Below are 41,952 nucleotides of genomic sequence, written 5' to 3'. Positions count from 1 at the left end.
TTATGTCCTTTTTCTTACCCATGTTTATCTCCACCTCATCCCTATATTGTTTCACCCACTTGTACAAGGAATAGGGGGAGATTCCATGTTTGCGAGCAGTTAAAGCCACATTCCCCCTGTCCAGTGCCTCCTCGACGACCTGTATTCTTAACTCGTCGAACTTGCTATGCTGAACTCTCATACGGACTACCTCCAGCTAATATTTATTGTATATTGTTTAGTCTGAAAGTGTCCAAAGTGATTAGGGGGCTTTATAGGAAATGTTGTAGGAATTACAACATTTCAGGTTAGGCTCAGCGGCGACGGGCGGGGTGCAGCAAACGGGATCGATGCTGGATAGACCGGCTGCAAACCAACGCATGCAAGTCGCTCAGCCCCCAGTCACTCTGCCCCAGCCGCGTAACCCCCCAGTCACTCCGTCCCCAGTCACCTCGCCTCCAGTTGCGTCATCCCTAGCCCGTAACACACACTCGCATCGCCCCAGTCACTCCGCCCTCAGAAGCGCGGCTCCATTCGTATCGCCCCAGTCGCGTTACCCCTAGAAGAGCCTCGCCCAGAAGCGCCATCTCCAGTCTCGTCACACTCAGCCATAGCCCTCGTCCTCAGGACGTGTATTGTTTACGGAACGCGCGGGGTGAGCAGCCGTTCTTAAGCGCAAAACGGTTCGAGAAATACGGGGTGCTGTTGAAGCCAACGTAAGCGGCGATGTCGGCGATGGGCCATTCCGTCTTTAGCAGCAGCAGCTTGGCTTGTTCCAACCGATAATGTAGCAAATAATCGTTGGGGGTCATGCCGTAAACCTACTTCATGCAGCGGGTGATGTAGTTGTAGTGGTAATGTAACGCGCTGGACATTTGCCCGCTGTTCAGCTCCGAGCGGTAATTGCTTTTGATGTAAGCTTCGGCCTTTTCTGCAACGACAACCACCGGGGAGGCGTGTGACTCCAGCTGTCTTAGGTCCATCGCATGGAGAAGCTCCTCGAACCGCTGTTGCCTTATCCAAAACGCTCGGGACTGACGTTCTCCCAGACTGTCCAGCAATTGCCGGAACAAGCGGAACGTTTGGTCGGGAGAGGGAAGGTCCCATGCCTTCGGCAGCTGTAGGGAATATGGTGAGGCAAGGAAGCGGGCATAGTGCTCGTCCGCGTCGGGATAACGGTGGTCCGCTTCTTCCGCCGGGAGTTGCTGCCACGCACAGACCGTATAGAAATGCAGCCAATAAAATGAGGTGGGTTCCTCGCATGGTCTCACCGCGTAATGATGCCGATCGGGCAGCAGCAGCAGGGACTGACCTGCCCCCAGGCTCCAGGCCTGCCCGGCTTCGCCGATGAATAGCGTTCCTGACTCCACCACGATCCAATCGAAAATGCCGATATTCCGCCGATTGGGATGCTCGTCTCCCGGCTGATATACAGAATGTCCGCACTCGAGAAAATAGGGCAGGGGCGGAGCCGTAAGCTGCACCAGCTCCGTTGGTTTTGACATGATCATCGCCTCCATTTCGAGTGTGAAATATTATAACTTTGAGGTTGCTGCTATTCATATTTTGATCTAAATATATGAGATAAAATGAGATTTGTCAGTATGATTTTTCAAAAAAGAGGAGGACGCTTTGCGATGAATATGGCCGGGCAAATGCCGCGTTCCGAGCGGATCGCGCTAAATCAGGTAAAAATCCGCGACGAGTTTTGGAGTTACTATATCAAATTGGTTAAGGAGGTTGTCGTTCCTTATCAATGGGAGGCGCTAAACGACCGGGTGGAAGGTGCGGAACCCAGCGGTGCGGTACGCAACTTTCAAATCGCCGCGGGTCAGTCCCAAGGCGAATTCTATGGGCTGGTGTTTCAGGACAGTGATTTGGCCAAATGGCTAGAAGCGGCGGCTTATCTTTTGGAAGCGGATGCAAACCCGGAGCTGGCGGCCATTGCCGACGGGTTGATCGATACGATCGCGATGGCCCAGCAGGAAGACGGGTATTTGAACACGTATTTTATCCTGAAGGAGCCGGACAAGCGCTGGACGAACCTGACGGAATGCCATGAGCTCTATTGTGCGGGACATTTGATCGAAGCGGGAGTTGCCTATTATCGGGCCACGGGAAAAAGAAAGCTGCTCGACGTGGTCGCGAAATTCGCGGATTACATCGACAGTGTGTTTGGCCTAGAACCCGGCAAGCTGGCCGGCTACGACGGCCATCAGGAAATCGAGCTGGCGCTCGTGAAGCTGTACGAGGCGACCGGTGAGGAACGGTACTTGCGCTTAAGTCGATATTTTCTCGATCAGCGAGGGCAGCAGCCTTTCTTTTTCGAGGAGGAGTTGAAGCAGCGGGACGGGAAAACGCATTGGGCTGGGAGCGCCAAACACGTCGATCTCGCTTACCATCAGGCGCATCAGCCGGTACAAGAACAAGAGACGGCAATAGGGCATGCCGTTCGACTGCTCTACATGTTGACCGGGATGGCCGACGTAGCGGCGCTGACTGGAGATGAGACCCTGTTGGCGGCTTGCCGTAAGCTGTGGGACAATATCGTCGGCAAACAGATGTACATTACCGGCGGGGTAGGCTCGATGCCGCAAGGCGAAGCGTTCTCGTTTGATTACGACCTGCCGAACGACACGGTATATGCGGAGACCTGTGCGTCGATCGGACTGATCTTCTTCGCCCAGCGAATGCTGCGGATCTCGCCGGAATCAAGATACGCCGACGTGATGGAGCGGGCCTTGTACAATACGGTCGTCGGCGGAATGGCCCGGGACGGCAAGCATTTCTTCTACGTGAATCCGCTGGAGGTGGATCCGAAGGCTTGCGGTGGCGCCAATCATAAGGTAGACCATGTCAAACCGGTGCGCCAGGAGTGGTTCGGTTGCGCCTGCTGCCCGCCGAACATCGCCCGGCTGTTGGCTTCATTAGGCGAATACATGTATACGGTCCAAGGGGACACGGTGTACGCCCATCTTTATATCGGCGGGGAAGCCGAATTGCAGACCAGCGGCGGCAAGGTGAAGCTGACGCAAACGACGGACTACCCTTGGGACGGAACGGTGCGTTTCGAAGTGGAGCCGGAAGGGGAAGGCCGCTTTACGCTCGCGCTGCGGCTGCCGGATTGGTGCCCGAAAGCGAGCCTTAAAGTGAATGGGGAAATCGTGCCGCTGGAGGAAGGTTTGTTCCAGGACGGCTATCTCCGGCTACAGCGGCAGTGGAGTAAGGGGGACATCGTGGAACTTACGCTGGCGATGCCGGCGACGCGCATGTACAGTCACCCGCTCGTGCGGGCAAACGCCGGGAAAGTCGCTCTGCAACGCGGCCCGCTTGTATATTGCTTGGAACAGGCCGACAATGGCGCGAACCTGCATGAACTGGCACTTCCGCGGGAGGCGGAGCTTCGGATCGAACGCGAGGCCGGACTGCTCGGCGGCGTCGTCACCGTACAGGCTGAGGCGGTTCGCCGCGCCGCGCCGGACTGGAACGGCGGGTTGTACAGCGCGTCTGCGCAACTGTCGGAACAGAAGGCAGCGCTCAAATTCATCCCGTATTACGCCTGGGCCAACCGCGGCGAAGGGGAAATGACGGTGTGGGTGCGTGAGCGTTAAATAGGAAATGCTGCGGTTCTTCGCATGTGGTTCAGACCATTTAATTATTGAACATTCCACAGACGGGTCCGCACGTAAACGGCCAATGCGACCAGATTCCATACCGAGCAGGCCACAAAAATGACACTTGCCCCCCACCAGGCAATCACCCAGCCGGAAGCGTAGACGGCGATCGGCATACCGATGCGGAAGCAGGTCCCGGTAATTCCGGTGATCCGGCCCATGAGATGGGCTGGCGTCTGCTCTTGACGGAACGCGTACACCGAAACGCTGTATAGGGTTGCGGCAAATCCACATACGAATAAGGCGGCTGCAAACGACACAAGTCCATGTATGATAAATAGTAGAAAATAAGCGACAGCGTTCAGCAGGATCGAAGCGCCGAACACTTTGCCAAGCCCCCAGGCCTGTCTAAGCTTGTTCAAAAGCAGGCTTCCAGCCAGGCCTCCAGCTCCCGAAGCGGAGAGTACGACGGCCAGCAGGGACGAGGACAACCGCAGGTTGTCCTTGGCGAAGTAAATTGCCGTGGTGTTGATCACGGTATAGGTGCAGTTCAGAAAAACAACGAATACCGTCATCATCATGAGTGGCTTATTGGCGCTAAAAGCATGCCACCCCTCCAGAAACTCCGCGGCGAACTTAGTTTGCCGCGGAGTTTCTTTTTCCCCAGTCAATTTCAGTCTTGTGAACAATCCCATGCAGATCAGGTAACATGCCGACGTGATGAGCAGTCCGTCAGAGACGTCGGATAACATCAAGATCAAGCCGGACAAGGCCGGTCCCATAATGCCGACGAAAGTCTCTGCAAAGCTCAGCTTGGCATTGGCGGCCGTGAGCTCTTGGTTCGGGACGCTCAGCTTAATGAGGCTGACTTCAGCGTTGAAATACCCGTAACTCAGCGTCATCAGGAAGAAGCCGATCGCATAATAGACCGGCAGCAAATGGATCCCGCTCCGAAACAAGAGGGCGAAGCTCAGGAGCAGGAAGGCCTGGAGTCCGATCATCCAGAGGACCCATCGTTTTTTGTTGACGCGGTCCACGAAGACCCCGATGAATATGGCAAAGAAGAAATTTGGCAGCAGTTCTGCGGTCTTCATGCTGGACATGGCCACAGAGGAATGGGTGATATCGTAAATCATCAGCGGAAGAATGATTTCGTACAGTTTCCCCCCGAAGGTGAGCAGCACGACACTGGTTAAAATGATCGCGAAGGAGCGGCGGTGGTGTTGATTCAGAGCAGAGCTTGTGCTCGCAGACTTAGTGGTGGTCAAAGTGAGATCGTTTTCCATGTTCGGTGGCCTCCAGGTTCTTGACAAAGGGAATGGATCAACATGTTTACACCCAAGGTTATTGTAACGCGCTAACAGGTGCGGAAAAACGGTAGAAATTTGGCGAAACCATTTCATCTTTTCTCGAGTCTTTGGACGGCTATTTCCTACTCGAAAGCGTTGTGACAAGAGCCTAATTGCCCGCATATGATACCGGAGATGATTAACTTTTGGCAAAGGAGAGGGCGGCTCTTGAAAAGACAAAAACCAGCGAAACCTAGTAGACCGAGGAAATCGCTCTATTTCGTAGATAACCCGGAAATCAACGAATTAACGCTGTTGGAGGAACGAAAGGTTTCGTCGCAATCTGGGGATGAAGGGGTTCGACTTCATGAAACTGCAGCGCTCACACTGCCAGAACAAGGCGAAGAGACCACGGTGCCGGCTGCCATTGAGGCAGAGCCGGAGCACGAGAGTATGGACGGGACGCGGGCATTGCAGGATTTGTTGAGCGAAAAAACCGCACCCAATCAGGAGCAAGGCATTATTTATACCGACGATATCATTGATGAAGCCGTGACCCGGGAGAAAATCGCCCCGTTCGCGATCGACGCTTCGCGGATCATGCGGGGGACGATTGACACGGCTTGGATCGCCGACTACGCCGTGGAGAACATCAAGCTGGCAGACCGGGCGGTGACCTCGTCCAAAATCGCTCCGTCGTCGGTGAACGGCAGCCACTTGGTGGACAGCTCGATCGAAGGACGGACGATCCGGGACCACTCCATTAGCGGGGAGAAGCTGGTGGACGGCAGCATTACACCGGAGAAGCTGGCCGATCGGGTCATCACTGGGGAGAAGCTGGCGGAGGGAGCGGTGGAAAGCCGTCATTTGTCGGAGTGGATCGTGACGGCCGAGTTGCTGCAGGACCAAGCGGTGACGGGGGATAAAATCCGCAGCGGAGCCGTGAATGCACAGCATTTGGCCAACGGGGCGGTCGACACCTCGAAGCTCGGGGACGCCTCCGTGACAACGTCTAAGCTACGCGATAGCTCCGTGACGGGGGACAAATTGGCAGAAGGCACGGTAGAAAGCCGTCATTTAGCGGATCAGGTCATTATCTCGCGCCACTTGGCTCCGGGCTTGATCGGCCGGGAGCTGTTGGCCTGGTCCAGCGTTGGTGCAGAACAACTGCAAATGGGGAGTGTCACGTCGGCTCATTTGAGCGGAGCCGTGGTCGAATCTCGCCATCTTGCGTCAGGGGCGATAGGCAGCGAACATATCCAGCCGGGTAGTATCGGGCAGGAGCATATCGCTGACAGGGAGATTAAAGCACGGCATCTGGCAGACAAAGCGATTCCTTCCACAAAGCTGGCCGACCAGTCTGTGGGTACTTCGCATATCGTGGAACAGGCGGTGACCTCGTCTAAAATTGCCGATCAAAGCGTGCTGCCGGGGAAAATCGCCGACGAGGCCGTTCTGACCCGACATCTGGCTAAAGGCGCTGTTCAATCGACGCAGCTTGCCCGGGGCTCGGTTACGAGCCAGCACCTGACCGAAGGGGCGGTGCAAAGTGGACACCTGGTGCAGGAGGCGGTACAGGAATGGCATTTGGCCGATGCCGCGGTGACACGGGAGAAGCTGGCGTTCGCCGAGGTGACTGCCGATCATCTGGCGGAAGAGGCCGTTTCGGCGGATCATCTGCAGGCGGGGAGCGTCACAGCCGACAAACTGGCTAAAGGCAGTGTGACGTCTCGGGCGATCGCGCCTGGCGCGGTGACGGAAGCGGCTATTGGATCTCAGCAAATTACAGCCGAACATTTGGGATTAGGTATCGTGCAGACCCGGCATTTGGCGACGGGTTCCATTAACCGCAGCCAAATCGGAGCGGGGGCGGTGCGGGAGGAGCACCTGGGTGTTGGCGTCGTCTTCTCGCCGCATCTTCAGGACCATGCAGTCACCAGCTTGAAGCTGTCGCCGGAAAGTGTTACGACAGATAAGCTCGGAGATCTGGCGGTGACAGCCGCTAAGCTGGCGGTAAGCAGTGTGACCGGGTCGAAGCTGGCGGCGCAGGCCGTGGACGCCGGGCACTTGGCTCCGGGTGCCGTTGGGCCCGAAGCATTGGCTACCGGCGCCGTCACAGCGAACCATCTGGCCGATGGGGCGGTGCAAAGCACGCATTTGGCCGAAGGCAGTGTGACGGGACGACATCTCGGCCAGGCCGAGATCGAATCTCGACATATCGCGGATGAGGCGATTGATGTCGATCATTTATCCGCTGCTCTGCGGCAAAACGGGGTATTGCCTGAGGAGGGCATCACCGGGGAGGATCTGCAATCCGCCTCCATCACAAGCCGACATCTTCAGGCGGGTGCGGTCGGTGCTGAGGCACTGGGCGAGCAGGTGGTTGGCAGCACGCATCTGCAAGCCGGCGCGGTGCAAAGCGGACATTTGGCGAATGGGACGATCCAGAGCCAGCATTTGGTGAAAGATGCGGTACAGAGCGTGCATTTGGCTAAAGGCGGCGTGACGGAACACCACCTTGGTGAAGCCGTCATCCATTCTCGACATATCGTGCCTGAGGCGATCGATGCCGGGCATCTGTCTGCTGAACTGCGGCAAAGCGGACTGCTGCCCACCGCCGGCATCACCGGGGAGGACCTGCAGCTGGCATCGATCACGCGCCAGCACTTACAGGCCGGCGCGGTTGATGCTGAAGCGCTGGGTGAGCAGGTGATCGACAGCACCCATCTTCGAGCCGATGCGGTGCAGAGCGGCCATCTGGCAAATGGGGCGATTCAAAGCCGACATTTGGCCGAAGATGCGGTGCAGAGCGAGCATTTAGCCAAAGGCAGCGTGACTGATCGCCACCTTGGAGTCGCGGTAATCGGCTCTTACCATATCGCCGCTGAAACGATCAGCGCGGCTCATATGACGCCCGCGCTGCGGCAAAGCGGGCTGCTGCCTGCCGCTGGTGTCGACGGAGAGGCTCTGCAAGCGGCATCGATCACGAGCCGGCATTTACAGGCCGGTGCGGTTGGCCCTGAAGCGTTGGGTGAGCAAACGGTGGGCAGCGTTCATTTACAGGCTGGTTCCGTGCAAAGCGACCATCTGGCGGATGCCTCCGTACGCAGCCAGCACTTGGCCGAAGGTGCGGTGCACGGCGGGCATCTTGCCGAAGGCAGTATTGAATCGCCACACCTTGGAGAGGCGGTAGTGGATGCCCGTCATCTTGCTCCTGAAGCCGTAAATGTCCGGCACCTGTCGCCAGAGCTGCAACAAAGCGGTCTTCTGCCCGTAGCCGGCATCAGCGGAGAAGCCCTACAGCCGGCATCCATTACCAACCGGCATTTGCAAGTTGGAGCAGTTAACGCCATAGCGCTGGGTGAGCAGGCAGTCAGCAGCGGCCATTTGCAGAGCGGCTCCGTGTATAATCGCCACCTGGCGGATGCTTCCGTGCAGAGCCGGAACTTGACCGAAGGCGCGGTAGAAGGCGAGCATTTGGCTGAAGGCAGCATTGGGTCCCGGCACCTCGGGGAGGCCGTGGTCAATGCGAACCATCTTGCGCCCGAAACTGTGAATGCGGGTCACTTGTCCGCCGATCTGCAGCAAAACGGTCTGTTGCCCGCTGATGGCATCAGCGGCGAGGATCTGCAGGCAGCGTCCATTACAGGCCGGCATCTGCAAGCCGGCTCGGTGAATGCCATCGCGTTGGGCGAGGAAGTCGTTGGTAGTGGTCATCTGAAGGCCGGTTCCGTGCAAAACCGCCATCTGGCGGATGCGTCCGTGCATGGCCGGAACCTAGGCGAGGGGGCGGTGCAAAGCGGGCATTTGGCCGAAGGGAGCGTTGAGTCCCAGCACCTTGGGGAGGCCATCGTCGACACACAGCATCTTGCCCCCGAATCCGTAAATGTTTGGCATTTATCCGCCGAATTGCAGCATCACGGTCTGTTGCCCGCGGAAGGCATCAGCGGAGAGGACCTGCAGTCGGTATCGATCACAAGCCGGCATTTGCAAGCCGGAGCGGTTACTGAAATGGCTCTGGGTGATCAAACGGTGGGAAGTAACCATCTGCAGAAAGGTTCCGTGCAAAGCAGTCATTTGGCGGATGCGTCCGTGCAGGGTTGGCACCTGGCCAGCGACGTGGTGGAAGGCGGACATTTGGCCGAGGGCAGTATCGAGTCCCGACACATAGGGAAGGCCGTGGTTGAAGCCCAACATCTGGCCCCCGAATCCGTGAATGTCTTGCACCTGTCTGCCGAACTGCAGCAGCGCGGTCTGTTGCCCGCAGAAGGCATCAGCGGGGAGGATTTACAGCCGACGTCCATTACAAGCCGGCATTTGCAAGCCGGAGCGGTGAACGCCGTGGCCTTGGGTGAACAAGCGGTTGGCAGCGGTCATTTGCAAGCGGGTTCCGTGCAAAGTGCACACTTGGCAAATGGAACCGTCCAAGGCCGCCACTTGGCTAATGGCGCGGTGAAAAGCGGTCAGCTAGCCGAGGGCAGCGTGTCAGCCCGCCATCTCGGCGAAGCCGTTGTAGGCCCTCGCGAGCTGCAGGCGGATTCCGTGCAAAGCGAGCATCTGGCGAACGGGGCCGTTCAAAGCTGGCACTTGGGCGAAGAAGTTGTGCAAGGGGCAAATTTGGCAGCCGAAAGCGTGGAATCCCGACATCTTAGCGATGCGTCGGTGAATGCCCACCATATCTCCCTCGAAGCCGTCAATATCTGGCATTTGTCTGCTGAGATTCAGCAGCAGGGGCTGTTGCCCGAGGATGGCCTCGGAGCCGAAGACATCCAGCCGTCAGCTATCGGTCGGCTGCATCTGCAGCCGGGTGCGGTGGACGGCGGAGCGCTGGCCGAGGATGCAGTTGGGACGGAGCATCTGCAGGAGGGCGCAGTCGGGAACGTTCACCTGGCGCCGAATGCGGTCGGTAGCAGCCAACTGGCCAACGAAGCTGTCGGAACCCGCCACCTGCAACCGGGGTCCGTCGGGATGGAGCAGTTAAGCTTTGCTCCGATACAAACGATGTCGGGCCAGCCGGCGGAGCTGCAATTCGGTATGGTTGCGTTTCTGCTGAAACATCATGAGGTGGAGACGACGGTAACGATTAGCTTCGATTCGCCGTTCACGTCGTCGAACTATGTGGTTGTTGCCATGACCAACCATGCTGCGTATTCCGCTTCACTGAAAGAGCAGTCGGCCGAATCGGCCGTGATCACGATCTCCAAGCTGAAGGAGAGCAACGTCAATTACGGATTTGTGACATGGATCGCAATCGGTAATACGCTGTAGGACGTTTGTGAATACAACAGCCGCCGGATCACTCCGGCGGTTGTTTTTCTTTGGCAACGCCTTGGAGAACGTGACATATCTTTCAGGCTGTGTGATTTTGCGTACAGCTTTTTTGCGACAAATTACCTAGTATTTAATGGAAACCACCCGTATCTATTTTTTTCCACTGTTATGTGAATTGATTCACGTTCGTGGGGGGCGTGGTTTCCGGTTAGACATCGTGCAAGAGGGAGGGGCGCGATTGCTTGGAAAGGGTTTCATCGTTTCTGAGCAAAGTCGAATAACAAAGAGAAACACCATTTGAAGAGCAGGTTATGTAATTTACATAGCTTGGTGAATTTCACAAGGGAGAGGATCGCATTTGAAAAAGCTGATTAGCCTTACAGTAAGCGCGACGTTGGTATTATCATCCTTGTCGCTTACCGTCGGTATGTCGGGGAACAAACTGACCGGCATTGACGTAGTGTCCGCTGCATCGGAATCAGAAACGCCAGCTAAGGAATCGACACCTAGCAAGACAACTACGCCAAGCAAGTCGACAACACCAAGCAAGACAACAACGAAGACACCTAGCAAGACAACGACAACGCCGGCAAAGACACCTACGAAAACGACAACGCCTGCGAAGACGACAACCAAACCGGCAACTCCGGTTAAAACGACTACACCTGACGTCAAAAAGGTTGAGAATCCATACGCTGACGGTGTGTACGTCACTTACGGTAACGCTTATTCCAAAGGAACCGAAGGGGCAAAGGTAACGATCAAGGATGGCAAAGTTGCCGCGATCGAACTGCTTAGAACAAGCCCTAAACTGATTGACAGAGATGTGCGCAACAACTACAGCGGCCTCTGGAATGCTTATGAAACGATGAAAACCAATCTGCTCGGCAAAACGCAGGAACAAGCCGCTAAGGTGGACATCGTGTCCGGGGCAACTCGTTCCAGCAATGGTTGGAAGATGTCCGTCGACCGTGCTTTCCAAAGAGCCTTGAAAGCGAAGGCAAAGGGTGTAACCTATTTTGCTGGTGAGCATATGGGTGTAGATCCGGAAGGCAAATACATGGTCTTCGTTACTTTTGATGCTACGAAGCGTACGGCTGTCAAGGTTTACCCGCTGGATGCCAGCGGCAATGCAATCGAAGAAGCGAACCTGACCGAAGCGCAAGCAGCGTCGGTAAAAGCCATTACTGCCGAACTTCTGGCAAAAGGTACAGGCGCTGTTAGTCCTAAAGGACAAGAAGCCGAATACAAAGCCGCAGTGAACGCTTATTGGGATGCGGAACAAAACGCGAAAGTAAGCAACGATTCGAAATACATCGACGGCTTCTACTCTGCTTACGGCGCAGCCCGTGATAAAGGCGTAGAGAGAGCCGATGTCTACATTCGCAACGGCAAGCTGGTTGATGTGAAGCTGTTTAGACTGGGCTCCAACCTGATCGACCGGGGCGAAACGGCTTATGCCGAAGTGGTAAAAGCGAACGCGCCGATGACGGCTAAACTGCTCGCTAAAGGCTCGTACATCGCGAACTACAGCGACGACGTTGACGCGATTGCCGGCGCAACCGAAAGCAGCCACAGCTGGAACCTGGCCGTGGAAAGAGCTTTCGAAAAAGCGTTGAAGGTACCGGGCAAAGCGAAGTATTTTGAAGGCACCTTCGCTGGTGTCGACAACCTGTCCAAAGTACTGGTTCTGGCTGACATCAAGGCAGACAAAGTTTCGAACGTAAATGTACTCTTATTTGGCGCCGATGGTAAACTGATCGCCGCCGACAAGCTGACGGAAGAGCAACAAGCTCTTGTCGCTCAATTGAATGAAGGTTTGACTCAAAAAGGTGCAAACATGACGCCGATCGTAGGTCAAGAAGACTTGTCCCTAGCTGCCAGAGCCGCGTTCGCCGACTTGCTGAACAACGCTTCGAAAACACAAGGCAACTACAAGGACGGCACTTACACTGCGTTTGGCGACGCTTATGACAAAGGGACGAACCGTGCGGATGTCACGTTGCGTAACGGTGTCGTTGTTGGATTGAAACTGTATCGTGTTGGTGTGAACATGGTTGACCGCGGTGCTTCCGCTTATGCGGAGGTAGTTAGAGCGATCCCGATTCTGACCCGCGATCTGCTGTTTGCAGGAACGAGAGAGCAAGCAGCTAAAGTGGACGTCGTGACCGGGGCAACCAGCAGCAGTACCGCTTTGAAGACAGCTGTGGAAAATGCCTATAAGAAGGCAGAAATCAACGAGTCGTACAAAACGGCTTACATTAACGGCATTTTCGCCGGTATCAATAAGGACAAATCCGTTTACGTCATGGTGACGGTCCAAAACAACATTCCGTTCAAAATGGAAGTATTCTATCTAGATGCGAACGGCAAAATCAAGACCGCAGAACAATTATCCGCTGACGAGAAAACCGTCAAAACGGAAATTGAAACGCCAACCACAGAAGGTTCGTTGCATAAATACGGGTATCGCCCGGCAGCCTTTGGTGAAACAGACGGCGTGAAGGCGGTATCGGCCCAAGTGGTCGACGCTGTGAAGAATGCGCTTGAGAACGCCGGCAGATAACCGTTTTCGTCGGAATCTGCGAGTCTAAAGACTTAGTGCATAAAGCCCCCTTGGATTAGATCTAAGGGGGCTTTTGCTGTACCTGAGGGACAACCATAAAAATTCTGGGTTACAACTTATGTCATGGCATGGCTTGAGCTCTAGAAGGACGTTGTCTTCGTGATATCACGGGGACGGCGTCCTTTTTTGGATATCGGGATAAGTTGGCGAAGGGAAAAGGCGCTGAGCTTTTGGCAGTCCCATAGTATAATAGATTTATCATGGATTTGGAGGAATTACGGGTGACGCAAATTAATCAATTAAGAAATCAGGATGAATTCGTTGGCTTTTATTTGCTTAAGGAGCTGGAGGTAAAGCAGACCAACGCCAACCCGCCAAAGGATTATTTGGATATTGTGTTGTGTGACGCGACGGGCGAAATGCCGGCTAAATTCTGGGATGCTTCGTCAACCGATAAGGAAACGTTCTTCCCGATGGGGCTAGTCAAGGTGCGGGGAATCGTGCAAACCTACCGGGAGAAGCTGCAGGTCAAGGTGATGCAGATCCGGCCGGCCAATCCGGAAGATGGGGTGAGGTTGACGGATTTCATCCGTACCGCACCGATTTCATCCGAGGCGCTGATTCATACGATTCAAGGCGTCATCAACGCAATTGCCGATGAGGAGATCCAGGCGATCGTCCGGTATTGCGTCGGGAAGGTGGAGGAGAAGCTGTCCCATTACCCTGCAGCCAAAACGCATCATCATGCTTATTTTGGCGGATTAGCTTACCACATGGTGCGCATGCTGGAAATCGGCGATTTTCTGTGCGGGCAGCGATCATTCCTGAACCCGAACCTGCTGAAGGCAGGCATCATTTTGCACGATATCGCCAAGCCTGAAGAAATGGTGGCCGAGTTGGGCATTGTGTCCGAGTACAGCACGCCGGGCAAGCTGCTGGGGCATATCTCCATGTCCTCGCAATGGATCACCGAAGCGGCGATTCGCCTCGATATTGCATTGGATTCGCCGAAGGTGCTCGGGCTGCAGCATTTGGTGTTGTCTCACCATAATTTGGGAGAATGGGGCAGCCCGGTGCAGCCGCAGACGCCGGAGGCTGTCGCCCTGCACCATATCGACGCGCTGGACGCCAAACTACAAATGGTGGAGGACGCGCTGGCTACAACGCCGGAATCCGAAGCATGGACACCGCTGATTCGGGGGCTTGAGAACAAGGGGATCTACCGCTTGAAGTGGTGAGTGCGAGTGACAGTTATTCCACGTCAAAATCAAAATAGGTGGACGGGTAAGGCTCGTTCTTCAGGGTATAGTGCCACCATTCCTTTGCATACGGCTTAAAGCCCTGCTTGACCATCGCCGTCTTGAGAATGTAGCGGCCCGTCCGCTGCGCCTTGGTCAGCCCCTGTGCTCCATGCGCGGAAATCGGGCCAAGGAAATCGACCCGGCTTCCCATGTCGACTTCCCCGCCGGTCTTCTTGTAGACCAACGTAAGATCCACCGTGCTGCCCCGGGAATGGCCGGATTTGGAGGATAAGTAACCTTGCTTGAATAGATTCTTCTTATCCACCTCGGGGTAGAAACGTTCTTTCATCTCTGCATCGAGGGGATCCTTGGACCAGCGGGCGAAATGATTAACCGCTTTCTGCGGACTGTAGGCGTCAATGATTTTCAGGCGATAGCCTTGGGCTTCTAAATTGTCGTTGACCTTCTTCAACGCGCGGGCCGCGCGTAAGGTCAAGATCGCGAACGGTCCGCTGTACCCGTCGATTCGCTCCCCGACGAAGTTGTCACCGGTATAATAGCGAAGATCATATAGGGCATTCGGGATCACCTCGTCAAGGTATACGAAGCCCTTCCCCTTGGGTAGATGATATTTCTTGCTGACATCGGCAGCCTGGGTGGGGGAGGCAGGGGACGCGGTTAATTTGGAGGCAGCGGTGGAATAACCGGTGCCGGCTGCATTCACGCAGACTATGAATATCAGGGCGGCCAAGGTGAATAAGCCAATTTTACGTCCTGCCCGGGATAGGTTGTTACCGGACTTCGCAGGCGGGTAGTGCGCGTGATTATTTTTAAGGAAAGGGTACATGATCATGCTCCTTACACGGATAGAATAATTCAGATGAGGCAGCGATTGAATTCTATGATTATAGCATATCCCAGACCTTCAAAGGAGGAGATTACGATGCGGATTGGAGCAATTGAAGCAGGCGGGACGAAGTTTGTGTGCGGCGTCGGAAATGAGCATGGCGTCATCGAAGATAGCGTCAGTTTCCCGACAGAGCTTCCAGAACCAACTCTGGAGCGGGTGATTGGCTATTTTCGCGATAAAAAGGTAGAGGCGATCGGCGTAGGCTCGTTTGGCCCGCTTGACCTCAACCGGAACAGCGCCACTTATGGTTATGTGACGACGACGCCAAAGCCGGGCTGGAATGGATATGATGTTCTTGGTAAGTTAAAATCGCAATTTGATGTTCCCTATGGATGGGATACGGACGTGAATGCCGCCGCCTTGGGCGAGGCGAAGTGGGGCGCGGCACAAGGCCTGGATAGCTGCGTGTATTATACGGTGGGGACCGGCATTGGCGTTGGGGTGCTGGCGGAAGGCAAGCTTGTCCATGGGCTGGTCCACCCGGAAGGCGGACATGTTCTGCCGCGGCGGCATCCGGAGGACGATTTCCCCGGCCTTTGTCCATATCATGGCGACTGTCTGGAGGGCATGGCTGCGGGTCCAAGCCTCGAAGCGCGCTGGAGGGTGAAAGGTCATGAGCTAGCGCCGAATCATCCGGCCTGGAAAATCGAAGCCTACTATTTAGCGCAGGCGGTGACCGGCGCGATTCTGATGCTCTCGCCGCAGAAGGTGATCATGGGCGGCGGCGTCATGCAGCAGCCGCAGTTGTTCCCGTTGATTCGCGAGGAGGTTCGGCGGAACCTGGCCGGGTATGTGAACGCTTCGGCGATTTTAAGTGGTATGGACGGATACATTGTCCCGCCGGGCTTGGGAAACCGTGCAGGGCTTTGCGGCGCATTAGCCTTGGGGTTGGAAGCGATGACTATCCGTGGCTGATGTTTCGGGGGCATCGTGAACCGTTTCAAACATGGTTCGACAATCAAGATATATCATGATATATTATAATATATATCATGTCCTTTTGTGAGGGAACGTGGGAGGAACGTCATGAGTGAAAGTACCTCGTCTAAACCGATGTACGAGAAAATCTTTGATGATATGAAACGGCAAATCCTGGATCAAAGTTATAAGCCGGGCGACCGGATCCCATCGGAGAAAGAGCTGGCCGAGGAATATCAGGTTAGCCGGATTACGAGCAAGCGAGCGCTGGAGCTGCTGGCGGCCGAACATATCATCGTTCGAAAGCCGGGACGAGGTTCGTTTGTCACGGATCCGGAAGCCGATGGAGTAGGAGCGGCGGAACAAAGTCACGGCCGGATGGACGGCGCCTACGGCGGGAATGGAGCGGACAGGGAAGCGGCCGGGAAGTTAATCGGCGTCGTGTTGACGGATTTCGCCGGGAGCTACGGGACGCGGCTGATCTACGGGATGGAGGATGCCGCACGGGAGCAGGATTGTTTTCTCGTCCCGAAGCGGACATTTGGGATTCAGGAGAACGAGGAAGCGACTATTCGGAAGCTGCTGCAGCTTGGGGTGGACGGATTGATCGTATTCCCGGCGCAAGGGGAATATTTCAATGCGGAAATCCTCAAGATGGTGATCGAACGCTTCCCGCTGGTGCTGATCGACCGGGAACTGAAAGGCGTGGCGGCGGCCTCGATAAGCACCGACAATGTGAAAGCGGCGCAGGAGGCGACGGAGTACTTGTTTGATCTCGGGCACGCACACATTTCGTTGCTGTCCCCGCCGCCGGTAGATACGTCGGCCGTTGAGGAACGGATCGAAGGGTTTGTGCAGGCGCATGCCGGCCGAGGCATCGCTGCGGAACGGGAGTTGTGGATCAGCGACCTGACCTCCACCCTGCCAAACTCGTTTTACGATGAGAATATCGAACGAGATATTGATAAGATCATGCGCCATTTGCAGGCGCATCCTTCAATCACGGCGTTCTTCGCCATCGAATACAACATCGCGCTGTTGGCTAAAGCTGCTGTAACGCGGCTGGGGCTTCGCATTCCCGAAGACGTATCGATCATTTGCTTTGACAGCCCGCAGTTCCGCATTGGCGAGGGCTACGCTTTTACCCATATGCGCCAAAGCGAAGAGGACATGGGCAAGCTGGCCGTGGAGAATGTTTTGGCCTTGCTTGAGAACCGGCCGGTAGCGAACAAGGTTAAGCTGCCCGCCGCACTCGTTCCGGGAGAATCCACCGGACCCGCGAGGGAGCGGCGCGAGTAGCCATAGGCTCGCTCGCCAGCCTGCGGCGAAGGCATGCGCTGGTGCACAGTGAGTCGCCACTCCGTGGGAATGGCCAACTGCGGCCACTCGATGCTGGAGTTGCCGCTCGCGGCGCAGCAAGCCAACTTCTGCCCCGTGGCGGAGCAACCGTGGCTGTGCGCGATGGGAGTGCTGTCTCCGTAGTGCGATGGCAGTTGCTCGCCTGCGTACTAAGGTAACTGCCACCCTCATGCCGAACCCAACTGCAAAAGTGCAGTTGAGTTTCGGCATTTTTGCGTTTGTGGGCTCTTGGGATGTAAAAGTGCATCTGATTGAGGACAATTTGGCTGAAAAGGGCGATTCGAGCAAATTTGAACTGCACATTTACATTTGAAGTCTCTTTCGAGAGCATTTTACGGCAAATCAAATGCACTTTTACATTTGAGTACGCTAGCCAGCGCATTTTGCTGTATACCAACTGCACTTTTGCATTTGGCAGACGAATCAGGGTGAAATCCTATCGTGAATTCCGAACAAGGACCTCCGTACAGGAGGTCCTTGTTTTGTCACGCTTGAAGGGAGAAGGGGACGTTTGATATATATTTTACATACCAGGAACATCGATATTTTTCCCCATTGACATAATGATATGATGCTAATATACTATGTTTATTGAAAACGCTTTAATTGCTATGTCATCTAAACGAAAAGGGGAGGTTTATGAAATGAAAAAGTGGATGCTTGTAATGCTGGTGACGGTCCTATTCGGCGCGATGCTGGCTGGTTGCGGAGGAAGCGGCAGTGGTGACAGCAGTGGCAATGGTGGCAGTTCTGGAGACAGCGGAAGCGGCAATGCCAAGAAAGTGAAGCTGACGTTCTGGGGCGACTGGGGCGGCGAAGGGCAAAAGCAATTCGAGACGATGGTCGATGCTTTTAACAAATCGCAGGACAAAATCGAAGTTAAATACGTACTTCAACAGGATATGGTGACGAAGTTCCTGACCGCCGCAACGAGCGGTGGTTCGCCGGACATTTTGTTCTGGGACCGTTGGAGAACGTCGCTGTACGCTCCGAAAAACGTGCTTCGCCCGATCGATGATTATATGGAGCGCGATGGCGTGAACAAAGGCGACTTTTTTGATGAGTCCTTAAAGGAATTAACCAACAGCGACAAGCTATATGGCCTGCCGTTGACGGTGGATGCCCGCGCGTTGTTCTACAACAAGAAGATGTTTGCGGATGCGGGCCTAGAGGCGCCTACAACGTGGGATGAATTGGAGCAGGCCGCCAAGACGTTGACGAAGTGGAACGGCAGTAAGCTTGAAACCTCTGGCTTCTCCATGGCTGACCCGGGTCTGTTCAACATGTATCTGCAACAGGCCGGCGGACAGATGCTCGGCGATGACGGCAAAACCAACTTCAACAATGAACAGGGCAAGCAAGTACTGGAGTTTTGGCAGCGTTTGCTGAACGAGGACAAAGTATATAAGGTTGGCTTCGAAAAAGGTCTTGGCGAAGGCACCGATGCATTTGTAACGGGCAAAGTTGCCATGTTGTACACCGGTCCTTGGATGATGAGCACCTACAATAAATACGGCAAGGATCTGGATTACGGCATCGTTCCGCCTCCGGCAGGTCCAAACGGCGACAAGGGCAGCGTCATGGGCGGTTTCGGACTCGTGATTCCGCAAGGCTCCAAGCATCCGGATGAAGCTTGGGAGTTCATCAAGTGGTGGACGGCCAATAAGGACAACGCTTTGCTGTGGGCGAAAACGAGCTTGAACTTGCCGGGCTTCAAGCCGGCGCTCGAGGATCCGTTCTTTACTGAGGACCCGTTGTGGAAGCCGTTTACGGAAACGCTGGAGTTCGCCAAGACACGTCCAACGCATCCGGGCTATTCGGTCATGGAGGAGAACGCGTTGATTCCGAATCTGGAGCTGCTGTTGCAGAACAAGCAATCCATCGACGATACGTTGAAGAAAGCTCAGGAGCAAGGCGACAAACTGCTTGCGGAAAATGCGGTCGTGAAATAAAACCGGCCTCTGAAAGGGGAGCGAAGAATGGCATCCGTCAATAAGCTCGAACGGCATCAGGCCCGAATGGCCTATCTGTTCATTACACCAACCATGCTGTTGTTTGCCGTATTCATGGTCATCCCCGTCGTGATGGCCCTTTATCTCAGCTTTACCAATTATGACGTGCTGAGCAGCAACGATTGGGTTGGGCTGGATAACTACCGCCGCCTGATCGGCGACACGCTGCTCTGGCAGACCTTTTTGAACGTGTTCTATTACGCAGTTGTTTTCGTTCCGCTGAATTTATTGATTTCCTTACTGCTAGCAATGCTTCTCAACAAAAAGAAAGGCGGAGTCAAGCTGTTTCGCACGTTTTACTACCTGCCGACCTTGACCTCCGCCGTCGCTGCGGCCACCGTGTGGATCTGGATGCTGCATCCCGAATACGGGCTGATCAACGGGTTGCTCTCGTATATCGGCATCACCGGTCCGGCTTGGGTATCGCAAACGGAAACGGCCATGGTGTCGATCATCGTCATGACGTTGTGGCAGTCGGTTGGCTCCAATATGATCATTTATTTGGCCGGACTCCAAGGCGTGCCCGATTACTTGTACGAATCGGCCCGGCTTGACGGGGCGTCGCGGTTCGCGTGCTTCCGTTATATCACTTGGCCGCAGCTTCGCCCAACGACGTTCCTTGTCAGCGTTTTGGCGATCATCGGCGCTCTGCAGCTGTTTGATCAGGCGTTCGTGCTGACGCAGGGCGGTCCAGCCAATGTCACCAAAACCCCGGTGTACCTGATCTACCAACAGGGCTTTAATCAGTTGCAAATGGGGTATGCCTCGGCGCAGGCGTTTGTGCTGGCGATGGCGATTCTCGTATTTTCGCTGATCAGCATGAAAATCACCAAAGCGGAGGAGCCGATTGTATGACAAATCAAGAGACGACGAGAACCGGCGTCGGCACCCGTCACGTCCAATTGGGCGCACCGATGCAGAAAAGATTGGCGAACGTGTTGTTTTATACGGTCAGCGCCATCATCGCTGTGATTATGTTTTTGCCCTTTTACTGGAGCGTGCTTACTTCATTTAAGCCGGATGAAGAGATGTTCTCGCTGCCGATCAAGTGGTTCACGACGAACCTTACGTTCGAGCATTACTATAATGCGTTTACGACTGTGCCGTTTGGTCTTTATTTCTGGAACTCGTTTCTGCTGGCCGCGGTCGGCGTGTTGTTCAACCTGTTCTTCGGCTCGCTAAGCGGTTATGCGTTCGCCAAGCTGAACTTCCGGATGAACCAGCCATTCTTCCGCATCCTGCTCGTTTCCATGATGGTGCCGGGGATCGTTACGATGATCCCTAGCGTGTACGTGCTGCGCCATATTCCGCTAGTCGGTGGAAACGACCTGTTCGGCAGCGGCGGTAACGGGCTGATGAACTCGTTTTGGGGGATTATTTTGCCGGGGGCTTCCGGTACGTTTGCCGTGTTCTTCATGCGCCAGTTCTTTCTGACACTGCCGAAAGACATGATGGAAATGGCACGGATCGAAGGCTGCGGCGAGTTCAAAATCTTCTGGCGCATTTACCTGCCGTTGACCAAGCCGGCCCTGGCCACGCTGGGGATTTTCACCTTCCAAGCGGGCTGGAACGGCTTCCTTTGGCCGATGATCGTACTGAACGATCCGGCGAAGGCGACGATTCAAATGGGGCTGCAGGCTTTTTCGTACAACTATCAGACGGATTACGGCCCGATGATGGCGGGGGCGCTGGTAGCGATCCTGCCGATTCTGGTGCTGTTCCTGCTGCTGCAGCGGTATTTTATCCAAGGTATCGCATTTAGCGGAATCAAGGGATAGGACAGATGGGAGAGATCACATGAAGACCACCATGAAAGAAACCGAAGTGCGTCGGCAACGGGCTGACCTGGCCCAGACTGCGCTAGATGAAAGGTTCTGGAACGAAGAGATCCAAATGTATAATATCCAAACGCCATGCGAAAACGGGACGTGCAACGACATTTTTCATTACTGGTGGATGGCGCATGCGGTCGACACGCTGGTCGACGGACTGAAGCGCACGGGAGACCGGCGGTATGCCAAGCGGCTGGAAGAGCTGTACGACGGCCTTCTTCGGCGCAACGGCGGCGCCTGGCCCAATGAGCTGTACGACGATATGGAATGGATGGCACTCGCCTGGCTGCGCGCCTATCAAGTTACCGGAGAACCGCGCTACAAGGAGACTACCCTCCTGCTGTGGCAGGATATCCAAACCGGATGGAACGAGCAGATGGGCGGCGGGATTGCTTGGCAGAAATCGCAATTGGACTACAAAAATACCCCAGCCAACGCCCCCGCCGTCATCCTGGCGGCCAGGTTGTACCAAGCGTTTGAAAACCCGGACGATTGGGCTTGGGCGCAGCGAATTTACGATTGGCAGGCAGCGAACCTGGTTGATCCGGCTACCGGCCTGGTGTGGGACGGCATGAACCGGACGGGAGACGGCGCGATCGACAAGGATTGGAAGTTCACCTACTGCCAAGGCGTCTTTATCGGAGCTTCCGTGGAGATGTACCGGGTAAGCGGGGAGGCGGCTTTCCTGGAGGCGGCGCTCCGCACGTTCCGCGTCGTCCTCCAGGAGTTCACCTCCAGCGAAACCGGGCTGCTGCCGGAGGAAGGAGACGGCGACGCCGGGCTGTTCAAAGGCATCTTGATCCGCTATTTGGCGGAGCTGGCCCATGCGGCCCCGGACCATCCCGAAGTTACCGAGTATGTTGGCCTTCAGGCGGAACGCGCCTGGAGCCGGCAGACCGCATCGGGGCAACCGCGGTTTGGCACAGATTGGAGCCGAGCTCCTAAGGAGGGCGAAGTCGTGTCGCTCAGCTCGCAACTGAGCGGCGTCATGCTGATGGAGGCGGCCTCGGGGGTAACTCCGGATGCCGCGACCGAAGGGGAGACGCGATGATGGACCGCCGCGAACTGGGCTGGGCTCATCTGGCAGAACACGTGCACCGCGACCTGTTCGCCTGCTATAGGAACGAGGAGACCGGCATCCTGGACCAGTGGTATCCGCGTACGGCGGGCCTTGCAGGCGAAAACTTCTATTACTGGTGGCAAGCCCACGTCCTCGACGTGCTGGTGGACGCCTATGAACGGACCGCCGACCCCGCGCTGCCGGACCGGATGCGGCAGTTCTGCATCAGTCTGGAACGCTATAACGGCGGGGCGTTGACGCACAATTATTATGATGACATGGAATGGACGGCGCTGGCGCTGCTGCGGGCTTACCGGGCGACCGGCGAGACGTGGTACGAGGAGAAGGTCCAGGAGCTGTGGGCGGATATCCAAACGGCTTGGAATGCGCATTGCGGCGGCGGGATGGCGTGGAAGAAGGATCAGCTCGATTACAAAAACACCCCGGCCAACGCGCCCGCAGCGATCCTGGCTGCCCGGCTCTACGGTTTGTTCGGCCGACCTGACGACCTCGCTTGGGCCAAACGGATTTACGAGTGGAATAAAACACATCTGGTCGACCCCGCTACCGGCTTTGTGTGGGACGGCATGAACCGCACTGGGGACGGAACGATCGACAAAGACTGGCGTTTTACTTATTGCCAGGGCGTCTTTATCGGTGCGGGTGTTGAATTGTACGTTTGCACCGGTGAATCGGTGTACCTGGAGGATGCCAGACGGACCGCTGCCGCCTGCTTCAAGGAGCTGGGTGAGCCCGGCACCGGTCTGCTTCCCGAGGAGGGGATCGACGATACCGGCTTATTTAAGGGGATCCTGATTCGCTACCTCGTCCGTCTCCTGGAGATCGACCCGGCTTGCCCGCGTGTCCGGGAGGTCCTTCTCATGAATGCGGAGAAGCTTTGTTCCGAGGGGCTGCTTGAGAACCCCCTCTTATGCGGCCCTTCCTGGAAGGAGCCACCTACCCTGCCGGTCCAGCTCAGCGTCCAGCTGAGCGGCTTGATGCTGCTGGAAGCGGCGGCAAAGCTGAAGTTATCGGAGTGAAGAAACCACGCGGAAAAAGTCCCATCAAACCACTGCTAGATTAAACGGAGGAGAGAGATCATGACTGAGCAACTAACCCAAACCGACATCATCGCGTTGGTGGAAACGAAGATGAAGCATCGCCCGAAGATCGTGGAGATGTTTAAACGGTGTTACGAAAATACGCTGGAAACGACCATCCATCGTCATGAGGACGGAACGGTGTTTATGCTGACCGGCGATATTCCGGCCATGTGGCTGCGCGACTCCGTCAACCAGCTCCGGCCGTATCTGATCCCGGCGGCGAAGGATGCCGGCTTGCGCGAGATTATCGAAGGGGTACTGATGACGCAATGCCAATCGATCTTGCGAGATCCGTACGCCAACGCGTTTAACGAATTCGAGAATTTTCGCGGCCATCAGTCGGATTTGACCGAGATGTCCGGTTGGATTTGGGAGCGCAAATACGAGGTAGATTCGTTATGTTATCCCCTTCAGTTAGCCTACCTTTACTGGAAAAATACCGGGGAGACCCGTCACTTCACGCCGGAATTCAAGCAAGCGGCCGAGCTGATCCTGCAAACCTGGCGGACCGAGCAGCGCCACGAGGAACTTTCGAAATATACGTTCGTACGGGAAAACAGCGGGGAAACGGATAGGCTCCCGGGACCGGTAACGTATACGGGCATGACCTGGTCGGGTTTCCGCCCAAGCGATGATGCCTGCAAATACGGCTATCTCGTTCCATCGAACCTGTTTGCGATCGTCGTGCTGGGTTATTTGCTGGAGATCAATGAACGGTTTTACGGGGACGACGATTTCGCCGATGAGGTACGCGCGCTGCGCGATGACATTCGGCAGGGGATTGAACAGTACGCGGTCATCGATGACGAGGAGTTTGGAAAGGTGTATGCGTACGAGGTGGATGGGCTCGGTGGGGTCAATCTGATGGATGACGCCAATGTGCCTAGTCTTTTATCGTTGCCTTATCTCGATTACTGCAGCAAGGACGATCCGATTTATCTGAACACCCGCCGGATGATCCTTAGCCGACGCAATCCTTATTACTATGAAGGAACTTATGCCAAAGGGATCGGCAGCCCGCACACGCCCCCGAACTATATCTGGCACATCGCCTTGTCCATCCAGGGAATCACTGCACTCGATGAATCGGAAAAGCTGGACATTCTGGGCATGTTCGAACGAACTGATGCCGGAACGAATTTGGTGCATGAAGGTTTCCACAAGGATAATCCTTCGGAATACTCGCGGGAATGGTTCTCTTGGTCCAACGCGATGTTTGTTGAATTCGTGCTCAGCTTATGCGGTCTGGAAATTGCCATGCGCTAGCTTTCAGTACGGAATGAATCCGCAAATGGAGGTTTTGCCGTGAAAGGGAATCAAGTGAAAAGAACCGCTTCGAAATTTCTTACGCTCACCTTGACGATGGCACTCTCGATATCGCTGCTTACCGGGGCGAAGGCTCCGGAGGCTCAAGCGGCCAGCTTCAATTCCGCAGATGCGGACGCCGCAATCCGAGCCTTTAACGCCAAGTTCTGGGATCCGAAGGCCAAATCCTATTGGGCCGATTCCAATCGCGGCTCCAACTACCAGGGCTTCTGGGTGGAAGCCGAGTTATGGGAAATGGTCATGGACGCTTATCTTCGCACCTCGGACCTGGAACTGAAGGCGCAGCTTCGCGCCCAGATCGACGATATTTTTGACGGCGCCGTTCTTAAATATGGCGAGGACTGGACGAATAATCCGTTTAACGATGACATCATGTGGTGGGCGATGGCCAGCGCAAGAGCTTATCAAATCACCGGGGAAGCCCGCTACCTGGACAAGGCGAAATATTACTTTGATTTTGTATACGATACCCAGTGGGATGACGAATTTGCGAACGGCGGTCTGTGGTGGTTGAACAGCGAGCATGTCACGAAGAACGCCTGCATTAACTTCCCGGCAGCCGAAGCAGCGGTGTTCCTGTACGAGATCACGGAGGACTCGCATTATCTGGAGGCGGCAACCCGAATTTACCGCTGGGGCAAAACGATGCTGACGGATGGAAACGGCAAGGTGTTCGATCGGATTGAACCGGATCGCGGCCCTGTGCCGGATGCCACGCATTATAATCAGGGGACATTTATCGGTGCCGCCACCATGCTGCACCGGGTCACCGGCGATAAGGTGTATCTGGAGGATGCGATCAAGGCAGCTCAGTTTACCATGGCGCATCAAACGGAAGCCAATGGGCTGCTGGGTTATGAAGGCCCGAACGGGGACCTGAAAGGCGGCAAAACGATCCTGCTACGCAATTTGGCGTACTTGCAGCAAGCGGTAGATGGCAGCAAACCCCGGGCTCATCGGGAGTTTGAACGGAAGTTTGACGATTGGCTGGCTTTGAATGCAACCATGGCCTGGAGCCATCGGAACGCAGAGGGCATCGTCGACGGCAACTGGATCGGGCAGCTATTGTCCGGAACCTATGAATCCTGGGCCGCCTCCAGCGCCGTCCAGGCCTTGACGGTCGTGCAACCGAAGTCCATCGTCCCGGCATACCCAGTGAAATCGGCTTATCAACGAATCGAAGCGGAAAAATACAACATCGGCCAAGGCTTTGTGCTAGAGGGTAGCGCGGAAGGCACGTTGCAACTGGGCGGAATAAAGCACGGGCATACTGCGGTTTATAGAAACGTCGATTTCGGGACGACGGGAGCCGTCGGCTTCATCGCCCGGGCAGCTAGCGGAACGTCCGGCGGAACGATCGAAATTCGGCTGGACGCCGAAGATGGTCCTAAGATCGGTACGGTCCGGGTCGAAAGCACGGGCGGCTGGAACCAGTTCATCGATGCGGTTGCCGTGCTCAAGGATGACCAAGGCGATTCAGTGACGGTAACCGGAAAGCATGATGTCTACTTCACTTTTCTCAAGGCGAATGACGACTATCTGTTTAACTTGAACTGGTTTCGGTTTACGGAGACCGATCCGACGAGAACCGATGCCTATGCCAAACGGAAGGCCGGCGAATTCGACGCCAGTTCCGGGGTAAGCCGAAACGGCGAGCATGGCTTCCTGGAGGGAATCACGAATGGCGCGTACGTTCATTATGAGGGCATCGATTTCGGCAGCGGTGCGGCCGGAATCACGGCGCATGTCGCGAGCGGGAACCGCGGCGGAACGATCGAGGTGAAGTTGGATAGCTTGAACGGGCCAACCGTCGGCACCCTTCCTATTCCCGCTGTTGGCGACTGGGCGACATGGATCGATGTGATGTCCACGGTCGATGACACGGCAGCGGCTGGCATCCACGACGTCTACCTGGTGTTCTATGGCACGGACGGCAGCGATTTTCCGTGTAACCTCGACTGGTTCAGCTTTACGACTGTTAAAGGCAAGGCCCAGGATGCTTACGGCAAGCTGGAGGCCGAAAGCTATACGAGCGGTTCGGGTTTCGGCACGGAGCAAGGCGGGGGACAAACGTACCTTGCAGGGATGTTTGGACCTAATCAGCCGTATGCTATGTACAATTACGTAGACTTTGGCGAAGACGGCGGAGCAGCGCAATTCCATGTCAGCGCCGCCAGCGATACCGCCGGCGGGACGATCGAGGTACGGCTGGACAGCCCAAGCGGCCCCGTGATCGCGGAGACGGCCGTCACCGGAACTGGCGGCTGGCAGGAGTTTAAAGTGTTCTCGGCGGAGGTTACCTCCCCGGTTCGCGGTAAACATATCGTATTCCTCCTCTTCAAAGGCTCGGATTGGCTGTTTAACCTGGATAAGTTCACGTTCGGCGATCCGGCCGTATTCACGGCGCCGCCCCTGATTCCTGAACCGCCCCGCGACCATACGCCTCCGGGGGAAGTTGAACATGTGCGCGCGGTAAAGGAAAACGGACGGATCCGGCTATATTGGGACGGTCCGTACGATGTGGACGGCGAGAAGGTGCAGATCCGTCTGCTAAAGAACAAGAAGCCATTCGGCGATATGATGGAGGTAGCTCGCGGCGTTCAGACCGTAGTGCTGCCGGACATGAAGAATCCGAAAGGGTACACGGTACAGTTCAAATCTGTCGACACTTCTGGTAATGTCTCCAAGGGGTATTCCGTTTCATTGGGAGACCTCATCGCGAAATAAATGAACAAACAGACCGGGGCGGAGTGGTCCAGCCTTCGGTCTGTTTTTTGCCCGGGGTTGTGTTACATTAAGAAGGAATCAATTGGACATTTATTCCGAGGAGGAATGGCGAATGGCAGCGATTCGGATTGGCATGATCAGTTATTGGCATGTGCATGCATGGGATTATACAAAGGAGGCCTTGGCGCATCCCGACACCGAGATCACGGCGGTATGGGACGAGAACCCGGAACGGGGTCAGGAGCAGGCCGAGAAGCTGGGCGTTCCGTATTACGCTTCATTGACGGAAATGCTGGACAGCGGCATCGAAGCGGTCATCGTGGATGCACCGACCCGATTGCATCGGGACGTGATGGTGCAGGCGGCCCGTGCAGGCAAGCATATCTTTACGGAAAAAGTGTTGGCTCCTAATCTGCAAGAGGTTCAGGAGATCCTGGACGCGGTGCAGCAAAACAATGTCAAGTTGGCGGTGTCCTTGCCCCGACTGAATGACGGGTACACATTGGCGATTTCGGAGGCGTTGCAGGAAGGGCTGCTCGGACGTGTCACTCAGGTTCGCGTACGACTATCTCACAATGGCGCGATAGCGGGATGGCTGCCGGAGCATTTCTATGACCCGGTGGATTGCGGCGGTGGGGCTTTGATTGACCTGGGCTGCCACCCGGTATATTTGACTCGCCTGTTTCTGGGAGAAGACCCCGTCGAGGTTACGGCGCAGTTCGGGTATGTAATGGACAAGCGGGTAGAAGATAACGCGGTGATGACATTAAGCACGGCATCAGGGACCGTGGGGATCGCCGAGGCGGGATTTGTGAATCCGTATTCCCCATTTACGATCGAGGTTCACGGAACCGAGGGCAGCTTGCTGTACGGAACGCCGGAGTCGAAGCTGCTGCTGCGGACCGGTGCGAAAGGCGAGGAATACGCTGGACAATGGCATGAGCTGGAGATTCCAGCCAACCGGGCAGGCGCGTTTGCGCAGTGGATTAGGCATATCCAAGATGGTACGTCGGCGGAGGGAAATATCCGTGCGGCCGTGGAATTAACCCGGCTTATGGAGGCTGCCTACCGATCAGTACAAGAAAAACGCTCGGTCGTATTGTAGAAGTTGACCTTGCTTGAATCAAATCATCGGCCAGGTGGGTTCCCACCTGGCCGATGATTTATCAAGAGAAAGTCACCTGTTCTCCAGGCTTACTTGGGATACCGGCTAGAATGTTGCAGTTTGTGCAAAATCCTGCACATAATGCAGCATTTTCGCGATTGGATTCACTTTCTACTGGGACGAACCCTTAGCATGAGCCGGAGTTGGCGTTAAATGTTCTGCGCGTATTCCGCCGAAGGAACTTTCGTTAGAATGACGTACAGGCTAGCGGGTTCGGTTCCGTCATTACGGTAGGAGAAAGACTCGGCTCCTTCCAGATGCAATACTTCGCCTTGTCCCAGCGGTGAGGTTTCTCCGTCCACCGTGATCGCTCCGCTACCTTGCAGGGCAAGAATAAACACGTCGGTATTCGGATGCGTGTGGGTTGGCAGCTCTTGCCCCGGCATAAAGTTCAGCACGAATACGACGCTTTCGCCTTTCTTGAAGGCAATGCGTTTGGTGAATTTCTCGGGTTGGTAGTCTTGAAGGTTGGTTAATGCCAGCTTTTCCATGAATAGTTCCTCCTTGACCGGTCAGCGGGCCGGTTCATTGAATGGGTTTTTGGATCATGATCGTTGATATCATTGTCTTCCTGTCTCTTATGTTAACATCAACCGGTCGGCTTATTCTTGATCTAGATCAAGCTTGCAGAAAAATTGTCCCTATTTCAAAACTCCAGGAAATGGCCACTACTGCAAAATGAAGTAAATTGGAGGAAGACGAATGGATGTTTTTAGTAAATGTGGTGAAAGGAGTAACGCTCGTGAAACGTTATCCGGGGATGGATCAAGAAGTGGTTATGATGGAGATCAAGCGGCTCAAACAGAAAGCCGACCGGTTGCTTGCCATGTCGATCCGGCTGAATCAGCCTAACTTGGCGGACGAGGCGGAGCGGTTATACCAACAAATAGACAGGTTGGCTTTGCTAACGGGTTGATTTACGATAACATTCCTTGAGTCCGTGCCTTCAATAAATACGGCCTGCATCTGACATACATGATTCCCAAAAAGCCAGAGTCTGACCGAAAACGGTGACTCTGGCTTTTTGTATGGCTCTGACTCTTATAACGTAACCCCGGTTTTGAAAATCGCCAACTCACGTACTTCGTTCTGTTCGTTCCGAGTTTTCTGCCCGCTCGCCACCGCGATAACATAAGCGATAAACTTCTCCAGCACATCCTCCATTGACGTATCCAGCAAGGTGCCCGCGTTGAAGTCCATCCAATGCTGCTTGCGGTTGAACAGCTCATTGTTCGTGGCGACTTTTACCGTGGGGACGAAGCTGCCGAACGGGGTACCGCGACCGGTCGTAAAGAGGACCAACTGACAGTCGGCGGCGGCTAGCGCAGAGGAGGCCACCAGGTCGTTGCCCGGCGCTTGCAGAAGGCTTAGCCCCTTCTTGCGCAGCTTCTCGCCGTATTTCAGCACGTCGACCACCGGGGCAGTCCCGGCTTTTTGCGTGCAGCCCAGCGATTTGTCCTCCAGTGTGCTGATGCCGCCAGCCTTGTTGCCCGGCGATGGATTTTCATAGACAGGTTCGCCGTAGGATAAGAAGTATTGCTTAAAATCATTAATGAGGCCGACGATTTGTTCAAATACCGCTTGGCTCTCGGCGCGGGCCATCAGCATCTGTTCGGCACCAAACATTTCAGGCACCTCGGTTAGGATGGTAGAGCCACCTTGGGAAATAAGGAAATCGGAGAAAGCACCGAGCAGCGGATTCGCCGTAATTCCGGAAAAACCGTCGGAGCCGCCGCACTTCAGCCCAACGTTCAGCTCGCTGAGCGGCACCGGCTCCCGGCGGTCGTTCCGGGCCGCCTCGACCAGTTCGTCGAGCAGCGCCAGCCCCGCCTCCAGCTCGTCTTCGACCTCCTGGGCTACGAGGAATTTGACGCGTTGCTCGTCGTAATCGCCCAGGTGCTGGCGGAACTCGGCAACGATGTTGTTCTCGCAGCCTAGGCCGAACACCAGCACGCCGCCCGCATTGGGATGCAGTACGGCATCCGCGAGAATGCTGCGCGTCATGAGGTGGTCTTCGCCCAGCTGCGAGCAGCCGTAGGGGTGCTTGAGCACGGTGATATTGTCGAAGGGACCGAGATCTGGATGCTCCGCTTTAAAAGCGCTGATCATCTGCTCGGCTATCCCGTTTACGCAGCCGACGGTCGGCACAATGTACAGATCATTCCGAATGCCTGTTTTCCCGTTAGCCCGGCGATAACCTTGAAACGTCAGCGGACGTTTCGGGTAAATCACGGGATGCAAATCGGGTTGATATTCGTACTGCTCCTCGCCGGCCAGATTCGTTTTCACATTATGCATATGCACCCATTCGCCTCGAGCGATGGCTGTCACGGCATGACCGATGGGGTAGCCATATTTGGTGACAACCGAACCGGCGGGGATATCGTGTAGCGCGATTTTGTGACCTTGAGGAATGTCTTGCTTGGCTTCAACGATCAGATCGTCCCACTGGATCCCCTCGCCAGCTTCGATGGGCCGTAAGGCTACCGCGACATTGTCGCGCGAATTCATTCTCATTAATCGCCGCATGGGCTGCCGCCTCCTATCCATTGTAACGTGGCTCGGGCACCAAACGCGTCCAGCTTTCGGACATATTGCTCCAGGGACGCGGCAAGCTCGGGTACGTCGGACAAATCCTCGCCCCATAACTGGACATCCCGTAAAAGGGTCGGAATCACTTCAGCGTGCTGTGCCCAGGCCTGATCGAAGAGCGCAAGCACGTCGGGGCTGTCCTTCCGCTCCAGCCGGTCGCCCCGGTAGCCGACTAACAACGCGGCAAAAGCAAGGGCGATCCGCTTCGGAAGCTCGCCGCGTTCCCGCCGGTAACGCAGGAGAACGGGCAGCAGCCGGGTCTGGAATTTGGCGATGCTGTTCAGCGAGATCGAAGCCAACTCGTGCCGGATGAAGGGGTTCATGAATCGTTCCCGTACGGCCTGGGCATAAGCCAGCAGCCCTGCCTTAGGCAAATCCAACATCGGAAGAATCTCCTCTTCCATCAACTCCCGTACAAATACGGATAAATCCTCGTCGTTCATCACTTCCTCGACGGTCTCCAGGCCGGCTAGTAAGCCCAAAGCGGCCATCGCCGTGTGAGGGCCGTTCAGCAGATGGACCTTTTGCTCCCGGTACGGGCGTAAATCTTCCGTGAAAATAACGTTCAGTTCCGCCTCGGCCAGCGGCAGCCGTTCAGGCAGCCAATCCGGGCCTTCGATGACCCACAGCAGGTATGGTTCAGCGGTTACCATCAGGCGGTCTCGATAGCCGAGCTCCCGCTCCCAATGATCCGCTTTTTCCTGCGGAAATCCAGGAACGATGCGGTCTACGAGGCTGCAGCAAAACGTATTATCCCGTTCGAGCCATTCCGTGAACCCGTTGCCCAAATTCCACTCCGCGGCGTAACGCAGTACGATTTGGCGCAGCTTCTCGCCATTGCGGTCGATCAGCTCACAAGGGATGATCGTAAATCCCGCCTTCCCCAACTGATAACGGCGATAGAGCAGGGCGGTCAGCTTGCCGGGGAAGCTGCGCTGTGGTGCATCCGTTAAGCGGTCTTCCGGGTTGTAGGCGATGCCGGCCTCGGTTGTGTTCGAGGTGATGAATTCCAGAGAGTCCTGCTCCGCCAGGGCGAGGAATTGTTCATATTCGGTGTACGGGCTGATCAACCGGCTGACGGAGCTAATGATCTCGTGCTCGCGGACGATTTGCTGCTCCGCGATTCCGTTCATGAGCACCGTATAAAGATGATCTTGCTTGGCATAATGTTCGGATACCGGACTTCCTTGCGGCTTGATCATCACCAAGCTGCCCTGAAAACGTCCTTGCCGATTCATCTGCTGGACCTGCCAGGCGGTGAAGGCGCGCATGAAATTGCCTTCGCCGAACTGAATCATTCGTTCCGGGTAGGCGGGCAATTCGGGGAATAAGGTTCGGGATAAGAGCGGATAAAGCGGAAGCTGCGTATCCATTGGCTCCTCGACTCCTCTATTAGGAATGTATGCACACGTGAACAAAATGAGACAAAAGAGATGTAACCGGGTTGCAGCTAAGGGCCGCGAATGCGCCGAATTCTCGAAAAACTACTGTCATTCGGCGTCAACCGGCTGAGCTTAAATCCCGGCTACCGACTGTCGGATCATCAGCGTCGTTGGGACGAAGAGCGTCTCGCCCGGTTGTTCGGCATCCGTTTGGTCCGGTCCCTGAGGCTTCATCAGCTCAATCAGCTTCCGGGTGCCGAGCTCGCTGATATCGGCGACCGGTTTGCGGATCGTCGTCATGGCCGGATTCGTATAGCTGGCGAATACGATATCGTCAAATCCGATCAAGGACACCTGATCCGGCACGCTCACCCCGCGAGCGAAGCAAGCGTTCATGGCCCCGATCGCCATATCATCGTTCGCACAAAATACCAGGGTTGGCGGTTCGGGCAGATCCAGCAGCGAATTCATCGTCCGGTATCCGCTGTCGATGCTGTAATCTCCGACCGTTTGATACTCGGCGGGAAGGGAGAGGCCATGGGCGAGCAAGCTTTCCAGGAAACCTTGCTTCCGTTCGGCCGCCGATCGAAAGCCCGCTTTGCCTTCCATAATCGCCAAACGGCGATGGCCGCGGCCGATCGCATAGTCGATCGCCTCCCGTACGCCTTCGCGGTCGTTCGCCACGACGTTGGCGATGCCGGGATCGTCCAGATGGCGGTTCAGGACGACAAGCGGAATTCCGGCCTTCTTGACATGGTAGATGAACGCATTGTCCGCATCGCTTTGGCTCATGACCAGAATACCGTCGAAGCGGTGCGGCGAAATGCCCTCTAAGTGGCGGATGCCGTCAATCCCGTGTACGGTTAAGCTGTAGTTCTCATCCAGCGAATGGTGTATGCCTTTGATCGCATCGACGAGAAAGCTGGCGGACGTTCCTTGATCGATGCTTGAGAAAAACAATCCGATCGTGTACGTCTTCTTCATCACCAAACTTTTGGCGCTGACATTCGGGATATAGTTCATTTCGGCGGCGATTTTTTCGATTTTGTCCCGCGTCTCCGGCTTAATCAGCGGGCTGCCGTTCAGCGCCCGGGACACCGTGGTGTGAGACACGCCGGCCACGCGAGCAATGTCTTTGATCGTAATCATAGAACCTCATCTTTCGTAGGAAGTCACTGGTTATTTTTACGTTTACATTTTAATTCATAATTCTCCAAATAGTCAAGGAAAACAAGCTATGCACACGTGAAAATATAAATTGCCTGCAGGGCGATGAAAGCGCTATAATCGGGAGTAAAATGATCGGAGGGATGAGCTGTAATGGGCGTAAAGGAACAGCGGTCGAAATTGTGGAAAGCGCTCGGGGAATTGCCCTCCTTCGAGCGACCGGTATCTGCCCGCTTGCTGAAGCAGGAGGTGCTCGACGGGGTTATGCTGGAGACGTTGCTGCTGGATTTGAACGGACTGGAGCTTGTACCGGCGTATTTTGCCAAGCCAGTGGAAGGGGAGGGACCTTTCCCGCTGATCGTGTTTAACCATTCCCATGGAGGAAATTATGGTAACGGCCGCAAGGAGATGATTCGCAGCAGCGCTTACCTTCAAGAGCCTTCATTTGCCAAGGTGTTGACCGGATTGGGCTGCGCCGTTTGCTGCATCGATATGTGGGCCTTCAATGAACGCAGCGGCAGAACCGAGGGGGAGCTTGTGAAGGAGATGTTATGGAACGGACGCTCGTTATGGGGCATGATGCTTTATGATAACCACCGCTTGATCGATTATTTGTGCACGCGTAGCGACGTGGATGCTTCGCGAATCGGAACGATGGGCATGTCCATGGGGGGGCTGATGTCTTGGTGGCTGGCGGCGCTTGATGAGCGGGTTGGCGTCGTGGTCGACCTCTGCGGGCAGGTCGATGCAGAAACCTTGGTCGCTAGGCGCGGCTTGGAGCATCACGGGTTTTATTATTATGTCCCTGGGTTGCTGAAACATTTTACGACTTTAGAGATTCAAAAGCTGATCGTCCCCCGTCCCCGCATGAGCCTCGTCGGTCGAAACGACCGGTTATGTCCGTTCGAAGGGGTGCAACTGCTGGATCAAGGCTTGCGCGAAGCTTATGCGGCCGCCGGGAAGCCGGACCATTGGCAGACCGTCATCACCGGCGGCGGTCATATGGAAACCGCGGAAATGCGGGCTGCTTGGCCGGAATTCATCTCAAGGCATCTGGTACGTTCCGCGCAGTAGGGGCAACTCCCGGCCGGTGAGGCCACCTACCGCCCCTCGCGAAGCTCCTCCGATGGCAGGCGGCGGAACTCACGTTTGTATAGCCGGGCAAAATAAACCGGCTCTAAGCCGACATAGGCGGCCGCTTGGCGGATCGTCATGTCGGGATGCTCGAGCAGCAGATGCCGGGCCGTTTTCAGCCGGATCTGATGGAGATACTGCAGCGGCGTTAATCCCATCGATTGCCGGAACAACCGGGTCAACTGTTTTTGCGAATAGCCGACATGGCCCGCCAACCCGGCAATGGTGATCGGCCGGTTCAAGTGGTCGTGCAGGAAGCGGACCGCGACCTCCACGACCGATGCCCGGTAGGAGGCAGCAGGTGCAACCGGCTGTACCGGTGGGACGGCAGCATCGGTCCGTAAGCTTGTTTGCCCCGACGTATCCTTAAGGATCGCCAGCAGTAGCGAATACAGCAATTCGGTCGTTTGCCAAGGGTCATGATCGTTACCGGATCGTTGCCAGATGGCTAACAGTCGGTCCGTAAATAGGGAGACATCCGACAGTTGCAGCAGCCGAGGCGTACTCCCAAAGCCCCATCGGCTTAACACTTCGCCGAAGTTTTCCAGCAGCGTGACATACCCGACGAACCAGGGCTGTTCCCCGTAAGGCATATACTCATGGGCGCAGCCGGCGGGGATGAAGAGCAGTTGCCCTGGATGAAGGATGTCCCATTTGTCCTTGTCGACGTTCAGCCGACGAAATTGTCCTGCCCCGGATAGGGTCAAGAATAGCTGGTGCGCCGAAAATCCCTTCATCCGCGTGAGTGGCGGCTGGATTTCCGTTCCGACCGTATATACGGACAGCGGCAAAAGTTCGTTGTGGGAGGGGGTTAAATTACTTTTGAGCGGGAGAAGATCCATGGGCGTTTCCTCCATTTTGTCCTTTTTGTCTAGTGGATTGTCCGATTTGTGGCTTCCGCCCGATTATATCCCACCTCTATAATGAGAGCAAATCGTTTTGGGAGTGTGACTCATGTTGGAACTGAACTATGAATGGGAAAATTTATCGTGTCTGCACATCGGCCGGCTGCCGGCCCGCGCCTCCTTTATTCCGCATGGAAACGCCGAGACGGCTCGGACGGGAAAACGAGGCCGCTCACCGCATTACCAAACGTTAAACGGAATGTGGAAATTCCGCTATCATCGTAGTCTTCGCGAGGTAGAGGGAAGCTTTTTTGAAACGGAAACGAATGTAAGCGCTTGGGACAATTTGATCGTGCCTTCCTGCTGGCAAACCAACGGTTACGATCAACTTCATTACACGAACGTGAATTACCCCATCCCCTATGATCCTCCGTTCGTACCGGATGACAACCCGGCAGGCACCTATGTCAGGGATTTCAATTTGCCGGAAGCGTGGACGAAGAAAGAGACGCATATCGTGTTCGAAGGGGTCAATGCCTGCTTCTACTTGTGGGTGAACGGCCGTTTCGTGGGTTACAGCCAAGGCAGTCGGATTCCAGCGGAGTTCGACCTTTCGCCGTTCGTCGCGGCGGGTCGCAACCGCATCGCTGTTCTGGTGTTGAAATGGTGCGACGGCACGTATTTAGAAGATCAGGACGTCTGGCGGTTCTCCGGAATTTATCGCGATGTCTATTTACTCTCCCGGGAAAATACGCATATCCGCGATGTGTTCAACCAACCGCAGTTGTCGGCTGATCTGTCTGAGGGCAAGCTTCGCTCGGAGATCGAAACGACGGGCAGCCTGACGGTGCAAGCGGAATTACGGGATCCGACAGGAAAGTTGGTGGGACGGCAGGAGGCGCAAATGGACGGCAAAGGGGCCATCGAGTTGGATGTGCCGCAGCCGCAGTTGTGGAACGCCGAGCAGCCTCGATTGTATGAGCTGCTGCTGACGGCGGGGCAAGAGGTCCTGCGTTTTCGCGTCGGTTTCAAAAAGGTAGAGATCATAGACGGCATCTTCCGCATCAACGGCCGTGCCGTGAAGCTGAAGGGAGTTAACCGCCACGATTCCCATCCGGAGCTGGGGCAGACGATCCCGGTGAATCACATGATTACGGATCTTAAGCTCATGAAGCGGCATAACGTGAATACGATCCGCACCTCACATTATCCGAACGATCCGAAATTTCTTGATTTATGCGATGAATACGGGTTTTACGTCGTCGATGAAGCGGACTTGGAGTGCCATGGCGTCACCAGCACCGGCAAACTTGAAGAGGGAGTCTTCCACAAGCTGACGAAGGACCCGGAGTGGCGGGATGCGTTCGTGGAACGTGCAGTCCGCATGGTTGAGCGGGACAAGAATCACGCCTCCGTCATTCTCTGGTCGATGGGCAACGAATCCGGGTATGGGGCCAACCATATGGCCATGGCGGAGTGGACGAAAGCACGCGACGCGTCCCGGCCGGTGCATTATGAAGGCGCGGATGCCCGGTATTACGGCGATCCGAACACGGACTGCCTTGATCTGGACAGCCGTATGTACCCTTCGGTGAAGGAAATCGAGCGGTATGCCCAGGATGAGAATAGCACCAAACCGTTGTTTCTATGCGAGTATAGCCATGCGATGGGGAACGGCCCCGGTGATTTACAAGACTACTGGAACGTCATTTATCAATATCCGAAGCTGATGGGCGGCTGCGTTTGGGAGTGGTGCGATCATGGCATCGCCGCCGAGACACCGGACGGACAGCGTTATTACGCTTATGGGGGCGATTTCGGGGATCAGCCGAACGATGGGAACTTCTGCATCGACGGGCTGGTATCGCCGGACCGCCAGCCGCACACGGGGTTGTTGGAATTGAAGCAGGTGATTGCACCGGTTCTTATTGAGGCGGAAGATGCCGGGCAAGGCAGGTTCCGCGTATGGAACCGCTATGACTTCAGCAGTCTGTCGCACCTGACGGTCAGCTGGAAGTTGGAGCGAGGGGGAGAAGTGCTCCGGCAAGGACGCTCGACTTCGCTTACCGCGGGACCGGGTGAGACACAGACATTGTCTCTCTCTTACGATCTACCGCAGGATGTGCCAGGACCGTTCGTCTTGACCTGTTCGGTTCGGCAGCAGCTCGATACGCCTTGGGCGGAGGAAGGCTACGAAATCGCCTTCTATCAATTTGAGCTGCCGGGGGCAAACGCCGAGCTGCGTCAAGATCAGGCGCTGATCGGGGAACACGCCGCCTTTATGAAAGCGGTGGAACAAGACGGACTTCTGGCCGTCACCGGATTTGACTTCGAACACGTCTTCGACCTAAAGCAGGGCATGCCGCAGCAGCTGTCGAAGCAAGGCGTTCCGCTGCTTTCCCGTCCGGCCCGGTTTATCTTATGGCGGGCGCCGATGGATAACGACATGTATATTCGAAGAGAATGGGAAGCGGCGGGGCTGCATCATGCAACCATGAAGGTATACGCCAGCCGCTGGGAACAGAAGCCGGACGCTACGGTCGAAGTTCACGTGGACTTCTCGCTCGGCAGCTACAGCTACGAACCGTTCCTGCGCGGTCGTGCCGTCTGGACGGTTGCGGCCACGGGGGAAGTCAAGCTGGCGGTACATGCCGACGTGCGAGAGAATCTTCCTTATCTTCCGCGCATCGGTCTCGAGCTGATGATGCCGGAAGGGACCGAGGAGATCGAATATTACGGCTACGGTCCGCACGAGAGCTACATTGACAAACGCGCGAGCGTGCGCAAAGGAAAATACCTACTATCCGTCGATGACATGTTCGAGAATTATGTCATGCCGCAAGAGACCGGTTCCCGTTACGGCACGGATTGGGCGATCGCATCCACTGTGCAAGGCATGGGGTTGAAATTCGCGGCGGCACAGCCGTTCTCATTCCAGGCTTTGCATTATACGGCCGAGGACCTAACGGCGGCAAAACATACGTACGAGCTGAAGCGGCGTCCCGAAACAATCGTTTCGCTTGATTACCAGATGAGCGGCGCGGGGTCTGGCTCCTGCGGGCCACAGTTGGCAGAGCCTTACCGTTTTGCCGAGAAGTCATTTGATTTCGAGTTGTTGATCCAACCGGTATTCAAAGAAGAAGAATAGGTAGAAAAATAAGAAAGGAGCTGTTCTCCGGCCGCGGCCAGATGAACGGCTCCTTTTATTACGGTCCAGTGAGCTTAAGTGACTTGGGGCTATATTTTCCATGTCAAATTTTTTGTGGGGAGGAAGGCTTGACGGGCGATTCATTAGGGAGTATATTATTAAACGCTAAAATATTTAAACAGTAAATTAATTAAATTGTTAAATAAACGAATGGCTCGAGGCAGGAAGGAGGGAAAAGGACATTGGTAAAAAGAGAAGAGCTGTTCGAAGTGACTTCGATGTTTCGAACGCTGATTAAGGCGATCACTCAGGAGTGGAACAAACGCGGCGGCGATTTTAACCTCAGTTTTCCGCAATTTAAAATGCTCCACATGCTGAATGCTACCGGAACGCATACCGTATCACAGTTGGCGGAGGCGCTGGGAATTACTTCGGCGGCGATCACGGGAATCACCGACCGGCTGGTCACGGAAGGCTTCGTTAACCGGGAGCGCGGGGAGAACGACCGCCGGGTTGTCAATATTTCGATAACGGATCAAGGCAGGGAAATCATCAGCCAGGTTACCGAACGGCAGAAGGAAATGCTTGAGGGGATATTTGATCAGTTGCATGAGGAAGATTTACAGCATTTGCGACGAATCTTTGGCGTAGTGCTTGCAAATATAGAAAATAAATCATAACGGAGATGGAGAAACTACATGGAACACTTATCACTTAAACGCAAAGTTTCGATCATGATCGCCATCATGGCCGCGATGTTCTTCGCAGCCATCAACCAGACGATCGTGAGCACCGCCATGCCGCGAATCATTTCGATTCTGGACGGCATGGACTATTACACCTGGACGATCAACATTTATTTGTTGACGTCGACGATCGCTACCGTTCTGGTCGGCAAGTTGTCCGACATGTATGGGCGGAAGCCGTTTTTGCTGATCGGGATCCTGCTCTTTATGGCAGGCGCCTTTATGACCGGGACGTCCTCAGACGTCTTCCAGTTCATTGCCTACCGGGGGATTCAAGGGATCGGGGCCGGTATCATCCAATCGACCGCCTTTACGGCCGTCGGCGACTTGTTCCCGCCGCGTGAGCGCGGTAAATGGATGGGCCTGATGACCGCCATTTTCGGCTTCTCCAGCGTACTTGGCCCAACCTTGGGCGGGTATCTCGTCGATCACATGGATTGGCACTGGCTGTTCTGGATTTTCTTGCCGCTTGGTATCGTAGCGTTTGTCATGATCCTGATGCTGTTTCCGAAAATGGAACGCGGCAAATCCCAAAGCATCGACTATCTGGGTTCGCTGTTCATGACAACGACGATCGTACCGATGCTGCTGGCCTTCTCTTGGGCGGGAACGACGTACGCTTGGGGTTCGACGGAGATTATCGGCTTGCTTGTGGCCTCGGTCGTATCCGCTTTGATCTTCGTGTTCGTCGAATCGAAGGTACAAAATCCGATTTTGCCACTTCACTTGTTTAAGAATGATGTTGTGACGATTTCGAATATTATCGGGTTCATTATGAACTTCGGAATGATGGGCGCCTTGATCTACCTGTCGTTCTTCGTGCAGGGCGTGCTGGGCATTTCGCCAACGTATGCCGGCTATGTCACCATGCCAATGTCGATCGTCATGGTTGTCGCGAGTGCCATCACCGGCCAAATGATCGCCAAGAAGGGCAAATACAAACAATTTGCATTGTTTGGCATTCCAATCATGATTGCAGGGATGGCCATTATGATCTTCATGCACAGTGTACCGGTCGCCATCGTCAGTATGATCGTGTTCGGTTTAGGTCTAGGCGTCGGGATGCCGGTGTTCTCGCTGGCTACGCAAAACGCCGTGCCGCATAAAGAGCTTGGCGTAGTTACCGCTTCGACGCAGTTGTTCCGTAACCTTGGCGGTACGATCGGGATCGCCGTCATGGGTACCGTCATGTCGAACAATTTGACGAAGAACCTGAAAGAAGCGCTGCAGTCGTCCTCAGCGCCCGACATGAGCAAGGTGGATCCGCAGATGGTGCAGCAGATGACCGCTTTTGCCAATCCTCAAACCTTGATGAACAAGCCGCTGTTAGAGCAGACGCAAGCCAGTTTGCCTGCGGATGCGCAGCCGCTGTTCGCGCAGATGATCCAAGGTATCCGCGACGCGCTGGGCAATACGTTGTCCACCGTGTTCCTGACAGGAACCTTGGTGCTTGTTGTGGCTTTCGTGCTGGTCTTCTTCTTGCGGGAGCTGCCGCTTCGGTCAACGAACCAGGCGCCAACTCCGCAGACCGCCAAAGAAGGCGGCGAGGAAGGTACGGCTGTGCAAGGATCTCAAGCTTCTGTCACGCAATAAGTCGAACTAAAGGCCAGAGCGATCGCATCTCGGATGCGGGGGCTCTGGCTTTTTTGCGGCGGATGGAGCCGGGCGTTGGGCGTTGGTGCGCTAACGCTTATCAGGGAGCTTATTAAGCCCAAAAAAGGGGGAGAGAGAATCTAACGCTTGCCGGAAGGCTTATGAGGATGGAATTGCGTATATTTCGCCGAGAAATAGTAATATAAGCTCTGTCACAAGCGTTACATTTCCAAACGGCTTGTTTTTCGACCAATAGCGTTGCTGATCCGCGTTAGAGCTGTTAGCCGGCGGAACGGCTTGCTCAAAAGACGGTTCTGGCATAAACTTGAAGGCAAAAACTACTTCAGTTAAGGACGGATGATCATGTCAACGCCTAATGTAGCTGTGATCGGCAGTTTAAATATGGATATCGTCGTCGAGACACGGCTAATCCCGCAAATCGGGGAGACCCTTCTCGGCGAACGGGTCCGCTTCATACCGGGCGGGAAAGGCGCGAACCAGGCGGTTGCCGCCGCTCGTTTAGGAGCGGTCACCTCGATGATCGGAGCGGTCGGGGCGGACGCCTTCGGCGAGGAGTTACGGGCTGCTCTGAGCCGGGAAGGCGTTGATATCAGCGGCGTTAAGCGGCTGCCCGACGCTTCGACAGGCGTCGCTTCAATCTATGTCGCCGAGGGGGACAACAGCATCGTTGTGGTCCCCGGCGCTAACGACCGGGTGTCGCCCGCGGATATCGATCAGCACCTGGACAAGCTGAAGCAGGCCGATATCGTGCTGCTCCAACTGGAAATCCCGGTGGAGACGGTGCTTTACGCCGCTCGCACCGCCAAATCGCTGGGCAAGCAGGTCATCCTGAACCCCGCCCCGGCCCGAGAACTGCCGCAGGAACTCTATGGCCATATCGACTATATGACGCCCAACCACACCGAACTCGGGCGGTATGCCGGGATAGAGCCGAAGACAACCCGCATATCGA

At 55.3% G+C, this 41,952-nt stretch carries 30 protein-coding genes (1 of these 30 running past the window's edge); 20 read left to right on the top strand and 10 right to left on the bottom strand.

Going from position 1 to position 41,952, the window contains the following annotated elements:
* From KJS42_RS10020 to KJS42_RS10015, 3 genes are all read right to left on the bottom strand, one after another.
* The coding region (locus KJS42_RS10020; RefSeq protein ID WP_213622074.1) for a helix-turn-helix domain-containing protein at positions 1–181 on the bottom strand (181 nt) is incomplete at its 3' end.
* Between the two features lie 421 nt (positions 182–602).
* Positions 603–791, bottom strand: a complete 189-nt coding sequence (locus tag KJS42_RS23125; RefSeq protein WP_244868437.1) for a helix-turn-helix transcriptional regulator — start codon at positions 789–791, stop codon at positions 603–605.
* A 9-nt stretch (positions 792–800) separates the two neighbouring features.
* A complete protein-coding gene (locus KJS42_RS10015) occupies positions 801–1,484 on the bottom strand; it encodes a cupin domain-containing protein (RefSeq protein WP_244868436.1) in 684 nt (227 codons plus the stop codon).
* A gap of 132 nt (positions 1,485–1,616) precedes the next feature.
* Between KJS42_RS10015 and KJS42_RS10010 the strand changes: the two genes are divergently transcribed.
* Positions 1,617–3,590 carry a glycoside hydrolase family 127 protein gene (locus KJS42_RS10010; protein ID WP_244868435.1) on the top strand — a complete coding sequence of 658 codons (1,974 nt, stop codon included), beginning with the start codon at positions 1,617–1,619 and terminating at the stop codon, positions 3,588–3,590.
* A 44-nt stretch (positions 3,591–3,634) separates the two neighbouring features.
* On the opposite strand, the gene KJS42_RS10005 is transcribed toward KJS42_RS10010, so the two are convergent.
* Positions 3,635–4,879: an MFS transporter gene (locus KJS42_RS10005; RefSeq protein ID WP_213622751.1), complete on the bottom strand. Its 1,245-nt coding sequence runs from the start codon at positions 4,877–4,879 to the stop codon at positions 3,635–3,637.
* A 231-nt stretch (positions 4,880–5,110) separates the two neighbouring features.
* Here KJS42_RS10005 and KJS42_RS10000 point away from each other — a divergent pair, with 231 nt between their 5' ends.
* From KJS42_RS10000 to KJS42_RS09990, 3 genes are all read left to right on the top strand, one after another.
* Positions 5,111–10,150 (top strand): WIAG-tail domain, encoded by a 5,040-nt coding sequence (locus KJS42_RS10000; RefSeq protein ID WP_213622750.1) that lies wholly within the window; start codon positions 5,111–5,113, stop codon positions 10,148–10,150.
* Positions 10,151–10,511: 361 nt separating this feature from the next.
* Entirely contained in the window at positions 10,512–12,719 is a 2,208-nt protein-coding gene (locus KJS42_RS09995) for an FMN-binding protein (protein WP_213622749.1), read from the top strand.
* 281 nt (positions 12,720–13,000) lie between these two features.
* The gene (locus tag KJS42_RS09990; protein ID WP_213622747.1) at positions 13,001–13,957 is read left to right on the top strand and encodes a 3'-5' exoribonuclease YhaM family protein; all 957 of its coding nucleotides are present in this window, start codon (positions 13,001–13,003) and stop codon (positions 13,955–13,957) included.
* Positions 13,958–13,970: 13 nt separating this feature from the next.
* On the opposite strand, the gene KJS42_RS09985 is transcribed toward KJS42_RS09990, so the two are convergent.
* Positions 13,971–14,807: a M15 family metallopeptidase gene (locus tag KJS42_RS09985; protein WP_213622746.1), complete on the bottom strand. Its 837-nt coding sequence runs from the start codon at positions 14,805–14,807 to the stop codon at positions 13,971–13,973.
* Between the two features lie 96 nt (positions 14,808–14,903).
* On the opposite strand from KJS42_RS09985, the gene KJS42_RS09980 reads away from it, so the two are divergent.
* From KJS42_RS09980 to KJS42_RS09935, 10 genes are all read left to right on the top strand, one after another.
* Positions 14,904–15,785 (top strand): ROK family protein, encoded by an 882-nt coding sequence (locus KJS42_RS09980; RefSeq protein WP_193416533.1) that lies wholly within the window; start codon positions 14,904–14,906, stop codon positions 15,783–15,785.
* Between the two features lie 111 nt (positions 15,786–15,896).
* Positions 15,897–17,087 (top strand): GntR family transcriptional regulator, encoded by a 1,191-nt coding sequence (locus KJS42_RS09975; protein WP_193416532.1) that lies wholly within the window; start codon positions 15,897–15,899, stop codon positions 17,085–17,087.
* Between the two features lie 704 nt (positions 17,088–17,791).
* A complete protein-coding gene (locus KJS42_RS09970; protein ID WP_213622745.1) occupies positions 17,792–19,099 on the top strand; it encodes an ABC transporter substrate-binding protein in 1,308 nt (435 codons plus the stop codon).
* A gap of 27 nt (positions 19,100–19,126) precedes the next feature.
* On the top strand, positions 19,127–20,014 hold the full coding sequence (locus KJS42_RS09965) for a carbohydrate ABC transporter permease (RefSeq protein ID WP_155605774.1): 888 nt from the start codon (positions 19,127–19,129) through the stop codon (positions 20,012–20,014).
* 59 nt (positions 20,015–20,073) lie between these two features.
* The gene (locus tag KJS42_RS09960) at positions 20,074–20,937 is read left to right on the top strand and encodes a carbohydrate ABC transporter permease (protein WP_155605847.1); all 864 of its coding nucleotides are present in this window, start codon (positions 20,074–20,076) and stop codon (positions 20,935–20,937) included.
* 19 nt (positions 20,938–20,956) lie between these two features.
* Complete coding sequence (locus tag KJS42_RS09955) at positions 20,957–22,042, top strand: glycoside hydrolase family 76 protein (RefSeq protein WP_244868434.1); 1,086 nt, start codon at positions 20,957–20,959, stop codon at positions 22,040–22,042.
* A complete protein-coding gene (locus KJS42_RS09950; RefSeq protein ID WP_213622744.1) occupies positions 22,039–23,091 on the top strand; it encodes a glycoside hydrolase family 76 protein in 1,053 nt (350 codons plus the stop codon). Before KJS42_RS09955 ends, KJS42_RS09950 begins: the two co-directional genes overlap by 4 nt.
* Before the next feature lie 60 nt (positions 23,092–23,151).
* On the top strand, positions 23,152–24,420 hold the full coding sequence (locus KJS42_RS09945; RefSeq protein ID WP_193416529.1) for a glycoside hydrolase family 125 protein: 1,269 nt from the start codon (positions 23,152–23,154) through the stop codon (positions 24,418–24,420).
* A gap of 39 nt (positions 24,421–24,459) precedes the next feature.
* Complete coding sequence (locus tag KJS42_RS09940) at positions 24,460–27,207, top strand: carbohydrate-binding protein (RefSeq protein ID WP_244868433.1); 2,748 nt, start codon at positions 24,460–24,462, stop codon at positions 27,205–27,207.
* A gap of 112 nt (positions 27,208–27,319) precedes the next feature.
* Positions 27,320–28,312: a Gfo/Idh/MocA family protein gene (locus KJS42_RS09935; protein WP_193416528.1), complete on the top strand. Its 993-nt coding sequence runs from the start codon at positions 27,320–27,322 to the stop codon at positions 28,310–28,312.
* 209 nt (positions 28,313–28,521) lie between these two features.
* Here KJS42_RS09935 and KJS42_RS09930 read toward each other — a convergent pair whose 3' ends face one another.
* Entirely contained in the window at positions 28,522–28,863 is a 342-nt protein-coding gene (locus KJS42_RS09930; RefSeq protein ID WP_155605770.1) for a cupin domain-containing protein, read from the bottom strand.
* 215 nt (positions 28,864–29,078) lie between these two features.
* On the opposite strand from KJS42_RS09930, the gene KJS42_RS09925 reads away from it, so the two are divergent.
* Entirely contained in the window at positions 29,079–29,288 is a 210-nt protein-coding gene (locus KJS42_RS09925; protein ID WP_155605769.1) for a hypothetical protein, read from the top strand.
* Between the two features lie 125 nt (positions 29,289–29,413).
* Here the strand turns inward: KJS42_RS09925 and KJS42_RS09920 are convergent, their stop codons facing one another.
* The 3 genes from KJS42_RS09920 to KJS42_RS09910 form a co-directional block, all read right to left on the bottom strand.
* A complete protein-coding gene (locus KJS42_RS09920) occupies positions 29,414–30,901 on the bottom strand; it encodes a UxaA family hydrolase (RefSeq protein WP_213622743.1) in 1,488 nt (495 codons plus the stop codon).
* On the bottom strand, positions 30,889–32,337 hold the full coding sequence (locus tag KJS42_RS09915) for a tagaturonate reductase (RefSeq protein ID WP_213622742.1): 1,449 nt from the start codon (positions 32,335–32,337) through the stop codon (positions 30,889–30,891). The genes KJS42_RS09920 and KJS42_RS09915 overlap by 13 nt, the downstream gene beginning before the upstream one ends.
* A 141-nt stretch (positions 32,338–32,478) precedes the next feature.
* Complete coding sequence (locus KJS42_RS09910) at positions 32,479–33,495, bottom strand: LacI family DNA-binding transcriptional regulator (protein ID WP_193416525.1); 1,017 nt, start codon at positions 33,493–33,495, stop codon at positions 32,479–32,481.
* Between the two features lie 171 nt (positions 33,496–33,666).
* Here KJS42_RS09910 and KJS42_RS09905 point away from each other — a divergent pair, with 171 nt between their 5' ends.
* A complete protein-coding gene (locus KJS42_RS09905; RefSeq protein ID WP_213622741.1) occupies positions 33,667–34,587 on the top strand; it encodes a dienelactone hydrolase family protein in 921 nt (306 codons plus the stop codon).
* 26 nt (positions 34,588–34,613) lie between these two features.
* On the opposite strand, the gene KJS42_RS09900 is transcribed toward KJS42_RS09905, so the two are convergent.
* Complete coding sequence (locus KJS42_RS09900; RefSeq protein WP_155605759.1) at positions 34,614–35,489, bottom strand: helix-turn-helix domain-containing protein; 876 nt, start codon at positions 35,487–35,489, stop codon at positions 34,614–34,616.
* 112 nt (positions 35,490–35,601) lie between these two features.
* On the opposite strand from KJS42_RS09900, the gene KJS42_RS09895 reads away from it, so the two are divergent.
* From KJS42_RS09895 to rbsK, 4 genes are all read left to right on the top strand, one after another.
* On the top strand, positions 35,602–38,640 hold the full coding sequence (locus tag KJS42_RS09895) for a glycoside hydrolase family 2 TIM barrel-domain containing protein (protein ID WP_213622740.1): 3,039 nt from the start codon (positions 35,602–35,604) through the stop codon (positions 38,638–38,640).
* Between the two features lie 242 nt (positions 38,641–38,882).
* Complete coding sequence (locus KJS42_RS09890) at positions 38,883–39,320, top strand: MarR family winged helix-turn-helix transcriptional regulator (RefSeq protein WP_193416522.1); 438 nt, start codon at positions 38,883–38,885, stop codon at positions 39,318–39,320.
* An 18-nt stretch (positions 39,321–39,338) separates the two neighbouring features.
* The gene (locus KJS42_RS09885) at positions 39,339–40,979 is read left to right on the top strand and encodes an MDR family MFS transporter (protein WP_193416521.1); all 1,641 of its coding nucleotides are present in this window, start codon (positions 39,339–39,341) and stop codon (positions 40,977–40,979) included.
* 363 nt (positions 40,980–41,342) lie between these two features.
* Positions 41,343–41,952, top strand: the 5' end (the start) of a protein-coding gene (rbsK, locus tag KJS42_RS09880; RefSeq protein WP_213622739.1) for a ribokinase. 701 nt of this gene lie beyond the right edge of the window; only the first 610 of its 1,311 coding nucleotides appear in the window; it begins with the start codon at positions 41,343–41,345; the stop codon falls past the right edge of the window.

It is taken from the genome of Paenibacillus sp. J53TS2 (assembly GCF_018403305.1).
In the GTDB taxonomy this organism is placed as follows: Bacteria; Bacillota; Bacilli; order Paenibacillales; family Paenibacillaceae; genus Fontibacillus; species Fontibacillus rhizolycopersici.
The sequence above is the reverse complement of the archived record's forward strand: the minus strand, read 5'-3'. Positions and strand labels throughout refer to the sequence as shown.

Excerpts from the sequence above, each read along its gene's own strand:
- KJS42_RS09965 (WP_155605774.1), top strand. The coding sequence starts at position 19,127 with ATGGCATCCGTCAATAAGCTCGAACGGCATCAGGCCCGAATGGCCTAT.
- KJS42_RS09910 (WP_193416525.1), bottom strand. The coding sequence starts at position 33,495 with ATGATTACGATCAAAGACATTGCTCGCGTGGCCGGCGTGTCTCACACC.
- KJS42_RS09945 (WP_193416529.1), top strand. The coding sequence starts at position 23,152 with ATGACTGAGCAACTAACCCAAACCGACATCATCGCGTTGGTGGAAACG.
- KJS42_RS09960 (WP_155605847.1), top strand. The coding sequence starts at position 20,074 with ATGCAGAAAAGATTGGCGAACGTGTTGTTTTATACGGTCAGCGCCATC.
- KJS42_RS10015 (WP_244868436.1), bottom strand. The coding sequence starts at position 1,484 with ATGTCAAAACCAACGGAGCTGGTGCAGCTTACGGCTCCGCCCCTGCCC.
- KJS42_RS09935 (WP_193416528.1), top strand. The coding sequence starts at position 27,320 with ATGGCAGCGATTCGGATTGGCATGATCAGTTATTGGCATGTGCATGCA.
- KJS42_RS09985 (WP_213622746.1), bottom strand. The coding sequence starts at position 14,807 with ATGTACCCTTTCCTTAAAAATAATCACGCGCACTACCCGCCTGCGAAG.
- KJS42_RS09950 (WP_213622744.1), top strand. The coding sequence starts at position 22,039 with ATGATGGACCGCCGCGAACTGGGCTGGGCTCATCTGGCAGAACACGTG.
- KJS42_RS09900 (WP_155605759.1), bottom strand. The coding sequence starts at position 35,489 with ATGGATCTTCTCCCGCTCAAAAGTAATTTAACCCCCTCCCACAACGAA.
- KJS42_RS10005 (WP_213622751.1), bottom strand. The coding sequence starts at position 4,879 with ATGGAAAACGATCTCACTTTGACCACCACTAAGTCTGCGAGCACAAGC.
- KJS42_RS09885 (WP_193416521.1), top strand. The coding sequence starts at position 39,339 with ATGGAACACTTATCACTTAAACGCAAAGTTTCGATCATGATCGCCATC.
- KJS42_RS09980 (WP_193416533.1), top strand. The coding sequence starts at position 14,904 with ATGCGGATTGGAGCAATTGAAGCAGGCGGGACGAAGTTTGTGTGCGGC.
- KJS42_RS09975 (WP_193416532.1), top strand. The coding sequence starts at position 15,897 with ATGAGTGAAAGTACCTCGTCTAAACCGATGTACGAGAAAATCTTTGAT.
- KJS42_RS09905 (WP_213622741.1), top strand. The coding sequence starts at position 33,667 with ATGGGCGTAAAGGAACAGCGGTCGAAATTGTGGAAAGCGCTCGGGGAA.
- KJS42_RS23125 (WP_244868437.1), bottom strand. The coding sequence starts at position 791 with ATGACCCCCAACGATTATTTGCTACATTATCGGTTGGAACAAGCCAAG.
- KJS42_RS09920 (WP_213622743.1), bottom strand. The coding sequence starts at position 30,901 with ATGCGGCGATTAATGAGAATGAATTCGCGCGACAATGTCGCGGTAGCC.
- KJS42_RS09970 (WP_213622745.1), top strand. The coding sequence starts at position 17,792 with ATGAAAAAGTGGATGCTTGTAATGCTGGTGACGGTCCTATTCGGCGCG.
- KJS42_RS09895 (WP_213622740.1), top strand. The coding sequence starts at position 35,602 with ATGTTGGAACTGAACTATGAATGGGAAAATTTATCGTGTCTGCACATC.
- KJS42_RS09955 (WP_244868434.1), top strand. The coding sequence starts at position 20,957 with ATGAAGACCACCATGAAAGAAACCGAAGTGCGTCGGCAACGGGCTGAC.
- KJS42_RS09930 (WP_155605770.1), bottom strand. The coding sequence starts at position 28,863 with ATGGAAAAGCTGGCATTAACCAACCTTCAAGACTACCAACCCGAGAAA.
- KJS42_RS09915 (WP_213622742.1), bottom strand. The coding sequence starts at position 32,337 with ATGGATACGCAGCTTCCGCTTTATCCGCTCTTATCCCGAACCTTATTC.
- KJS42_RS10010 (WP_244868435.1), top strand. The coding sequence starts at position 1,617 with ATGAATATGGCCGGGCAAATGCCGCGTTCCGAGCGGATCGCGCTAAAT.
- KJS42_RS09925 (WP_155605769.1), top strand. The coding sequence starts at position 29,079 with ATGTTTTTAGTAAATGTGGTGAAAGGAGTAACGCTCGTGAAACGTTAT.